Raw genomic sequence first — 47,155 nt, forward strand, 5'->3', positions numbered from 1 at the left:
TCGTCCAGTGCTGCACCCGGTCGCCGAGCCTCTCGGAGCAGATCGCCCGCGTCGACCGGCTCGCCGTCCGCGACTGGCCCGTCGGCTTCCTCTGGGGATCCGCGACCGCCGCCGCCCAGATCGAGGGCGCCGGCCACGAGGGCGGCAAGGAGGACAGCATCTGGGACGCGTTCTCCCGCGTCCCCGGAGCGGTCGCGAAGGGCGACACCCCCGAGGTCGCGGTGGACCACTACCACCGGATGCCCGCGGACGTGCGGCTGATGAAGGAGCTGGGGCTCGGCTCTTACCGCTTCTCGGTCAGCTGGGCGCGCGTGAAGCCGGGCGACCGCGCGGTGAACCCCGAGGGCCTCGACTTCTACTCCCGCCTGGTCGACGAGCTGCTCGGCGCCGGCGTGCTGCCGTGGCTCACCCTCTACCACTGGGACCTCCCGCAGGCCGTCGAGGAGACCGGCGGCTGGGCGAACCGCGACACCGCCGAGCGCTTCCGGGACTACGCCGAGGCCGTCTACGAGAGCCTCGGCGACCGGGTGCAGCACTGGACGACGTTCAACGAGCCGTTCTGCTCGACCCTGCTCTCCTACGGCGCGGGCGTGCACGCCCCCGGCGTGATCTCGCAGCAGAAGGCCCTCGCCGCCGTGCACCACACGCACCTCGCCCACGGGCTGGCCGTCTCGACGCTCCGGCAGCTCGGAGCGCAGAACCTGGGCATCACGCTCAACCTCTCGAACGCCGTCCCCGACGACCCCGAGGACGAGGCCGACCTCGACGCCGCACGCCGCTTCGACGCGCTCCAGAACCGGATCTTCCTCGACCCGCTGCTGCGCGGCGAGTACCCCGAGGACCTGCTCGAGGACGTCGAAGGGCTCGGGCTCGACGAGCTGCTCGTCGACGGCGACCTCGATCTCATCTCGCTCCCGCTCGACTTCCTCGGCGTGAACCACTACCACGACGACAACGTCTCGGCGCATCCGCTGCCGGCCGGAGCCGACGACTTCGCCCAGGCGACCGACCGCGAGGTCGGCTCCCCCTGGGTCGGCTCCGAGTTCATCACCTTCCCGTCGCGCGGTCTGCCGCGCACCGCGATGGACTGGGAGGTGAACCCCGACGGGCTGCGCTACCTGCTGACCCGCCTGGGCCTGGAGTACGAGAACCTCCCTCCGCTCTACGTGACCGAGAACGGCGCCGCCTACGACGACGTCGTCGAGGACGGCCGCGTGCACGACGCGGACCGCACGCAGTACGTGCTCGACCACGTCGAGAAGGTCGCCGACGCGATCGACCAGGGCGCCGACGTCCGCGGCTACTTCGTCTGGTCCCTCCTCGACAACTACGAGTGGGCCTGGGGCTACGAGAAGCGCTTCGGCATCGTGCGCGTCGACTACGACACGCAGGAGCGGATCGTGAAGGACTCGGGCCTGGTCTACTCCCGACTGCTCGGCGGCAGCGCCGCGGCGATCCTGGACTGACCCGTGAGCGAGCCGACGGGCGTCCGCGGCGGGGGCCGCTCCCCCACCCTCGAGATGGTCGCGGCGCGGGCCGGAGTCTCGCGCGCGACGGTCTCGCGGGTGGTCAACGGAGCCCCGCAGGTGGCGGCCGAGATCGTGGCCGCCGTCGAGAAGGCGATCGGCGAGCTCGACTACGTGCCCAATCACGCGGCGCGGATGCTCGCCTCGCGGCGCACGCAGTCGATCGCGCTGATCGTGCCGGAGTCGACCGCGCGCGTCTTCGCGGACCCGTTCTTCGCCTCGATCGTGCAGGGCGCCGCGATGCGCCTGGCCGACACGGACTACACGCTCTCGATGCTGATCGCGTCCGAGACGGACGGCGAGAAGACGCGGCGGTACCTGCTCGGCGGCAACGTCGACGGCGCGCTCGTGGTCTCGCACCACTCGGGCGACCACTCCTACGCGGCGCTCTCGGGCACGCTGCCGATCGTCTTCGGCGGCCGACCGCTCTCGCCCGACGAGCGCGGCTCCTACTTCGTCGACGTGGACAACACGGAAGGGGCGGCCGTCGCCACCGCGCACCTGATCGAGCGCGGCCGGCGCCGGATCGCCACCATCGCGGGCCCCGCCGACATGCCGCCGGGCGTCGACCGCCTGATCGGCTGGCGCGGCGCACTCACCGACGCCGGCCTCGCCGACGACCTCGTCGAGTGGGGAGACTTCTCGCCGGCGAGCGGCACCGAGGCGATGCGCCGCCTCCTCGCCCGCGACCCCGACCTGGACGGCGTCTTCGCCGCGAACGACCAGATGGCGGTCGGCGCCTACGCCGCCCTCCGCGAGGCCGGCCGCCGGATCCCCGAGGACGTGTCCGTCGTGGGCTTCGACGACGATCTCTTCGCGCGGAACGCCGTCCCCGCGCTGACCACCGTTCGCCAGCTCCCCGACGAGCTCGGCGCCCGCATGGTGGAGCTGCTGACCGCCCGCATCGAGGGGCTCCCCGTGGAGCACCGCACGCTGATGCCGACGTCGCTGGTCGTCCGCGCCAGCAGCTGACGCCGGCCCGCGACTGTCCAGGAGTCGTCGCAGTCGACGCCGAGTGCGACCACTCCTGCGTAGTCGGAGGGCTCCGCGTGCTCGATCGGATGCGGACCGGCGGGCGGATCCGGACGGTGGGGCGGACGCGGGCGGCGGGGCGGGGATGGACGAGCGGGTCGATCCGTCGACGGGGTGCGTCACGGTCGCCAGCCGTGGGCCACGAGAGCGGCACGGAGCTCGGCGATCGTGCGCGCCCTGCCCCGGGTCAGACCCTCCGCGCGGACGACCACGACGATCCAGCCCGCGAGGTGCAGGGCCAGGAGCCGTTCACGATCGCGTGAGAACTGCGCGTCGTCCGTCCGGTGCTGGCCGCCGTCGTACTCCGCCACCACCTTCCACCGTTCGAAGACCAGATCGCCGACCGCGAGCAGTCGGCCGCCGATCCTGATCTCGGCGTTCACGTCGGGCGCGGGCAGTCCCGCCTCCTCGACGAGAGCGCGGAGCCAGGTCTCCCTCCGCGAGGCGGCTCCGGTCGATGCCAGCCGCAGAGCCTCAGCCAGGCCGCGTCGGCCCCGGCCCCGATGGGAGGCCAGGCGGTCCTGCAGCTCGTGAAGCCGGACATGGGGACGCGGATCGTCCCGGCGCGGGTAGCGCGGCTCGAACAGGAGGTGGTCCGTCGCCGCGAGGAGATCGCGGGCGGACAGCAGTGGCGCGAGCGCGATCCACGTCGACACCGCTCCCGTCACCGGCAGGCCGTGCCGCTCGACCCTGTCCGTCTCCGTGAGGGTGTGGCCGATCACACCCCGGGTCCTGGGGGGCCGGTGCGGCGTCGTCGCCGCCACGTGGATCGGATCGTCCTCGCCGGGTCGCGCCGGGAGCGGCACTCCCCAGGCTTCGGCCGCGGTCAGGTGGGAGAAGAGCTGCCAGGGCCGCAGCCGCGGCAGGTAGGCGGCGGCTCGTTCCAGGTGCGTCACGGGCGCCACCCGGGTGCGCACTCCGTGGAAGGGGCTGGCCAGGGCGGGAGTGCGCAGTCGGGCGTCCGTCACCCCTGCGCGGAGTGCCGCTCGCCGGGTGAAGGCTCCGAGGTCGGTGCTGGACATGCCGCGATTCTGGCGGTCCGTGATCCTCGTCCGACTCCCGCGATCCGCATTCTGTGGACGAACCCCTGATCCCGCACCTGGGGAGGCGCGCCTCCCACCACGACTGTCCAGGAGTTGTCGCAGTCGGCGTCGAGTGCGACAACTCCTGGACAGTCGGAGCGATCGATGTCGAGTGCGACACCTTCTGGACAGTGGGAGCCGGCTGGTGCGCAGGAGTCGCGGGGGTGGCGAGCGAGGACGGCGACGTCTGAGGAGTCGAGAGGGCCCGCGTCAGAGGAAGAGCGGCGCCGGGTCGAGGGCGGCGAAGCGGCGGCGCATGACGGCGACCGCGTCGGCGTGCTCGTCGACAAGGACGAAGCGGCGGCCGAGAGCGTGCGCGACGGCGCCGGTCGTGCCGGAGCCGGCGAAGAAGTCGAGGACGGCGTCGCCCTCGCGGCTGGACGCCTGCACGATGCGGCGGAGGATCCCCTCCGGCTTCTGCGTCGGGTACCCGGTCTTCTCGCGGCCTGTCGGCGAGACGATCGTGTGCCACCACACGTCGGTCGGCCGCTTGCCGCGCTCGGCCTTCTCGGGGGTCACCAGGCCCGGGGCCATGTACGGCTCGCGGTCTACAGCGGCGGAGTCGAAATGGTAGCCGCGCGGGTCCTTCACGTAGACGAGGATCGTGTCGTGCTTGGTCGGCCAGCGGCGCCTGGCCTTCGCTCCGTAGTCGTAGGCCCAGATGATCTCGTTGAGGAAGCACTCGCGGCCGAAGAGCGCGTCGAGCAGCACCTTCGCGTAGTGCGCCTCGCGGTAGTCGAGGTGGAGGTAGAGGGTGCCGTCGTCGGCGAGCAGCCGCCACGCCTCGGCCAGACGCGGCTCGAGGAACGACCAGTAGTCGTCGAAGCGGTCGTCGTAGCGGAGCAGGTCGCCGCGGATCCGCTCGTAGCTGCGCCCCTTGAAGCCGGCGATCGTGCCGGTGGTGGAGCGCACCGATGTGGTCGAGGTGCGCACCTGCGCCCGGCCCGTGTTGAACGGCGGGTCGAGGTAGACGACGGTGAAGGCCCCGTCGGCCAGTTGCGGCAGGACCTCGAGGTTGTCGGCGTGGAACACCGCGCTCCGCGACTCCGGGACGCCGTCCGCGATCTGGATCGTCCTGGGCACCCGGCAATTGTGCCAGTGCGCGCGAGCCCGGCGACACGCTCCGCGCCTCGCGCCCGCGCTCGACGGGTGCCGGGGAGGCTCCGGCGTAGAGTGGCGCGATGATCTCCGAGGTGCGCCACGACGAGGACTCGTCCCGCTACACGCTCTGGCTCGACGGCGAGACCGTCGGAGTCGCGGACTACGCCGTCCGCGGCCGCGACGTGGTCTTCCTCCACACCGAGATCGCGCCCGAGCACCGCCACGAGGGCCTCGGCGAGACCCTCGTCGAGGCGGCCCTCGACGACGCGCACGAGCGCTTCGGCGGGCGCATCGTCCCGGCCTGCCCGTTCGTCGCCGAGTTCATCGCCGAGCACCCGGACTACCAGGAGCTCCTCGCGAGCTGAGGGGCGCCCGCCGGACCGGCCCGCCGCGTTCCGCTCCGGGTCCACGCGCCGGCGACCGCCGCCCCGGACCCGCCGGTCAGGGGACGCGCCGCAGCCACTCCGGAGTCGAGTACTTCGTCCGCACCAGCTCCTCCGCCGCCGCGTACTCCTCCTCGGTCAGCGTCCCCGCCTCGCCGCCGTGCAGCTGCACGAAGGTCGCCTTCATCCGCTCGATGATCTCGGCTCGGCTGAGCCCGGTCTGGCTGCGCAGCGGGTCGACGCGCTTCACGGCGGAGGCGATGCCCTTGTCCGAGAGCTTCTCGCGGCCGATCCGCAGCACCTGCACCATCTTCTCGGCGTCGATGTCGTAGCTCATGGTCACGTGATGGAGGACGGCGCCGGAGCCCAGGCGCTTCTGCGCGGCGCCGCCGATCTTGCCCGAGGGCGAGGTGATGTCGTTGAGCGGCTGGTAGACCGCGTCGATCCCGAGCGACTGCAGCGCGCTGACGGCCCACTCGTCGAGGAAGGCGTAGGAGTCGGCGAAGGTCAGCCCCTGGACGAGGTCGCCGGGGACGTAGAGCGAGTACGTGACGACGCTGCCCGCCTCCATGAACATCGCGCCGCCGCCCGAGATGCGGCGGACCACGTCGACGCCGTACTTCGCCGCGTTGTCGAGGTCGACCTCGTTGCGGAGCGACTGGAAGCTGCCGATGACGACGGCGGGCTGGTCCCACTCCCAGATCCGCAGCGTCGGCTCCCGGCGGCCCTCGCCGACCGCGGCGGTCAGCACCTCGTCGAGCGCCAGGTGGGTCGCGGGAGGGACGGCCCGGTCGTGCACGATGCGCCAGTCGTAGTCGCGCCAGCTGGTCGCCTTCTGCAGCGAGCGGCGGATCGCGACCGCGACGGCCTCGGGCGTGAAGCCGAGCAGGACCGCGTCGGCCGGGAGCGCCTGCCGGATGGCGGCGGCGATGGACTTCGCGTCCGTCTCGGCCGGGAGGCCCACGACCGCGCGATCGATGTCGTCGAGGGCCGTGTCGGGCTCGAGGAAGAAGTCGCCCGCCAGGCGGAACCCGGCGAACCTCCCGTCGACCACGTCGAGGTCGACGACCACGAGCTTTCCGCCGGGGACCTTGTACTCGCCATGCATGACGCCAGCCTAGGCGCGAGCCGGGGCGGGGAAGCGCTCGCCCAGCCACTCCACGAGATCGGCCGTGACCTCGGCCCGGTTGAGCTCCTGGAACAGCTCGTGCCGCGCCTCCGGGTACACCCGCACCGAGACGTCCGTGTACCCGGCCCGCCGCCGGTAGGCCTGGGCGAGCGCGCGCACCGACCGCTCGCCGCCGAGGGTGTCGTCGGCGCCCACGACCAGCAGCAGGGGCAGCGGATGCTCGGGCCCGCGCTTCGGGCGGCCGACCAGCCGCAGGGTCTCGACCAGCCCGATCCGCTTCGCGAGCGGCGTGGTGAAGGTGAGGGGGTCGTCGTGGAAACGCTGCCAGACCTCCGGGTCGCGGGAGAGCCACTCGAGGCCGAGACCGCCGGCGACGCGGTGCCGCTTCGCCAGGTCGCCCGCGTTCATGTGCCCCGGGAGGCGGTAGGCCGTGCCGCTCAGCACGAGCGCGGCGTAGGCGCCGGAGTGGTGGTCGACGATCCGCTGCGCCATGAGCGACCCCCAGGAGTGGCCGAGCAGCACGATCGGCACTCCTGGGCTCTCCTCCGCGAGCAGCTCCGTCAGCCGGAGGATCGCCGCCTCGGTCGCGCGCAGGCCGCCCGGCCCCAGCAGTCCGAGCCGGGAGGAGTCGCCGCCGTGCTGCTCGAGGCCGGTCCGGCCGTGCCCGCGGTGGTCGTCCGCCGCGACCGCGTACCCGGCGGCGACCAGCGCCTCCGCCAGCTCGACGTAGCGCCCCGAGTGCTCGCCGACCCCGTGGGCCAGCTGCACGATCGCGCGGGGCGAGGGGTGCGGCCACAAGCGGTAGTGGATGACGACGCCGGAGGCGTCCTGGAAGGTCCTGTCGACAGCGGCGCCGGTCATGGTGACCAGTGTGGCGCTCCGGCCGCTGGGCGCGAGGGACCCGCGGAGAACTGAGAAGATACTCACGATCCATCGGCGGGCACCCTGCTCGTCACGGTGCCTCGCTACCTTTTCCCTTGACGAGCGACCCCCGCGACCGTCCCCCGACCCCCCCTTCACGAGCGAGGCCAGCCCCTTCATGACCGTATCGCCCCTGATCTGGACCCTGACGATCGTCTTCATCGTCCTGCTCCTGCTCTTCGACTTCTTCTTCCACGTCCGGAAGGCCCACGAGCCCACGCTGAAGGAGTCGTCGATCTGGTCGGCGCTCTACGTCGGCATCGCCGTGCTCTTCGGGCTCGGCGTCCTCGTCTTCGGCGGAGCGACGCCCGGATCGGAGTACTTCGCGGGGTACATCACCGAGAAGGCCCTCTCGGTCGACAACCTGTTCGTCTTCCTCATCATCATGGCGAGCTTCAAGGTGCCCCGCGCCGACCAGCAGAAGGTGCTCCTCTTCGGCATCGTCTTCGCGCTGATCGCCCGCACCGGCTTCATCTTCCTCGGCGCCGCACTGATCAACTCGTTCGCCTGGGTCTTCTACATCTTCGGCCTGATCCTGCTGCTGACCGCGTTCAACCTGGTCAAGCCGGGCGACGACCACTCCAGCGACAACGTGATGGTGCGCCTGGCCAAGCGGATCTTCAAGACGAGCGACCAGTACGACGGCGACAAGTTCTACACGCACATCGACGGCAAGAAGGTCCTCACGCCGATGATCCTCGTCATGGCGGCGATCGGCGGAACCGACATCCTGTTCGCCCTCGACAGCGTGCCGGCGATCTTCGGCCTCACCAGCGACGTGTACCTCGTCTTCACGGCGACCGCGTTCTCGCTGCTGGGCCTGCGCCAGCTGTACTTCCTCATCGACGGCCTGCTCGACCGCCTCGTCTACCTCAGCATCGGCCTCGCCGCGATCCTCGCCTTCATCGGCGTGAAGCTGATCCTGCACGCGCTCCACGAGAACAACCTGCCGTTCATCAACAACGGCGAGCACGTGGAGGTCTTCGAGATCGGCACCGGACTGTCGCTCTCGGTCATCATCGGCGTCCTCGTGATCACGGTGATCGCCTCCCTCGTCAGCCCCAAGGGCCGCCGCATGGCCGCCGAGGCCGCCGAGCGCCGCCGCGTGGCCGAGGCCGCGGGCGCGGACGTCGACGCGACGCACTGAGTCGTCCTGTGCGCCGCGGAGCGGCGCACCGCGGTCGGCTCCCCTAGGCGGTCGGGTCCCGGAAAGCGGGTCCCGACCGCCTAGGACGATCCGCTGACACGCGGATCCCCCGTTCGGCTCGACCGACCGCCGCGAAGCGGCGCACCGCAGTCGGCTCTCCTAGGCGGTCGGTTTCCCGAGAGCGGGTCCCGACCGCCTAGAACGATCCGCTGACACGCGGATCGCTCGTTCGACGGGCCGTCTCGTGCGCCGCAGGGCGGCGCACCGCAGTCGGCTCCCACGGGCGGTCGGGTTCCCGAGAGCGGGTCCCGACCGCCTAGGAGGATCCGCTGACACGCGGATCCCCCGTTCGGCTCGACCGAGCACCGCACGCCGGTGCTCCGCAGTCAGCTCCCCTAGGCGCTTAGGTCCCCGAGAGCGGGTCCCGACCGCCGAGAACGTCCCGCCGGCTCGATCGCGGACTCCGCTCGCGGAGGGTCAGCGGGCGCGGTAGCGGTGCTCCGGGCGGCCGGTGGTGCCGTAGCTGAGGGTCATCTCGACGAGGCCGCGGCCCGCGAGACCCGAGAGGTAGCGCTGGGCGGTGGCACGCGAGATGCCGGCGCGCTCGGCCACCTCGAGGGCCGACAGCTCGGCGCCCGACTCGGCCAGACGCGCCAGGACGAGCTGCTCGGTCGCCGAGCGCGAGGGCTGCGCGGCGGTCGCGTCGCCCGAGTGCAGGATGCGCAGCGCCCGCTCCACCGCCTCCTGATCGGCCGCGCGGTCCTCCCGCAGCACGTTCCGGAACCGCACGTACGCGTCGAGGCGCTCGCCGAGCAGGCGCGCCTCGAACGGCTTGATGAGGTACCCGAGCGCCCCCGCGTGCAGGGCGCGCCGCACCGTCGCCCCGTCGGAGGCGGCGCTCACGATGAACGCGTCGGTGTCGAGCTCGCGGAGCAGCGCGATCCCGCTCTGATCCGGCAGGTGCACGTCGAGCAGCAGCAGATCGGGCGCGTGCTCGGCGACGGCCGCCCGCGCCGCGCGCGCCGTGTGCACCGGAGGAAGGGCCGTCAGCCCCTGCCGCGCCTCGACCAGGTCCGCGTGCAGCTGCGCGACCCGGAAGTCGTCGTCCACCACCAGCACCGTGCGCTCCCGCGCCGTGTCCGCGCTCATGACCCGTCCCCGTCCTGCTCCGGCGGCAGCACCGCTCCGGGGAGGCGCGCGCACAGCACGGCCCCCGACTCCGCTCCGCCGGCGTCCGCCAGCCAGACCTCGCCGCCGCGGCGGGCGGCCACCTCACGGCACAGCGGCAGGCCGAAGCCCCGACCGTGCACGCGTCCGTCGTCCTCGACGGGGTCGCCCGCGCCGGCCCGGTCGAACAGCGAGTCCGGATCGAGCACTCCGTCGCCGGAGTCGGCGACCGTCACGAAGAGCGCGTCGCCGTCGTCGAGCAGCTCGACCTCGACGAAGCGCACGTCGCGCCGCCCCTCGACCGCCGCGCGCACCGCGTTGTCGACCAGGTTCCCGACCACCGTGGCGACGTCCTCCGGCTCGACGACGGTGCCGCGCACCAGCGTCTCCTCACCGAGCGTCAGCAGCACGCCGCGCTCGGCCGCCTCGATCCCCTTCGCGCCGACGAGCGCCTGGAGGTACGGCTCCTGCAGCCGGTCGGCGTGCTGCACCGGGTACTTGAGCGGGCCGCGGGTCAGCACCTCGTCGAGGTAGTCGCGCGCCGACGCGGTCCGCCCCGCATCCAGCAGGCCCGCGACCACGTGCAGGCGGTTGGCGAACTCGTGCCGCTGCACCCGGAGCGCGTTGGTCATCGCGCCGACCGCGTCGAGGCGCCGGCTCAGCGCGGCGAGGTCGGTGCGGTCGCGCAGCACCACCACCACGCCCAGGTCGCGGTCGCCGCGGGTCACCCGGCGGATGTCGACGTAGACGATGCGGGAGCGGACGACGAAGCCCTCCTCGCCTCCGGGGCGGGGCGGCTCGACGGAGTGCAGCGCGGCGCCGATCGCGTCGGCCAGCGGAATGGGCAGGTCGAGCTCCGCGAGCGGCCGCCCGTGCAGCGCCCGGCCGGTCGGGTCGTCGGAGCCGAGGATCGCGGCGGCCCGCGCATTGCAGACGCCGACGCGCCCGTCGCGGTCGAGCGCGAGCACGCCCTCGTCGACCCCGTCGAGCACGGCGGCCTGGTCCTGCACGAGCGAGGTGAGCTCCTCCGGAGCGAGGCCGAGCGTCAGGCGCAGCAGGCGGCGGCGGATGAAGACGGAGGCGACGGCGGCGAGCACCAGCCCGGCGAGCGCCGCGGCGAGGACGCCGAGCAGCGCGGTCGGCAGGTCGGTGAAGACGCTGGAGCGCGCGAAGCCGATGCTGACCTCGCCGACGACCCGCTGCTCCCCCTCGGCGAAGACCGGGACCTTCGCCCGTGCCGACTCGCCGAGCGTGCCGGTGCCCCACGAGACGCTCTCGCGCCCGGCGAGCGCCTCGTCGGGGCTGGTCGAGACCCGCTCGCCGAGGCGGTCCTCGTCGGGGTGGGCGAGGCGGATGCCCTGATCGTCGGTGATCACGACGAAGAGCGCGCCGGTGCGCTGCTCGACGGCGGCGGCGAGGTCCTCGAGCGGTCCGCCGCGCAGCTCCGAGGCGGCGGGCGCGCCGGGCACCGCGGAGGACGCGGCGACCGCGTCGCGCACATCGGGGTCCTCGGCGACGGTGCGGGCGATGGCGAGCGCCGTCCCCTCCGCCTCGCCGCGCAGCTGCTGGACGCTGAGCGCGGTGACGAGCCCGGCGCAGACCAGCACGGCGGCCGACACCGTGGCGAGCTGCAGGACCAGGACGTGGGTCGCGAAGCGCATCGGGGCCTCCTCGCCGTCGTCGTGCGCAGAATGCGCAGAAGCCACACTATGCGCAGATGTCGCCGTAATGAGCGATACCCCGGCGCCGGACGCGGAGCTGCCTAGGGTTTCCACCATCTCCCGGCCGGCTCTCCCGCCGAGCGCGGGCGGAGGCACTGGACGAAGGAGTCAGCTGTGTTGGTAGTACTCGGTTTCACCATGATCCTGGCCTTCATGGCCCTGATCATGACCAAGCGGCTGACGCCGATGGTCGCCCTGATCGTCGTGCCGACGATCTTCGGCCTCTTCGCGGGCGCCGGCCTCGGCATCGGCGACATGGTCCTCGAGGCGATCGGCAGCCTCGCGCCCACGGCCGCGCTGCTGATGTTCGCGATCATGTACTTCGGGATCATGATCGACGTCGGGCTCTTCGACCCGCTGATCCGCTTCATCGTCCGCGCGCTCGGCGACGACCCGGCGAAGGTCGTGCTCGGCACGGCGCTGCTCGCGGGTGCGGTCTCGCTCGACGGCGACGGCTCGACCACCTTCATCGTCACCACCGCCGCGATGCTCCCGATCTACCTGCGCCTGGGGATGAACCCGGTCGTGCTGACCTGCGTCGCGGGCCTGGCCAACGGCACGCTCAACATCGTCCCCTGGGGTGGACCGACGGTGCGCGCCGCCGCGGCCCTCCAGGTCTCGCCGAGCGAGATCTTCGTGCCGATGCTCCCGTCGCTCGCGGTGGGCCTGGCCGTCACTCTCGTCTTCGCCTGGTTCCTCGGGCTCGGCGAGCGCCGCCGCCTCGGCTCGCTCGCGCTGGCCGAGCCGATGCTCGAGCAGGAGCTCGTCGGCGCCGGCCGCGGCTCCTCCTCCCGCTCGGGCGGCGCCCGCACCGGCGGCCTCGCGGCCCTGACCGGGGGCATCCGCACCGTCGCCCGGGAGCGCTTCTCCTTCCTCCGCGGTCCCCAGGCCCTGCGCGGAGCCCAGGTGGCGGTCGCCGCCCGCGTGCAGGCCGACGACGCCGACACCGCGATGGCCGACACGATGCTCGACCCCGAGCGCGAGACGCTGCGCCCGAAGCTGATCTGGGTGAACCTGGTCCTGACCCTCGCGGTGATGACGCTGCTGGTCGCCGACATCCTGCCGCTGCCCTACGTGTTCATGGTCGGCTCCGCGGTCGCCCTGCTGATCAACTTCCCGAAGATGAAGGACCAGGCGGCCGAGATCGTCAAGCACGCGCCGAGCATCGTGGGCGTCGTGTCGATGGTGCTGGCGGCCGGCGTGCTGATCGGCGTCCTCAACGGCACCGGCATGGTCGACGCCATGGCGGAGTGGGTCGTCGCGGTGATCCCGCCGGCGCTCGGCCCGTTCCTCGCCGTGATCACCGGCGTGCTCAGCATCCCGATGACCTTCTTCATGTCGAACGACGCGTTCTACTACGGCATCCTCCCCGTGCTCTCCGAGAGCGCGGCGAACTACGGCATCTCGCCGGTCGAGATGGCGCGCGCCTCCATCACCGGGCAGCCGGTGCACCTCCAGAGCCCGCTGGTCCCGGCGATCCTCCTGCTCGTCTCCCTCGCCGCGGTGAACCTCGGCGACCACCACCGCAAGGTGCTGTGGCGAGCGGTCGTCGTCTCGCTGGTCATGCTCGCCGTCGGCGTACTGGTCGGCTCGATCCCCTTCGGCTGAGGTCGGCGGAGCGGAGCGCCGAGCGATCGGAACGAGGACGGGACCTTCTGCTGCGGCGGGGGTCCCGTCCTCGTTCCGCGGCTCGGTCCCGCAGCCCGCGCTAGCGCAGCAGCGGCGCCAGGTTCTCGGTCCAGACGTCGGAGCCGACCTTGAGGATGAGGGCGCCGACCACGACGAGGAACGCGACCCGGATGAAGCGGCTGCCACGAGCGACGGCCATCCGCGAGCCGAGGTACGCGCCCGCCACGTTGGCGGCGCCCATCAGGAGGCCCAGCAGCCAGATCACGTGCCCGCCCGGCACGAAGTAGAGCAGGGCGCCGAGGTTGGTCGCGACGTTGACGATCTTCGCCTTGGCGCTGGCGAGCAGGAAGTCGTAGCCCAGCGCGGTGATCAGGGCGATGATCAGGAAGGTGCCGGTGCCCGGTCCGATCAGGCCGTCGTAGAAGCCGATCAGGAGTCCCAGCACGGCCGCCGTGACGAGGTGGCGCCGGCCCGCGTGCTTGAGCACCGTGACGCTGCCCAGTGCCGGGCGGGCGATCGTCACGACGGCGACCACGATCAGCGCGACGACGATGATCGGCTTGAACACCGCGGCCGGGAGGAGGCCGGCGAGCGTCGCGCCTCCGTAGCTGCCCGCGAGGGCGACCGCCGCCATCGGCAGCGCGGTTCGCAGATCGGGCTTCGCGCGCCGGTAGTAGGTGATCGCGCTGGTGGTCGTGCCGAAGATCGAGGCCAGCTTGTTCGTGGCGAGCGCCTGCACGGGCGAGATCCCCGGCACGAGGAGCAGGGCCGGGAGCTGGAGGAGGCCGCCGCCGCCCACGACCGCGTCGATCCAGCCGGCCGCGAAGGCGGCGAGGATCATCAGCGCGAGGACGGGGAGTCCGAGATCCTCTGTGAAGGTCAGCATCGGTCGGAAGCGTACGCGAGCACCGCGACCCCCTCGACCTCGGGGGCGGGCCGCCCTAGGGTCGGCGGCATGCGATTCGGACTCTTCATCCCCCAGGGCTGGCGCCACGACCTCGTCGGCGTCCCGGCCGCCGACCAGTGGCGCACCATGAGCGACCTCGCCCGGCACGCCGACGACGGCGCCTGGGAGTCGATCTGGGTCTACGACCACTTCCACACCGTCCCGCAGGTGACGGAGGAGGCGACGCACGAGGCGTGGTCGCTGATGAGCGCGTTCGGCGCCACCACGTCGCGCGTGCGGCTGGGCCAGATGTGCACCTGCATGGGCTACCGGAACCCCGCCTACCTCGCCAAGGTCGCGACGACCGTCGACATCGTCTCGGGCGGGCGGGTCGAGATGGGCATCGGCGGCGGCTGGTACGAGCACGAGTGGCGCGCGTACGGCTACGGCTTCCCGCCGATCGCCGAGCGGCTGGGCCGGCTCGACGAGGGCGTGCAGATCCTGCAGCAGGCCTGGACGACCGGGTCCGCGACCCTCGACGGCCGCTACTACCAGGTGGACGGCGCGCAGAACCGGCCGCTGCCCCTGCAGGAGGGCGGCATCCCGCTGTGGGTCGCCGGCGGCGGCGAGAAGGTCACGCTGCGGATCGCGGCCCAGTACGCGCAGTACACGAACTTCGCCGGGACCCCGGAGGCGTTCGACCACAAGAGCTCGGTCCTCCGCGGGCACTGCGAGCGCCTGGGCACCGACTTCTCGGCGATCACCCGGAGCTCGAACTACAACGTCGTGATCGGCGAGACGGAGGCGGAGGTCGAGGCGGCGCTGCAGCGTCTCGAGGAGCGCGTGGTCCCGTACCTCGGCGCGGAGGGAGCGGCGTCCTTCGTCGCCGAGTACCGCAGCCCCGACGCGCTCGCGGTCGGCACTCCCTCGCAGATCGTCGACCGGCTCGCCGGCATGCAGTCGCGCGGGATGGACTACGGCATCCTCTACTTCCCGGACGCCGCCTACGACCGGTCCGGCATCGAGCTGTTCGAGCGCGAGGTGCTGCCGGCGCTCTCCTGAGCGCGGAGCGGCGGGGCTCCTACGCCTCCCGCCCCCCGCCCGCAAGTCCTTGGGGCGCCCCGGCCCCGCGCCTACGGTCGGAGCATGGACGCACAGGACATCCGCTGGAACGACGAAGCCCGCGACAAGATCCTCGAGGACTCGGACAGGGTCCTCCGCGAGGCGGTGCTCGACCTCGCGACGAGCAAGAAGGGCGAGCCCTGGGAGGACGTGTTCGCGGAGCTGAACGCGCGCCTCAAGGACCGCTTCATCGACTTCGAGCCCGGCCCGGACCTCCGCAAGTACGCCGAGGCCGTCTCCGCCGGGGAGATCGAGACCGGCTCGTGAGCGAGCACGACCGCGACGCCGCGCTCGAGGACGAGATCACCTCGATCCACGCCCTCGGCGAGGGCCGCGTCGGCGAGACGGCCGGCCCGGAGGACGAGGACCACGAGCTCTCGCCCGAGCAGGACGCCCGCATCGAGTCCGAGCTGAAGAGCCGGGGCAGCGAGAGCTGATCCCCCCGGTACGCGGAAGGCCCGCTCCCCCTCGAGGGAGCGGGCCTTCAGCGTGCGTCGCGACTACGCCGAGAGGGGCTCGTAGTCGGTGTAGCCCTCGGCTCCTCCGCCGTAGACCGTCTCCTGGACGACCTCGTTCTCGGGGTGCCCGCCCTGCCAGCGCTCGACCAGGTCGGGGTTGGCGATCGCCGGGCGGCCGACGGCCACGGCGTCGGCGTGGCCCTCGCTGATCAGCTCGGTCGCCTCCTCGCGGCTGGTCGGCGAGCCGAAGCCGCTGTTGGCGATGAAGACGCCGTCGAAGCGCGAGCGGAGGTCCTGGACCAGCTCGCCGGCGGGCTCGGCGTGCAGGACGCTGAGGTAGGCCAGGCCGAGCGGGGCGAGCCCGTCGACGACGGCCTCGTAGGTGGCACACACGTCGTCGGCGTCGGTCTCGACGACGTCCTGGATGTTGTGGGCCGGCGAGAGGCGGATGCCGACGCGGCCCGCTCCGACCTCGTCGACGATCGCGCGGGTGACCTCGAGCGGGAACGCGGCGCGCTCGGCCGGGGTCCCGCCGTACTGGTCGGTGCGCACGTTGGAGACGGGCGAGAGGAACTCGTGCAGCAGGTAGCCGTTGGCGCCGTGCACCTCGACTCCGTCGAAGCCGGCGTCGATCGCGCGGCGGGCGGCGGCGACGAACTCGTCGCGGACGGTCGCCAGCTCCTCGGTGGTCAGCGCGTGCGGCACCGGGAAGGGCTTCTTGCCGGAGGGGGTGTGCACCTCTCCGTCGATGGCGACGGCGCTCGGGGCGACGATGCGGTCGGTGCCGGTGATCTCGGTGTGTGAGACGCGGCCCGCGTTCATCAGCTGCATGACGATGCGCCCGCCCGCGGCGTGCACGGCGTCGGCGACGGCGCGCCAGCCCGCGGCCTGCGCGTCGGTCTCGATGCCGGGCTGCCCGGCGTAGCCCTTGGACTCGGCGCTGGGGAAGACGCCCTCGCTGATCAGCAGGCCCATGCTCGCGCGCTGGGCGTAGTACTCGGCGACGATCGCGCCGGGCACGCCCTGCTCGTCGGAGCGCAGTCGCGTCATCGGTGCCAGGACGATGCGGTTGGGGAGGTCGAGGTCGCCGGCGGTGAGGGGGGAGAACGGATCCACGGGATCGCCTTTCTACGGAGCTGTCTCAGGGGGCTGCCCTGAGGGGGGGAGGCACGTGCACCTGCGGCGCACTCCGGGCGGCAACCGCGAGCGGAGCACGGTCATTCCTCCTCCCGGCGTTCTCCCATCCCCCGCGCCCCGGGCACGCGGTCGACGGCCTGCCGCCTCCCGACTCCTGCTCGGACACCCGGGCTGTCTACACTCGGGAGGCGACGACGAAGGAGTGTGCGCGATGCCGGCGAGACCCCACCACCCCGTGAGCTCCCGGCGGCTGCCGGCGCTCGCGGCCCTCCTGATCGCCGCGGTCCTCGCGCTGGTCCCCGCGACCGCGGCGCTGGCCGAATCGCCCGTCTCCTTCTCCTCCTCCACCGTCCTCGACTCGGTCGGAGTGCTGAGCTCCGGAGAGACCACCGAGATCGAGCAGGCCTCGCGGGCCCTCTACGACCAGCACCGCGTGCAGCTGTTCGTCGCCTTCGTCGACTCCTTCACCGATCCGTCCGACCGCGTAGCGTGGGCGGACGAGACCGCGACCCGCAACGGACTGGGCACCGACGACGTCCTCCTGGCCGTCGCGGTCGACGCCCGTCAGTACCAGGTGTCGGTCGCGCAGGGCTTCGCCCTCGACGACGCGCAGGTCTCCTCGCTCCAGTCCGACGACATCGAGCCGAGGCTCGCCGACGGCGACTGGGCCGGAGCCGCGGTGGCCGCCGCCGACGGGATCGGGCAGCGCCTCGACGCGCCCAGCGCCGGCGAGTCCCTCGGCTCGGGGCTGCTGATCGCGCTCGGCGTGCTCGCGGCCCTCGTCGTGGTCGGCCTCGTGGTGCTGCTGCTCGTCCGCCGCGCGCGGAAGCGCCGCGCCCAGGAGGCGGTGGAGGCCTCGATCGACGAGCTCGCCACCCGTGCCGGATCGGCCCTCGTCCACGCCGACGACGCCGTCCGCACCAGCGAGCAGGAGGTCGGCTTCGCGGAGGCGCAGTTCGGCGCCGACGCGACCGGCGCGTTCCGCGAGGCGCTCGTCACCGCGAAGCGCCTGCTCGGCGAGGCCTTCACCCTGCAGCAGCGCCTCGACGACGCCGAGCCGGAGACCGATCAGGAGCGCCGCGACGGCTACCAGCGCATCCTCCAGCTCTGCGCCGACGCCGAGCAGACGCTCGACGAGCGCGCGAGTGCGTTCGAGGAGCTGCGCGACCTCGAGAAGAACGCGCCGCAGGTCGCCGCCGCGCTCTCGGCTCGCGCCGCCGAGGTCGGCGACCGCCTCCCGTCGGCCCGCGCCCGCCTCGCCGAGCTCGCCTCCCGCTACGCGCCGACCGCGATCGACGACGTGGGCGACGACGCCGACCAGGCCGAGGACCGACTCCGCTTCACCCGCGACCAGCTCGCCGGCGCCCAGCAGGCGCTGCAGGCCGGCGACTCCGGCCGCGCCGCCGTGCTGCTGCGCGCCGGGCAGCAGGCCGCCGAGCAGGCCTCCGGGCTCGTCGACGCGGTGGCGACGCGCGGCGACGAGCTGCAGAAGGCGGAGGCGTCGCTCGCCGGCCGCATCGCCGAGATCCGCGCCGACGTGGCGCAGGGGCGAGCGCTCGCCGCCTCCCAGGACGCGGAGTCCGCCGCTCAGGCGCAGAACGTCGCCGCAGCGGTCGCCTCGACCGAGGCCGCCCTCGACGACGTCGAGCGCGCCGCCTCCGTGCGGCCGAACGACCCGCTCGCCCTGCTCGAGGCGCTCACCGCCGCCGACGCCACGATCGACGCCGCCGTCGGCGGGTTCCGCGACGCGCAGGCCCAGCGCGAGCGCGAGCGGGCCGCCCTCGGCGCCGAGCTCACCTCCGCCCGCAGCCGCGTCTCGGCCGCCGAGGACTTCATCGCGGCCCGCCGCGGCGCGGTCGGCTCGGAGGCGCGCACCCGCGTCGCCGAGGCCGCCCGCTCGGCCGAGTACGCCGAGCGCATCGCCGCCACCGACCCCCGCGAGGCTCTCGCCTCCGCCCAGCGCGCTTCGCAGCTCGCCCAGCAGGCGCTCGAGCGGGCGCGGGCCGACGCCGGCGCCTACTCCGCCCCGAACGCCGTCGGCAGCCCCTACGGAGGCGACACGACCGGCGCGTTCCTCGGCGGGATCCTGGTCGAGTCGCTCCTGGGAGGCGGACGCCGCAGCGGCTACCGCTCGGGCGGCTTCGGCGGAGGCGGGTTCAGCGGCGGCTTCGGCGGCGGCGGCTCGTCCCGGCGCTCCGGCGGCGGCGGCTTCGGCGGCGGGCGCAGCAGCGGCGGAGGCGGACGCCGCGGCGGCGGCGGGCGCTTCTGAGCGCCCCCGGGCATCCGCGCAGGACCGACGACCACCACCTCCCCCACGACTCCGGCACCACCTCCGACATCCGGCACCACCCACGACGCAAGGAGAGACACCCATGGCTCAGAGACAGTCGATCTTCGGCCGCATCGCGCAGCTCGCGAAGGCCAACATCAACGCGCTCCTCGACCAGGCCGAGGACCCGCAGAAGATGCTCGACCAGATGGTCCGCGACTACACCGACAGCATCCGCGACGCCGAGGCGGCGATCGCCACCACGATCGGCAACCTGCGCCTGCTCGAGGACGACTACCGCGAGGACGTGCAGAACGCCCAGGAGTGGGGCGGCAAGGCCCTCGCCGCGAGCCGCAAGGCCGACGAGCTGCGCACCGGCGGGAGCGCCGGCGACGCCGACAAGTTCGACGCGCTGGCCAAGGTCGCTCTGCAGCGCCAGATCCAGTCCGAGAAGGAGGCGAAGGACGCCGAGCCGACCATCGCCTCGCAGACCGAGGTCGTCGACAAGCTCAAGTCGGGCCTGAACCAGATGCGCGAGAAGCTGCAGCAGCTCTCGAGCAAGCGCGACGAGCTGATCGCGCGCTCGAAGACCGTCGAGGCGCAGAGCCAGGTCCAGGACGCCGTGAAGAGCATCGACCTGATGGACCCGACGAGCGAGGTGAGCCGCTTCGAGCAGAAGATCCGCCGCGAGGAGGCGCGCGTCCGCGGCGCGGAGGAGCTCGCCTCCTCGAGCCTGGACGCGCAGTTCGAGTCGCTCGAGGACCTCGGCGAGATGACCGAGGTGGAGGCGCGCCTCGCCGCGCTCAAGTCCGGCCGCCCGCAGGACTCGATCGGCTCCTGAGCCCGTGCGCCTCCGGCGGTCCCGCCGGAGGCGCACTCCCCTTCCCGACACGCGCGGAGCGAAGGCTGGCAATCGCCATGGTGCGGTGCCGCCGCCGTCCCCGTAGTGTTCACACCAGGTTGCCCTTGACCCCGGTCGCCCTGATGCCGCGTCCGGCCCCTACCGACGCGGTGAACCATGAGCGGACCGCCCCCGTCGGGATCGCTCACCGAGAGACCGTCGACGCCGACGGTCACCACGAAGAGCGAGGCGCCGATGAGCACCCCCACCACCACGTCCGTCACCGGAGGCGCCCCCCGCGTCGTCCGCACCCGCCCCCGCGCCGACGGCCGCGTCAACCCGACGACCGAGTACTCCGGTCTCCTCAGCACGGTCCGCGACGCGGGGCTCCTCCGCCGCCGCACCGGCTTCTACTACACGATGTTCGGCGCGCTGGTCCTCGCGCTCGGCGGCATCGTCACCGGCTTCGTCCTGCTGGGCGACTCCTGGTTCCAGCTCCTGCTCGCCGCCGCCCTCGGCATCGTGCTGACCCAGTTCGCCTTCCTCGCCCACGAGGCCTCGCACCGCCAGGTGTTCGAGTCCGGCAAGGCCAACGACGTCGCCGGCCGCACCCTCGCGAACCTCTTCGTCGGCATCAGCTACTCCTGGTGGATGACCAAGCACAGCCGCCACCACGCGAACCCGAACGTGCTGGGCAAGGACCCGGACATCGAGCGCGACGTCGTCTCCTTCACCGCCGAGGACGCGGCCCGCTCGCGCGGCCTCTACGCCTGGCTCACCCGCCGCCAGGGCTACGCGTTCTTCCCGCTCCTGCTGCTCGAGGGCCTCAACCTGCACCTGCACGGCTTCCGCACCGTGTTCGGCAAGGGCAAGGTCGACAAGCGCTGGGTCGAGATCACCATGCTCGTCACCCGCGTCGGCCTCTACCTCGCCGTCGTCTTCTGGGCCCTCCCCCTCGGCATGGCGTTCGCCTTCGTCGGCGTGCAGCTGGGCGTCTTCGGCCTCTACATGGGCGCCTCGTTCGCGCCGAACCACAAGGGCATGCCGCTGCTGCCGAAGGAGGCGCGCGTCGACTTCCTCCGCCGCCAGGTCCTCACCTCGCGCAGCATCCGCAGCACCTGGTTCACCGACCTCTACATGGGCGGCCTCAACTACCAGGTGGAGCACCACCTCTTCCCGAACATGCCCCGCCCGGCGCTGCGCCGTGCGCAGGTCATCGCCAAGGAGTACTGCACCACCCACCAGATCCCCTACACCGAGACCTCGTTGATGGAGTCGTACGCGATCGTCGTCCGCTACCTCAACAAGGTCGGCCTGTCGGCCGGCGGCGACCCGTTCGACTGCCCCGCCGCCTCCGCCTACGGACGCTGAGCACTCCCCCTTCGGAGGCCCCTCGCACCTTCCCGGTGCGGGGGGCCTCCGTCGTTCGCGGGAGCGCAAGGGGGTGCCCCCGCGGGCGGCGGAGTCGTAGCTTCTGTACATGAGCAGCTCCGACTACGACATCGAGCCCACCCCCACCGACACGACCGACGGCGCCCGCACGACCGACGGCGCGCGCACGCCCGACCCCGCCACCGAGACCGGCACCTCCGCGGGCCTCGACGAGGTCGGCGGCGCGGCCTCACCCCTGGCCGACGGCGTCGGCGCCGACGGCGAGGAGCAGAACCCCCCGCTGCCCGACTGGGGCCCCACCGACGGCGTCCACGGCACCGACGCCGAGACCGACGCCTCGGGCACCGAGCAGCACTGACACGGCTCCGCGAGGGACCTCCCCGGCCGGTCGGCGAACGTTCCGACCGCGTTCCGAGGAGGTCCCTCCGTGTTCGCCGGAGGGTCGGCCGGCGCTCGGGCGGCGCGCCCTACACTGGCGAAATGCAGCCGACCGAACGCGCCCTCCGCGTGATCTCCTACAACCTCCGGGAGCACCGAGCGCACGCCGAGATCGCCCCCCTCGCCGCCCGCCACGACATCGACGTGCTGTGCCTGCAGGAGTGCGACACCACGAAGCTGCCGCAGGAGGTGGGCTCGCTCCGGCTCGCGTCCGTCACGGCCCGCAACCGCCTGGGCCTGGCCGTCTACTACTCGCAGGACCGCTTCGAGCTCTCCGGAAGCGCCGCGTTCGAGCTCAGCAAGTCCATGCACGACCGCGTGATGTCCCCCGCCCACGAGCGCCTGCTGGCCGTCCGCCTCGATGACCGCGACGGCGGATCGATCGCCGTCTCGTCCTTCCACGCCGCTCCGCTCTCGGCCGGCAACGCCCTGCGCCGCAAGCAGATCGACGAGGCGCTCAACCGGCTGCGCGAGTACGCGCCGGACACCCCCTCCCTGATGGTCGGCGACTACAACTACCCGTGGTTCTTCCGCGGACTCGACCGCCGGATGACCCGGAACGGCTACCTGGTCTCGCGGAGCGACTCCCCCACCTACGCGCGCTACCGCTACTTCAGCGGCCACTTCGACTTCGCGATCAGCGACTCCGTGCGGATCGAGCGGGTCTCCACGCTGCCCCAGGGCGTCTCGGACCACCTCCCGGTGATGGTCGACGCGCACTACGGCGTCCCCGCCGCCTGAGCGCGGGGCCCGCGGGCCCGCGCGGTCGGTAGGCTCAGGGGGTGACGACCCTGATCCTCGCCCGACACGGAGAGACTGTCTGGCACTCCGAGAACCGCTTCGCGGGCTCCTCCGACATCGCGCTGACCCCCCGGGGCCAGGACCAGGCGGCGACTCTGGCCGCCTGGGCCGTCGACGCCGACCTCGAGGCGGTGTACTCCTCCACCCTGGTCCGGGCCGTGCGCACCGCCGTGCCCGCCGCGCGGGCGGCCCACCTCGAGCTGCAGCCCGACCCGGCCCTGGTCGAGGTCGACTTCGGCCGCGGCGAGGGGCTGACCACCGACGAGATGGAGAAGCGCTTCCCGGACGAGTACCACGCGTGGGTCGCGGCGCCGGCCATCCAGCCGATGCCCGGCGGCGAGTCCGGCCTCGACGCCGTCGCCCGCGCGAACACCTCGCTCGCCCGCATCCACCGCGAGCACCCGGACGGCCGCGTGCTCGTCGTCGCGCACGGCACGCTCATCCGCCTCCTGCTGTGCGCCTACCTCGGCATCAACCCGGAGACGTACCGGCACACCTTCCCGGTGGTCGACAACGTCTCGCTGACCACGCTGCGCTGGGACGCGACCGGCGTCGGCCTGCTCGGCTACAACGTCCCGCCCGTCCAGACGCAGCGGCGCTCCAGCTGAGCGCAGCGGCCGCTCCGGAGCGGCGCCCGGCGAGCGCGGGCTCGATCGGCCTGGTGCTCGGGTCGGTCGCGAGCGTGCAGCTGGGCGCCTCCTTCGCCGTGCTGCTCTTCCCCGCCGCGGGGCCGATCGGCACCGTCACGCTCCGGCTGGTGTTCTCGGCCGTCGTTCTGCTCCTGGTCTGCCGTCCGCGGCTGCGCGGCCACAGCCGGAGCGACTGGGCCACCGTCGCCGCCTACGGTCTCGCCCTCGGCGGGATGAACGCCTGCTACTACGAGGCCATCGCCCGGATCCCGCAGGGCGCCGCCGTCACCCTCGAGGTGCTCGGGCCGCTGACGCTCTCGGTGATCGCCGGGAGGAGCGTGCTGAGCCTGGTCTGGGCGGTGCTCGCGCTGGCCGGAGTGGTGACCCTGTCGCAGGGCGGGTTCTCGGCGCTGGACCCGGTCGGCGTCGGCTTCGCGCTGGGGGCCGCTGTGCTCTGGGCCGCGTACATCGTCTTCGCCGGCCGCACCGGCGGGCGGTTCCAGGGGATCGACGGGCTCGCGCTGGCGCTGGCGGCCGGCGCGATCGTGTCGCTGCCGTTCGGCATCGCCTCCGCCGGACCCGCCCTGGTGGTGCCGCCGGTGCTGCTCCTCGGGCTCGCCGTCGCGGTGCTCTCCTCCGCGGTGCCCTATGCGCTGGAGCTGCTGGCGCTGCGGCGCCTGCGCTCCTCCACATTCTCGATCCTGATGTCGCTCTCCCCCGGGGCGGCCGCGCTCTCGGGCTTCCTCGTGCTCGGTCAGCGCCTCAGCGCCGTCGAGGCCGTCGGGATCGCGCTCGTGGTCGCCGCGAGCATCGGAGCGGTGCGGACCGCGCGGACCTCCGCCTGAGCGGCAGTTCTTTTGTTAGGCTAACTATGTGCCATCGACCGAGACCCTGCAGACCGATCTCCCGCTGACCTCCCTCGCGGGCGAGGTGCGGGCAGCGGTCGGCCGGCTCGGACGGCGGCTCCGGCAGGAGAAGGCCCAGCACGAGCTCAGCGATCCGCAGTTCAGCGTGCTCGCACTCCTGCACCGCGAGGGCGCCAAGACCCTCGGCGAGCTGGCCGAGGCGGAGCGGGTCCGCCCGCCCTCGATGACCCGCACGGTCGGCTGCCTGGTCGACGAAGGACTCGCGGAGCGCCTCGCCGACCCCGCCGACGGCCGCGTCACCCGCATCCGCCCCACCGGGGCCGGCACCGCACTGGTGCTCGACGTGCGCCGCAGCCGCGACGCGTGGCTCGTGGCGCGCCTCGAGGAGCTCCCTCCCGAGGACCTGCGCCTGCTCCACGACGCGGCGGCGGTCCTGCGCGCGGTGGCCGACCGATGAGCGCGATGTTCCGCTCCCTCGCCGTGCCGAACTACCGCATCTGGTTCGCGGGCGCGATGGTCTCGAACGTCGGCACCTGGATGCAGCGGACGGCCCAGGACTGGATCGTGATCAACGACCTGACCGACCACGACGCGACGGCGCTCGGCGTGACCATGGCACTGCAGTTCGGACCGCAGCTCGTGATGGTCCCCTTCTCCGGCTTCATCGCCGACCGCTTCGACCGGCGGAAGCTCCTGATGGCCACCCAGGGCGCGATGGGCGCGCTCGGGCTCGGCCTGGGACTCATCGTCGTGACCGGGGTCGTCCAGCTCTGGATGGTCTACCTCTTCGCTCTGCTGCTCGGCTTCGCCGCGGCGATCGACGCGCCCGTGCGCCAGACGTTCGTCTCGGCGCTGGTCGAGGAGCGCGACCTCACCAACGCCGTCTCGCTGAACTCGGCCTCCTTCAACTCGGCGCGGATGATCGGACCGGCCCTCGCGGGCGTGCTCATCGCCGCGGTCGGCTCCGGCTGGGTCTTCCTCCTCAACGCCGCGAGCTTCCTCGCCGTCCTGCTCTCGCTGCGCGCACTCCACCGCGACCAGCTCCGCAGCGCCCCGCGCGCCACGCGCGGCCCGGGTGCGCTGCTGGAGGGGTTCCGCTACGTGTCGAAGCGGCCGGACATCCTCGTGGTGCTCGCGATCGTGTTCCTGATCGGCACCTTCGGCCTGAACTTCCCGATCTTCGCCTCGACGATGGCGACCGTCGAGTTCGACATGGGGGCGAGCGAGTTCGGCCTCCTCTCCTCCGCGATCGCCGTCGGCTCGGTGCTGGGGGCGCTCCTCTCGGCACGCCGCGACCGCCCGAGGCTCCGGCTCATCGTCGGCGCCTCCGCCGCGTTCGGCGTCGCGCTCGCGCTGGCCGGCGTCATGCCGACGGTCTGGGCGTTCGCGATCCTGCTCCCCTTCGTCGGCATCGCGGCGCAGACGCTGATGACCTCGGCCAACGGCTACGTGCAGCTCTCGACCGCCCCCGAGATGCGGGGCCGGGTCATGGCGCTGTACATGGCCATCTTCGTCGGCGGCACCCCGATCGGCGCACCGCTGATCGGCTGGGTCGCGAACGCCTACGGCCCGCGCCAGGCGATGCTGGTCGGCGCCGCCTCCGGAATCGCGGCGGCCGCCATCGGACTCGCCTTCCACCTCCGCCTGCGCCGCGCCGCCCGGCTCGCGGCCCCCGAGCCGGAGGCCCTTCCCGCCACCGGCGGTGTCCCCCTGCTGCGCCCCCGCGCCTAGGCTCCGTCAGCCGGTCCGCGCGCCGGAGCGGATCCGCGGACAGCCGGCTAAACGGGTCGTCGTCGACGCGGGGCGCGTCCGCCGCCCGCCCTCAGGCCTCGCGGGTGATCTCGACGCGGACGAAGAGCTTCGACGAGCGGGGCCCGGCGAACACCCCGCGCAGCGGCGCGATGTCGTTGTAGTCGCGGCCGCGGCCGACGATGACGTGGCGGTCGCCGATGTCGATCAGGTTCGTCGGGTCGTATCCGCGCCACGCTCCTCCGCAGAACCACTCGACCCAGGCGTGCGATTCCCCCACCACGGTCTCGCCGATCTCGGCGTGCGGTTTGGGGTGCAGGTAGCCCGAGACGTAGCGCGCCGGGATGCCCACCGAGCGCAGCGCCCCGAGCACGATGTGCGTGATGTCCTGGCAGACGCCCTCGCGCGCGGTCCACGACTCCGTCGCGGTGGAGTGCACGCCGGTGACGCCCTGCCGGTAGGTCATCGCCCGGCCGATCGTCTCGGCGATCGTGAGCGCGGCCTCGCACGGGCCGGCCGTCTCGTCCGCGAGCGAGCGCGCCATCGCCGCGAGGTCCTCCGGCGGCGCGGTGCGGTGGGTCTGCTTCGACTGCTCCACGTACTCGGTGCGCGTCTCGACCTGCTCGGACAGCTGATCCCACCCGGTCGGGTGGTCGGGGTGCTGCTTCGGCCGGATCTCGACGAGCGAGGTCGCCGTCAGCGAGAGCTCGCGGTGGGCGTCGAGCACGTCGAACGACGACACGCGGGTGCCCCAGTAGTCGGTGTAGGCGTGCACCGAGGTCACCGGCCGGATGTCGAGGTTCGAGAACAGCACCAGCTGCCCGTCCGAGGAGGCGGGGAGCATCCGCGCCTCGTTGTAGGACGCGACCACGTCCCCCGCGTAGGTGAAGCCCGTGGTGTGCCTGATGCGCAGCCTGCTCACAGCGCCTCCCCGATCCAGCTCGGCATGACGTTGGTGGGGAAGTACCGCTGGCGGATCGCCTCGGACGCGGCGGAGGTCGCCTCCTGCACGCTGTCCATGTGCCGCGGCAGGTCCTCGAGGATGTCGGTGATCGGCCGGAACTCCAGCTCGCTGCGGATCCGCCCGAGGACGCGCTGCGCGTCGCCGGAGTGGCCGATGCGGCCGGTGCGCGGCTCGATGTCGCGCATGCACGCCTCCGCCCGCGAGACCGAGAAGAGGATCGAGCGCGGGAACAGCCGGTCCAGGAGGAGGAACTCCGCCGCGTTCCGCGCGCTCGGCACGCCCCGGTAGGTGCGCAGGTACGCCTCGTAGGCGCCGCAGGAGCGGAGGATCGTGGTCCAGGAGGGGCCGCTCGCCTCGGTCAGCGAGCGGGTGGCGAGCAGGCGGGCGGTCATGTCGGCGCGCTCGATCGAGCGGCCGAGGGTGAAGAACTGCCAGGCCTCGTCGCGCGAGGTCGCCGACTCGATGATGCCGACGGCGAGGGCGGAGCGCTCGCGCACCCAGCTGAAGAACTCCGACACCCGCTCGCCCGAGACGCGGCGCGGCATGCGGGTGCGCGTGGTGTTCAGGCACTCCCAGAGCTCGGTCGAGACGATCTCGCGCGCCCGGCGGGCGTTCTCGCGGGCCGCGCCGAGCGAGTAGGCGATCGAGGCGGGGTTCGTGCGGTCGATCGCGAGGATCGCCAGCACGTCGGCACGGGTGATCTCGCGCATGTCGTCGGGCGGGGTCGAGCCCATCACCGACAGGAGCGAGCGGCAGGCCGTGTCCTCGTCGATCCACGGGTCCTCGAGCAGGAGCTGGAGGTGGACGTCGAGGATGCGGGCGGTGCCGTCGGACCGCTCGATGTAGCGGCCGATCCAGAACAGCGACTCGGCGATCCGGGAGAGCATCAGTCGTCCTCCCCCGCCGCGAGCGTCTGCTGCTGCTGCTGGTCCTGGTCGGTGTTCGGCGCGTCCTGCGGCGAGTGGTCGGGCGTGTGGTTGAGCGGGTAGACGATCGGGATGGAGCTGGTGACCGCGGCCTGCTCGGCGACGAGCGCCTGGATGTCGCGCGCCTCGGGCTCGGCGCTGCGCGCCTCCTCGAGGCCGACCACCCAGGTGTCCTTCGATCCGCCGCCCTGCGACGAGTTGACGACGAGCTGCCCCTCGGGGAGCGCGACGCGGGTCAGACCGCCGGGCAGCACCCAGACGTCGGTGCCGTCGTTCACGGCGAAGGGCCGCAGGTCGGCGTGCCGGGGGCGCATCCCGTCGTCGACGAGGGTGGGGATGGTGGAGAGCTGCACGACCGGCTGCGCGATCCAGCCGCGCGGGTCGGCCTGGAGGCGGGAGCGCAGCTCCGCGAGCTCCTTCGCCGAGGCGGCCGGCCCGACGACCAGGCCCTTGCCGCCGGAGCCGTCGACCGGCTTCACGACGAGCTCGTCGAGGCGGTCGAGCACCTCCTCGAGCGCTCCCGGATCCTCGAGCCGCCACGTGTCGACGTTCTTGATCACCGGCTCCTCCGAGAGGTAGTAGCGGATGAGGTCGGGCAGGTAGGTGTAGACGAGCTTGTCGTCGGCGACGCCGTTGCCGACCGCGTTGGCGATCGTGACGTTCCCGAGCCGGGCCGCGAGCATCAGCCCGGGCGAGCCGAGCATCGAGTCGGCGCGGAACTGCAGCGGATCGAGGAACTCGTCGTCCACGCGCCGGTAGATCACGTCGACCCGGGTCGGGCCGGAGGTGGTGCGCATGAACACCTTGCCGCCCGTGCAGAACAGGTCGCGGCCCTCGACCAGCTCGACGCCCATGAGGCGGGCGAGGAGGGTGTGCTCGAAGTAGGCGGAGTTGTAGACGCCCGGGGTGAGCACGACCACGGTCGGGTCGTCAACTCCCTCGGGGGCGGAGGCGCGGAGGGCCTGCAGCAGCTTGTTCGGGTAGTCGCCGACCGGGCGCACCCGCATCGAGACGAACAGCTCGGGCAGCGTCTGCGCCATCACCCGGCGGTTCGAGATGACGTAGGAGACGCCGGAGGGCACGCGGACGTTGTCCTCGAGGACCCGCCAGCCGCCCTTCTCGTCGCGGATCAGGTCGATCCCGGACACCTGGATCCGCACGCCGTTCGCGGGGACGATGCCCGCGGCCTGCCGGTGGAAGTGGCTGGAGCTCGAGATCAGCCCGGCGGGGATGACGCCGTCGGCCACGGCGTTCTGCGGGCCGTAGACGTCGGCGAGGAACGCCTCGAGAGCACGGACCCGCTGCTTGATGCCGGTCTGCACCTCGTTCCACTCGGCGCGCTCGATCACCCGGGGGACGGCGTCGAGGGGGAACGGCCGCTCCTCCCCCGCGAAGTCGAAGGTGACGCCCTGCGCTAGGTAGGAGGAGGCGAGCGCGTCGGTGCGGCCGCGCAGCTCCTCCTGGGTCATCCGCGCGAGCGAGGAGTAGATGTCGCGGTAGGCGCCGCGGACCCCGTCGGGGCCTCCAGTCGACGCCACGTCGGCGAACATCTCGTCCCAGGGGGTGGCGCCCGTGTCGGGCCGCTCGACCTTCTGGGACCCGTATCCGTCGAAGAGGTCACCCATGGCACGACTCTAGTGCGGGGCGTATTGCGGGGATGTTTCGGGCGGCCGCGGGGCGAGCGGGGCGGGTCGGCGACGTCCGGGCACGGCACCGGCGCCGTCCTCCGACAGGCCGGCGGAGGCCCGGGGATCCACGGGAATAGATCCGGCCGCACGTGGTTAAATGAGGATGTACATGCAAACGCATGGACCAGGCCCCACCGGGCCGGAGGACAGAAGGAGCGCCTGATGCAGTTCGGCATCTTCACGGTCAGCGACATCACGACCGACCCCACGACCGGACGGACCCCGTCCGAGTCCGAGAAGATCCAGGCGACCCTCGCGATCGCGCTGAAGGCGGAGGAGATCGGCCTCGACGTCTTCGCCCTGGGCGAGCACCACAATCCGCCGTTCTGGTCCTCCTCCCCCACCACCACGCTCGGCTACCTCGCGGCGAAGACCGAGAGGATCACGCTCTCCACCGCGATGGCCCTCATCACCACGAACGACCCCGTCAAGCTCGCCGAGGACTACGCGATGCTCCAGCACCTCGCCGGCGGCCGCGTCGACCTGATGCTCGGCCGCGGCAACACCGGCCCCGTCTACCCGTGGTTCGGCAAGGACATCCGCCGCGGCATCGAGCTGACGATCGAGAACTACGACCTGCTGCACCGCCTGTGGACCGAGGACTTCGTCGACTGGGAGGGCCAGTTCCGCACCCCCCTCCAGGGCTTCCAGTCGACCCCGCGCCCCCTCGACGGTGTCGCGCCGTTCGTGTGGCACGGATCGATCCGCTCCCCGCAGATCGCCGAGCAGGCCGCCTACTACGGCGACGGCTTCTTCGCGAACCACATCTTCTGGCCCGCCTCGCACACCCAGAAGATGGTGCAGCTCTACCGCCAGCGCTTCGAGCACTACGGCCACGGGACCGCCGACCAGGCGATCGTCGGCCTCGGCGGGCAGATCTTCCTGGCGAAGAACTCGCAGGACGCGGTCTCGCAGTTCCGCCCCTACTTCGACAACGCCCCCGTCTACGGCCACGGCCCCTCGCTCGAGGACTTCACGGAGCAGACCCCGCTCACCGTCGGCTCCCCGCAGCAGATCATCGACCGCACCCTCGGCTTCCGCGAGTACGTCGGCGACTACCAGCGCCAGCTCTTCCTGATGGACCACGCGGGACTCCCGCTGAAGACCGTCCTGGAGCAGATGGACATGCTCGGCGAGATCCTCCCCGCCCTCCGCGCCGGCTTCGCCGAGGGCCGCCCCTCGCACGTGCCCGACGCCCCCACCCACGCCTCCCTCGTGGCCGCGCGCGACGCGCAGCCCGCGGCCGAGCCCGTCACCGTCTAGTCAGGAGCTCTCCATGGACACCCGCAGGATCACCGTCCTCTCGGCCGGCCTCAGCCAGCCGTCCTCGACCCGGCTGCTCGCCGACCGCCTGACCGACGCCGCCGAGTCCTCCCTCACCGAGCAGGGCTTCGCCGTCGAGCGGAGCGTCGTGGAGCTGCGCGACCTCGCGCACGACGTCACGAACAACCTCCTCACCGGCTTCGCGAGCCCCGCTCTGCAGACCGCGCTCGACGCGGTCGCCGGCGCCGACGGCCTGATCGCCGTGACGCCGATCTTCACCACCAGCTACAGCGGGCTCTTCAAGTCGTTCGTCGACGTGCTCGACACGGAGGCGCTGCGCGGCCTGCCCGTGCTGCTGGCGGCCACGGGCGGGTCCCCCCGCCACTCCCTGGCCGTCGACTACGCGATGCGCCCGCTCTTCACCTACCTGCACGCGGCGCCCCTCGCGACCACCGTGTTCGCGGCGACGGACGACTGGGGCGGCGCGACCGAGGACGGACGGGCGCTGCCCTCGCGCATCGAGCGCGCCGGACGCGAGCTGGCCGATCAAGCCGCCCGCTCCTCCCGCTCGGGCTCCACGCCCGACCCCTGGGCGCTCGACGGCTCGTTCGAGGGGATGCTCGGCCGCCGCGGCTGAACGCCCGCCGCGCGGATCGGCCGCTCCTCTCATGGATCGGCCGATCCGTCCAGCCGCGATACCCGCGGCCCTGCCGGAATAGCCTGCCCCCGGGAGCCTGCCGCTGGCCCCCGGAAGGAGGCCGTCATGGGCCTGACCAGCAAGGGGCTCCCCTCGGGGGCTCTCGACCTCTCGCAGCTCGGACGCGCGGTCCTCGACCGCCGCCGCTTCCTCGGAGCGCTCGGCGTCGCCGCCTCCGTCCCGGTCCTCTCCGGCTGCGGCTTCGCCCCCGCGGGCCCCGCGGCGAGCGCCGGCAGCGACACCCTCACCTTCACCACCTGGGGCACCGACGCCGAGCTGGCCGGCTTCCAGCGCGCGATCGACGCGTTCCAGTCGGCGAACGCCGGCGCCACCGTGACCCTCAACGCGGTCCCGTACGAGCAGATGTTCACCAACATCGACGCGCAGCTGCAGGCGGGGAACCCGCCGGACGTCTTCCGGGTCCCGTACTACACGTTCGGCAGCTACGCCGGCCGCGACCAGCTCCTGGACCTGTCGGGCTTCCTCGACTCCGACGTCGCCGAGCGGTTCACCGATCCGGCCTGGGCCGCGGTGCAGAGCGGCGGGAGCCCCTTCGGCGTCCCCCACCACACCGACACCTCGCTGATCCTCTACAACACGCAGGTGCTGGCCGACGCGGGCGTCACCTCCTTCCCCTCCTCGCCCGAGGAGGCGTGGACCTGGGAGGAGTTCACCGAGGTCGGGCGGAAGCTGCGCGCCTCGCTCCCCGCCGAGCGCTACCCCTTCGCCTACAACTGGCAGGGCAACGGCGTCACCCGCTGGCTGAGCCTGCTCTTCCAGGCCGACGGCCGCTTCCTCACCGAGGACCTGTCCGGGCCCGCGATCGACTCCGCCGCCGGCCGCGCCGCGATCGACTTCAGCCGCAGCTTCTTCACCGACGGCCTCGTGCCGCCGAGCAGCTCCGTGCAGGCGACCACCTACGCCAGCGACCTCTGGTACTCGCAGACCACCGCGATGACCTTCGCCGGCGCGTTCCTCATCCCCGACGCCGACTCCACCCTCGACTTCGAGTGGGGCGCCACCTACTCCCCGCGCAACGTGCGCGGAGGCGGCGACTTCGGCGGCAACGCCCTCGTCGCGACCAAGGCCGCGAAGAACCCGGAGCTGGCCGCCTCCTTCCTCGCGTTCGTGACGGAGGAGGAGGCGATGCGCGACTTCTGCGCCGGCGCCTCCCTCCTCCCCACCCGTCGCGACCTCACGGAGTCGGGCATCGAGTTCGCCGTGCGCCCCGAGCTCGCCGAGGTGTTCCTCGGCCAGGCGGGCACCGTCCAGGCGTCCGACTCGGCGCAGGTCGCCTCGCCCGACATGGCCGCGATCATCACGGTGCTCAAGGAGCAGCTGGAGCAGGCCTTCGTCGGCGGGCGCAGCACCGAGGACACCATCGCCGGCCTCACCTCCGGCATCGCGGCCGCGACGCAGTGAGCCGGTCGGTCCTCGCGCCGGAGGCGGTGACCGCCCGCCCCCGGCGCACCTCCCGCGCCCCCGCCCGCGAGACGGCGGCCGCCTACGCGTTCCTCGCGCCGAACCTGCTGATGCTCGGCCTGTTCGTGTTCGTCCCCCTGGGCGGCGCGTTCCTGATCGGCTTCCAGCGCACGAACGGCTTCGGCGACGGCGTCTTCGTCGGACTCGACAACTACGCGCGGCTGCTCGGCGACGGCCTCTTCTGGCGCTCGACGTTGAACACGGCGCTGTTCACCCTGATCGTGACCCCGCTCTCGATGGCGCTGGGCCTCGGCGCGGCGGTGCTGATGAACTCGGTGCTGCCCGCGCGGCCGGTGTTCCGCAGCATCCTCATCCTGCCGATGGCGGTCTCCGGAGTGGCGACGGCGCTGATGGGCGTGCTGATCTTCGACGAGAACAGCGGCGTGCTCGACGGCATGCTCCAGACGATCGGCCTCCCCCGCATCGCCTGGCAGTCCGGCGGAGCGGCGGCCTTCGCCTCCGTGGTGCTCGTCACCCTGTGGTGGCGCACCGGCTTCAACATGCTGATCTACCTGGCGGGGCTGCAGGGGGTGAACCCCGCGCTCTACGAGGCGGCCCGGCTCGACGGAGCGAACGCGTGGCAGCAGTTCCGCCACGTGACGCTGCCGCTGGTCGGCCCGTCGTCGTTCTTCCTGCTCATCCTCAACGTCATCTACTCGTTCCAGGTGTTCGACATCGTCTTCGTGCTCACCGGCGGCGGACCGCAGAACGCGACCTCGGTGCTCGTGACCTACGCCTACGACACCGGGTTCGTCACCCGCGACCAGGGCTACGCCGCGGCCATCGGCATCGTGCTGCTGATCCTGACCATGATCTTCACCGCGGTGCAGTGGCGCACCAACCGCTCGAGGGACCTCGTCGAATGATCCGCACGTCGCGCACCTCGCGCCTGCTCCGCCTCGCCCTCGCCCTCGCCGTCTCGGTGGTCATCGTCTTCCCGCTGTACTGGATGGTCGTCGTCGCGTTCTCCTCGCGGTCCGAGCTGCTCGGCGGCACCCTCCGCCTCTGGCCGCGCGAGCTGACGCTGGTGAACTTCGAGCGGGTGTTCTCGTCGTTCCCCGTGGCGACCTGGTTCGGCAACTCCCTCGCGATCAGCCTGGTCACCGCGCTGATCACCGTGACGATCAACCTGCTCGGCGGCTACGCCTTCGCGCAGCTGCGGTTCCGCGGATCCGGAGTGCTCTTCCTCCTGGCCCTGTCGACGCTCACCCTGCCCGTGCAGGTGATCATGGTGGCGCTGTTCCGGCTCGTCACCGACCTCGGCCTCTACGGGAGCTACTGGGCGGTGATCCTGCCGACGGCGGCCTCGGCGTTCGGGCTGTTCCTGGCGCGGCAGTTCATCCTCGCGATCCCGCGGGACCTGATCGAGGCGGCCCGGATCGACGGCGCCGGGCACTTCCGCGTGTTCACGGCCATCGTCCTCCCCCTCTCGAAGCCGCTCATCGCCGTGCTCTTCTTCATATCGCTGCTCGGCTCCTGGAACGACTTCGCCTGGCCGCTCATCGCCCTGAAGGAGAACGCGCTGTTCACGCTCCCGATCGGGCTGCTCTTCCTCCAGGGGCAGTTCGGCAGCGACTACGGAGCGACCATGGCGTTCGCCCTGGTGAACGTCGTGCCGATGGTGGTGCTGTTCCTGGTGTTCCAGCGCTACTTCGTGCAGGGCTTCGCGCGCAGCGGCCTCCGCTGACCCCGCGGCCGGGGGTGCGGATCGGTGCGCTGAGCGGCCATTCGTCCCCCCGTCCGGGGCCGGGAGTGTCAATCCCCCCGTTCCGCCGACCCGGCCGGCGCCGCCCCGCGGTACCGTCGTCGCAGGCGCCCACCTCGTGCGCTCCGGAGCGCACCGTTCGAGCGGAAGGCGGGATCGCCATGAGTACCGTCGCCGCGAACGCCGCCCAGCAGAAGGTGGCCGGCCGCTACTACCTGATCGAGCGCATCGGCTCCGGCGGGATGGGCTCGGTCTACCGGGCCCGCGACGAGACCGTGCAGCGCGAGGTCGCCGTGAAGGTGTTCCGCGCGGAGGCCTCGAACCCCGAGGACGTGGCCCGCCAGGAGCGCGAGGTGCGGATGCTGAGCTCCTTCGCCCACCCGGGCATCGTCAACCTCTTCGACGCGGGGCTGCACAACTTCGGCGGCGAGGTCCGCCGCTACGTCGTGATGGAGCTCGTCGCCGACCCCACGATGGAGGCGCGGCTCGAGTCCGGCCCCCTCCCGGCGGCGGAGGTCGCGGCGATCGGCACGCAGCTCGCCGAGGCCCTGGCCTACCTTCACGAGCGCGGCGTCGTGCACCGCGACGTGAAGCCCGCGAACATCCTGGTCAGCGAGGTCGCCTCCAGCGGCTACGCCCGCACCGCCAAGCTCACCGACTTCGGCGTGGCCCACTTCATGGACGGCTCCCGCCTGACCAGCGACGGCGTCGTGATCGGCACCGCGAGCTTCGTCAGCCCGGAGCAGGTCGCGGGCGAGCCGATCAGCGGAGCGAGCGACGTCTTCTCCCTCGGCCTGGTCCTCCTCGAGGCGATCACCGGTCACCGGGAGTACTCGGGCACCGTCCTCGAGGCGGCGATCGCCCGCCTCCACCGCAGCCCCTCCGTGCCCGACACCCTGCCGGCGGAGTGGCGGGCGCTGCTGACCTCGATGACACAGAGGGACCCGGAGAAGCGGCCGACCGCCGACGAGGTCGCGCACCGGCTCCGCGGCGGGATGACGACGGGCTCGGCTTCGGGCGCGCCGACCGCCTCGGACTCGCGCGCGGCACGGATCCGGCGCTCCGTGATCATCGGCTCGAGCGTGGTCGGCGTCGGCGCGATCGCGGCGCTGTCGTGGATGCTCGGAGCGCTCGCCGGTCGCTGACCGACCGGGCGCGGGGCCCTAGGCCTCGCCGGGGAACGCGGGACGGAGCACGATCCGCGTCCAGGCGCCCACGTAGATCCGGTCGCCCTCCTCGACCTCGCGGCGCTGCCCGGCGGCGATCGGCGACTGCGGGAGCGCAGCCCCGGCCGGGGCGAGGTACGTGCCGTTCGCCGACTGCAGATCCTCGACCCACCAGCGGTAGCCGTCGGTGCTCAGCTGGCAGTGGCGCCGCGAAACACCGGAGTCGGAGCCGCAGTCCACCTGCGGCGAGATGCCGCGGGAGACGGACGGGCGGCCGACGAGCAGGGTGCGCTCGCGGAGGACGACGGTCGCGGGCGGGCCGGGCGAGGGCATCGGGTCGTCAGCGCGCTGCTCGGCGTACCACTCCGGGTCGACCCAGAGCTCGGCGATCCACGGGCGGTCCGGGTCCGCGGAGGCGGAGGCGGGGCGGGCGGAGCCGGTGGCAGGCGCGGACGCGGCCTCCTCCTCCGACGCTGAGGCCCCGGGTGCCGCGTCGGGGGCTGCGGCCTCGGGTGCAGGGGCCTCCGGGATCACCTCGGTCGGCGGAGCTGCGGGCGGCGCGGTCGCGACGGGGGTGTCGAAGCCGGCCTCCTGCTCCGGGACCAGCTCGGTCGGAGCCGCGGGATCGGCCTGCGGCGCGGGCGCCTCGCCCAGGTGCTGGGCCGGGTCCCCCGACCGCGTCGCGGAGCCGCCGACCTCGCCCGGAGCGCGGACGGCGCCGGAGGAGGTGAACGGATCGGCCTCGGGGAGGGAGCCGGTCGTGAAGTCGTAGCCGCAGTTCTCGCAGAACAGGGCGCCGGGCTCGTTGGGGAACGAGCAGTGCGGGCAGACCGAGGGACCGGTCGGGATCGCGGTGGTCGGCGCGGCGGGAGCGGGCGACGGGGCCGCAGCGGCACCGATGGGCGCCCCGCAGACGTCGCAGTAGTCGCCGGACTGCGAGGTGTGCCCCTCGGGGCAGCGGAAGCTCACTTGCGCACCCGCGTGGTCTTGGTCGACGCGGTGTCCAGCGCCATCTCGTCGAGGCGGTCCACGCCGCGCTTGAGCCGCACGGTGCCCTCGTTCGGGTCGTCGATCTCGACGACCTTCCGCAGCTTCGCGGTCGCCTCGTCGTTCCCGGTGACGGAGGCGAGCTGCACCGCCCGCCCGAGCTTGACCGTGGCGGTCGCCTCGTCGCCCCGCGCCTTGGCCGCGAGCCCGTCCTGGATCGCGGAGGCGAGCTCGGTCTGGCCGGTGTAGTGGGCGACGGCGGGGTCGATGCGGGCGGTCAGGGCGGAGTCGTCCGTCCAGCGCGCCTTCACCAGGGCGGAGGCGACCACCTCGTCGCGCACGCTGAGCTGCACCCGCGCGGCGAGCTGCTCCGAGCCGACCGGCTTCGACGCGACCCGGACCGCCACGTGGTACTCCCGCGACTCGTCGCCCCAGGCGCCGGTCGGGTAGGCGCCGGTGAGCGGGTTCACGGCGTTCCGCCGGGAGCTGAGGTCCTCGAGGTTCGGCGCGACCTGGCGGACGAAGAGCAGCTGCGCGCCCTGCGGAGTCCAGACGCGGAGCTCACCGTTGGCGACTCCCCGGCCCATCGACGCCCGCATCAGCGACTCGAAGTCGGCCGCCATGTCGGCCGGGTTCGCGATCAGGCCCACGGTGCCCAGCAGGGCGCTCGCGATGGTGCGCGCCTCCTCGACGATCCAGCGGGAGCCGACGCCGCGCACGTCGCACTGGAAGTCGCCCGACGCCGCGCGGATCGCCGCGTCCAGCTGCATCCGCGACTCGTGCTCGTTCTTGCCGTCGGTGAGGAGGATCGCGTGCCTCTGCGTCGCCTCCGGCACGGTCGCGAACAGCTGGCGGGCGAGGGTCAGCCAGGTACCCATCGCGGTGCCGCCGTCGGCCTGGAGGTAGCCGATCGCCTCCTTCGCCGCGGCTCGCGCCCCCGGCTCCATCCGCACCATCGAGACGGTGGCGTTGGGGTACGGGAAGGCGCGGTCGGCGCGCTCGGACCCGGCCACGACGGCGAAGAAGGTGCCGTCCAGGATCTGGTCGACGGCCACGGCGGCGGCGCGCTTCGCGGCCGTCATGTTCTCGCCGGTCATCGATCCGGAGCAGTCCACGATGATGATCTCGGCCGCGGCCCCGTCGGACCCGGCGACCCCCGTGCCGGACGCGGTCACCGTGACGATGGCGTGCACGTCGGTGGCGCCGTCCGAGAGGAACTCGTTCTGGAAAACACTCGCGCTGAACTCCGCCATTCCGGCAGTTTACGGGGACGCCCGGCCCGAGCGGCCCTCCATCGCCGAGGATCGGCCGGGCATCGCGGCTCGACGCCTGCACGACAGCTGTCGGGGCGGGCGGAGGCGGGTCGAGCGCCGCCGGAGCGCCCCCGTCAAGCCCGCCGCGACCGGACGCCGCCGGTGCCAGGGTGGAGCCGTGCCTCCCTGGACCCTCGCCCTCGCCAGCGGCGCCATCGGCGGCGCCACCCTCCTGATCGGCGCCGCGCTCGCCTGGTTCGTGCGCGTGCCCCCGAAGCTCACCGCCGCGATCTCCGCCTTCGGAGCAGGGGTGCTGATCTCGGCGCTCGCCTACGAGCTCGTGCAGGAGGCGGCGGACGACGGAGGACTGCTCCCGACGATCCTCGGCACGCTCGCGGGAGCCGTCGTCTTCGTCGGCGCGGACGCGCTGCTCACCCGCGCCGGCGCGGGGAACCGCAAGAGCGCGAAGGGGTCGGGCGGAGGAGGAGGCGCGGCCATCGCGGCCGGCGCCCTGATCGACGGGGTCCCCGAATCGATCGTGCTCGGCCTCTCGGTCGCCCAGGGCGGAGCGGGAGCGGCGATCAGCGTGCCCATCGTCGCCGCGGTCGCGATCTCGAACCTCCCCGAGGGACTGTCCTCGACGGTCGGCATGAAAGCCGACGGCCGCTCCGCCCGCTACGTCTTCACCGTCTGGGGCGGGATCGCCGCGATCTCGGCCGCCGCAGCGCTGGTCGGCTTCCTGGTCTTCGCCACCGCGCCCGGCGCGGTCGTGGCCTTCGTGACGACCGTCGCCGCCGGCGCGATCCTCGCCATGATCTCGAACACGATGATTCCCGAGGCGTTCGACCGCGACGACGTGCTCACCGGGCTGTACGCGGTGCTCGGGTTCGTGACGGCGTTCGCCTTGCACAGTGCTGGTTAGGACGCCGCTCCCCGCGCGGCGTCCCGCAGTCGGCTCCAGCGCGGGGCCGGGTCCCGAAGAGCGGCAGGCGCACGGCGACGCGGATCCGCTGGAACGCGGATCCCCGGATACGCCTCGCGACGGCGCCGCTGGTCAGGACGCCGCTCCCCGCGCGGCGTCCCGCAGTCGGCTCCAGCGCGGGGCCGGGTCCCGAGGAGCGGGTCGCGCACGGCGACGCGGATCCGCTGGAACGCGGATCCCCGGATACGCCTCGCGAGGACGCCGCCGCCTGCGGAACGGAGTGCGGTCAGCCGCTGAAGGCGGTGAGGGCGTCGTCGAGGATGCCGAGGCCGCGGGCGACCTCGGCGGGGGTGATGACGGCCGGCGGGACCACGTGGATCCGGTTGTCGGCGGTGAAGGGCAGAAGGCCGCGGGACAGCAGGTCGGCCTTGAGGCGGGCGACGGAGGCCGCCGGCAGCGGGGTGCGCGCGGCCCGGTCGGTGACCAGCTCCAGCGCCCAGAACACTCCGGAGCCCCGGACCTCGCCGATCAGGTCGTGCTTCGCCTCGAGCGCCGCCAGGCCGGGGGCCAGGTGCTCCGAGCCGATGGTGCGCGCGTTGTGGACGATCCCCTCCTCCTCCATCGCCTGGAGCGTCGCGACGACGCTGGCCGCGGCGAGCGGGTGGCCCGAGTAGGTGAGACCGCCGGGGAAGACGCGCTCGTCGAAGTGGTGGGCGATCGGATCCGAGATGACGACGCCGCCGATCGGGACGTAGCCGGAGTTGACGCCCTTCGCGAAGGTGATCAGATCGGGGCGCACGTCGAAGGCGTCGAAGGCGAACCACTCCCCCGTGCGGCCGAAGCCCGCCATGACCTCGTCGAGGATCAGCTGGATGCCGTACCGGTCGGCGATCTCGCGGACACCCGCGAGGTAGCCGGGCGGCGGGGTGAGCACGCCGGCGGTGCCGGGGATGGTCTCGAGGAGGAACGCGGCGATCGACTCCGGCCCCTCCGCCTGCACGACGCGCTCGAGGTGGTGGAGGGCGCGCTCGCACTCCTGCTCGAGGCTCTCGGCCCAGAACTCGCTGCGGTACAGGTAGGGCCCGAAGGCGTGCACGTGCCCGCGGGAGTACTCGTTCGGGATGCGGCGCCAGTCGCCGGTCGAGACGATCGCCGCTCCCGTGTTGCCGTGGTACGAGCGGTACAGCGAGACGACCTTGTCGCGGCCGGTGAACAGCCGCGCCATGCGGATCGCGTTCTCGTTCGCGTCCGCGCCGCCGTTGGTGAAGAAGACCTTCTCCATGCCCTCGGGCGCCCGCTCGGTGATCAGGCGGGCCGCCTCGGCGCGGGTCTCGTTCGCGTAGGCGGGGCCGACGGTGGTGAGGACGCCCGCCTGCTCCTGGATGGCGGCGACGACCTTCGGGTGCTGGTAGCCGATGGTGACGTTCACGAGCTGGCTCGAGAAGTCGAGGTAGCGGGTGCCGTCGACGTCCCAGACCTCGGCGCCGAGACCGCCTGCGATCGGCAGCGGGTTCAGCGCGCCCTGCGCCGACCAGGAGTGGAACACGCGGGACCGGTCGGCGGCGGTGACCGAGGCGTTGTCGCGGACGGTGGGGGCGGTCGAGGACGTCATGCTCCCCATCGTGCCGCGCGCGCCTCGGAAGCGGGCGTGCGGATCCGTCGATCCGCGGACCCTACGATGGACGGAACGTCGAAGGGAGCCGCGCATGCCCGCGACCGTCCGCGATCTGCTGGCCGAACCGGCCTTCTGCCTCCGCGTGCTCGCCGGCGTCCACGACGAGGCCGACCTCGACGCCCCTCTGGTGTGGGCGCACTCCTCGGACCTCGTCGATCCGACGCCCTGGCTCGAGTCGGGCCAGCTGCTGCTGACCGACGGCGTCCATTTCACCGGGCACGACAGCGCCGAGTTCTCGGAGGAGTACGTCGCCCGGCTGCGCGGCCGCGGCATCCGCGCGCTCGGCTTCGCCACCCGCATCGTGCACGACGAGGTGCCCGCCGCTCTCGTCACGGCGTGCGAGCGCCAGGGCCTGCCGCTGCTGGAGGTGGCGGACCTGACTCCGTTCATGGGGATCATCCGGTTCGTCGCCGACGTGATCTCGCGGGAGCAGCGCGAGCGGCTGGAATGGTCGCTCGAGGCGCAGCGGCGGGTCGCCCGCGCGGCGCTGCGGCCGGACGGGCTCGCGGCGATCCTCACCGAGCTGGAGCGGCAGCTGGACTGCTGGGTCGCCCTCTACGACGCGGCCGGGCAGAGGGTGCACCTGCCCACCCGGCTCGACGTGCCGGCGGAGGAGGCGGTCGCCGCGGCCGCGAGGCACGCCCTGACCCGCGGCAGCCGAGCGGGACTCCGGCTCGACGACGGCGGCGGTGTGACGCTGCAGACGATCGGGCGCCGCGACCACCTGCGCGGGGTGCTCGCCGTGGGCACGGGCACGCCGCTGGACCCGGCGGGCAGCGACCTCGTCGCGAGCGTCATCGCCCTGGCGAGCATCGCGCTGGAGCAGCGGCGCGCGCTGGACTCCTCCCGCCGGCAGCTGCGCTCCGGACTGCTCGAGCTGCTGGCCGCGGGAGCCTTCGACGTCGCCGAGAGCACCGCACGGCGCCTGGGGAGCCCGCTGCCCGCCGAGCCGGTGCGGGTGGTCGTGCTGAGCGCGCCCGTGCACGGCGACTCGCTCCTCGACGAGCTGGAGGTCGTGGCGGAGGAGGACGGCGCGCGCCTGTTCTTCGCCGAGAGGGACGGCTCGCTCGTCGCCGTGGCCGCCGCCGACGGACTCGGGCCGCTGACCGCCGTGCTGGAGCGGCACGGCGCGAGCGCCGGCGCCTCCGCCCCGATCGGATGGTCGGACCTGGACCGGGGCCTCGAGGAGGCGCGGCGCGCCGCCGAGCGGACGGGAGACGGGACGGTGGTCCGCTTCGAGGACGTCGCCGCAGAGGGGATGATCGGGCTCCTCGCCGCCGCCGGAGCCGCACCGCTCGCCCGCCGGATGCTCGCACCGCTGCTGACCCCGGAGGGAGCCGTGCTGCTCGAGAGCGCCCGCGTCTGGCTCCGCCGCAACGGCGCCTGGGAGCCCGCCGCCCGCGACCTCGGCGTGCACCGTCACACCCTCCGCAACCGCATCACCGCCGTCGAGCGCGCCCTCGGCCTCGACCTCGACGACGTCTCCGCCCGCACCGAGCTCTGGACGGCGCTGCGGCTGCACTCATAGCCGATCTCCTCCTCCGTCGTCGATCGGCCGCGGTCGGCCGGGGAGGGTGGTCGCGCTGGGAAGAGCGGGTCGCGTACCGCGCACGACGATCCGCTCCCACGCGGATCGCCGGTTGCGCGGTGCTCAAGAGCCTCTCTCCTCCTTCGTCGTCGATCGGCCGCGGTCGGCCGGGGAGGGTGGTCGCGCTGGGAAGAGCGGGTCGCGTACCGCGACTGCGGGCGATCGACGACGCCAGGAGGAGAGAGCCTCACAAGCGCCGCGGAGCGCAACCGGCGATCCGCGTCCCAGCGGATCGACGTGCGCGGAACGCACGACGCTCTGCAAGACCCGACCACCCTCCCGAGCCGACTGCGGGCGATCGACGACGCCAGGAGGAGAGAGCCTAGGAATTCTGCGGGAACCCGAGGTTGATGCCGCCGTGGGAGGGGTCGAGCCAGCGGCTGGTGATGGCCTTCTGCTGGGTGAAGAAGCGGACGCCTTCTGCTCCGTGGGCCTTGGTGTCGCCGAAGAGGGACGCTTTCCAGCCGCCGAAGGAGAACGTGGCGACGGGGACGGGGATGGGGACGTTGATGCCGATCATGCCGACCTCGACCTCGTTCTGGAAGCGGCGGGCCGCTCCTCCGTCGTTGGTGAAGATGGCCGTGCCGTTGCCGAAGGCGCCGTTGTTGATGAGTGCGACGCCCTCCTCGTAGGAGGCGACGCGGACGATGGAGAGCACCGGGCCGAATATCTCCTCCGTGTAGGCGCGGGAGGTGGTGGGGACCTTGTCGAGCAGGGTCGGGCCGAGCCAGAACCCGTTCGCGTCCCCGTCCACCTCGATGCCGCGCCCGTCGATGACGACCTCCGCGCCGTCCTCCTCCGCGATCGCGATGTAGGAGGCGACCTTGTCGCGGTGCGCCTCGGTGATCAGCGGGCCCATGTCGCAGCCGCGGCGGCCGTCGCCGGTGCGCAGGGTCGCGGCCCGCTCCTGGATCTTCGCGATCAGCTCGTCGGCGACGGGCTCGACCGCGACGACGACCGAGATCGCCATGCACCGCTCGCCCGCCGAGCCGAAGCCGGCGTTGATGGCGGAGTCGGCGACGAGGTCGAGGTCCGCGTCGGGGAGCGCCAGCATGTGGTTCTTCGCCCCACCGAGGGCCTGGACGCGCTTGCCGTGGCGGGTGCCCGTCTCGTAGACGTACTGCGCGATCGGGGTCGAGCCGACGAACGAGATCGAGCGGACGTCGGGGTGCTCGAGCAGCCCGTCGACGGCCTGCTTGTCGCCGTTGAGCACCGTGTAGACGCCGTCGGGGAGGCCGGCCTCCTTCCAGAGGGCGCCGAGCCAGATCGCCGGGGACGGGTCCTTCTCGGAGGGCTTCACCACGACGGTGTTGCCGGCGGCGATGGCGATGGGGAAGAACCACATCGGCACCATCGCGGGGAAGTTGAAGGGGGAGATGATCCCGACCACGCCGAGCGGCTGCTTGGTCGAGTAGACGTCGACGCCGGTGGAGACCTGCTCCGAGTATTCGCCCTTGAGGTGGTGCGCGAGCCCGGTCGCGAACTCCACGACCTCCTGCCCGCGGGTGATCTCGCCGAGCGCGTCCGAGACGACCTTGCCGTGCTCCGACGTGATCAGCTCGGCGAGCTCCTGCTTCTTCGCCTCGAGGAGCTCGCGGAAGCGGAAGACGATCTGCTGCCGCTTCGCGAGCGACGTGTCGCGCCAGGCGGGGAAGGCGGCCTTCGCGGAGGCGACGGCGGCGTCCACCTCGGCGGAGTCGGCGAGCGCGACCTCCTTGGTCGCGACTCCCAGCGCCGGGTCGTAGACGGGAGCGGTGCGGCCGGACGAGGAGGCCGAGGGAGCCCCGTCGATCCAGTGGCCGACGACGGACAGGGCGGTGGCGGGCTCGGCGATGCTCATGGCGACGACTGTAGGGGCGTGACCACGGCCGCGGGGGTGCCGATCCGTCCAGCGGTGGAGGGGTGGTCTGGACGGATCGGCGCGCTCAGTCGGTGGGACGGGAGGCGTCGGCGTCGGGCGAAGGGGTGGCCGCGTCGGGGCTCGAGGCGGCGGGGTCGGCCGCGCTCGGGCCCGCAGCGCCGAGGTCGGCGGCGCCGGCGCCGGCAGCGTCCGGCTCCGCGGTGTCCGGCTCCGCACCATCGGGATCGGCACCGGAGTCGGCAGCATCCTGCTCGGCTGTGCCGATCTCCTCACCGTGCACCTCGGCAGCGGACGCTTCAGCCGCTGCCTCCGCCGCACCCGCCGGGTCGAACCGCGCCAGCGCCGCCGTGATGTTGTCGTGCCCGCCGCGCTCGTTCGCCCAGGCGACCAGCGCCTCCGCGAGCGTGACCGGATCCGCGCCCACCCGCTCCTGCGACTCGCGCAGCACGCGCGCCAGGTCCTCGGCGGCGGACGCGTAGTTCCACAGCCCGTCGGAGCAGACCAGAACCCAGCCCGGCTCGGTCAGCTCCTCGGAGGCGACCCGCGGCTCCTCGTCGTGCGCGTCGGCGCCGAGCCAGCGGGTGATGGCGTGAGCGTCGGGCGCCGTCTCGGCCTGCTCCCGCGGCACTCCCGAGGCGATCTGCTCCTGCGCCCACGAATCGTCGACCGTGAGCTGCCGCGGCTCGCCCGCGTCCGGCATCCAGTAGCTGCGGCTGTCGCCCACGTTGCCCGTGACGAGCAGCGCGCCGTCCAGCACCGCCGCGGTGAAGGTGCACGAGGGCGGATTCGACCGCTTCTCGGGAACGGCCGCGTCGATCGCTCCGGAGGCGCGCGCGGTGGCCATCTGCAGCAGAGCGCGCCAGCGGTCCGCTCCCGCGCTCTCGCCGCCGACCTCGGCCTGCAGCGCGCTGAGTGCCGCGCGGGCCGCGGCGAGCGACGCCTTGTCGGAGTCGGGCGTCGAGGAGACCCCGTCGCAGACCACGAGCAGCGCCGTCCTCAGAGAGCCGTCGGCGCCGGTGGTCGCCCCGAGCGCCATCGCGTCCTCGTTGGCCGGGTGCCGGAGCCCGCGGTCGCAGACGCCGCCGACCAGCGGGTGCGGCGCTTCGGCCCAGTGCTCGCGCTCGGTCGGAGCGGGGCGTCCGCACTGCTCGCAGTAGCCGTCCTCGGCGACCGCTCCCCCGCAGTAGACGCAGGCGGCGGATCCTCCGACGGCGACGGGCGGAGCGGAGGGGGCGGCCGCGACGATCAGCGGCGTCCCGCAGGCCTCGCAGAACGCGTCGCCGGTCGTGACCGGCTCGCCGCAGTTCGGACAGGGAGTCGACAGCGCGCCGCTCATGTCAGCGTCCAGCGTCGGACCTCGTTGGCCCGGTCGACGAGGCGCAGGCGCTCGTCGCGCTCGCGAGTGGAGGCGGCGAGCGCGCGGTAGGAGGCCTCGAGGCCGTCGCGGATGGCGGCCTCGTTCGCCTCGACTCCACCGAGGGTCGCTCCCTCGGCCGGGCCGTCGCGCCGCACCAGCTCGAGGGCGGAGGCGAGGACCTGGGTCGTGAGCTCGAGGCGGGTCCGCTGGTCGATCGACACGGAGTCGACGCTCGCGAGGGCGGCCGAGAGCGCGGGCAGCCCGCGGCCCGACTCCGCCAGCAGCTCCGCCCGGCGGCGGCGCGCGTCGGAGTAGGAGGAGCGCGTGGGCGCGACGATGTCGAGCGCGTCGAGCGCCCCGTCGAGGTCGGAGCGCAGCTGCCGCACCCGCGCGAGACCGAAGGCGGCGGGTGCCGTGTAGTTCGCGTCGGCGCGGGCGCAGATCACGTAGAGGGACTCGGCGACCTCGGGCTCACCGCTCGCCTCGCACGCCGCGGCGAGCGCGAGCTTCGGGGCGAGCTCGCCGGGGACCTGCCCGTAGACGGTGTTGAAGGAGGCGCGGGCCCCGATGTCGTCGCCGCGCGCGAGCTGCGCGAGACCGCTCATCCAGACCGCCCGCCACTCCCACGGGTCCTCCGTGAGGATCTCGCCCGTCGCGCGGGCCGCCTCCTCCCAGCGCTGCGCCTCGATCGCCGCCCGGGCGCGGGCGAGCCGCACCTCGACCGTCACGGTGGGCGCGAGCGCGAGAGCGCGCAGGCGCACGATCGGGTCGGCGACGTTCACGCCCGCGAGCCACGACCGGGCGGGATCGGACTCGTCGCGGCGGAGCGCCGGCAGCGCGTCCCACGGCGGGACGCGGTCGACCACGTCGGCCACGGGCGCCTCGAACAGGGCCGACTCCGTCGAGTGCAGCGCGGGGTGTCCGGGACCGCGGTCGGTCGCGACGACCTCGCGCAGCACCCCGAGCAGCTGGCCGCGCATCTCGTCCACCGTGGCGAAGCGGTCCTGCGGGTCGGGAGCGCACGCTTTCGCGATCAGGCGGTAGAAGGAGTCGTAGCGCTGGAACAGCGGCGTCTCCGACACCGGCGGCAGCGAGGCGACGAAGGTCGTCTGGTTGCCGCGGAAGTCGAGCACCAGCGAGGCCAGCGTGCGGCCGATCGTGTAGACGTCGGAGGCGACCGAGGGACCGAGGTCGGCGACCTCCGGAGCCTGGTAGCCGACGGTGCCGTAGATGGCGGAGTCCTCGTCGTCGATCCGGCGCACTCCGCCGAGGTCGATCAGCTTGACCTGGTCGCCCACCTGGATCATGTTGTCCGGCTTGAAGTCGCAGTAGAGCAGGCCGTGGTCGTGCAGGTAGGCGAAGGCGGGCATGACCTCGAGCACGAAGGCGAGCGCCTGGTCCACCGGCAGCGGATCCGCGGCGCCGCCGTTGGCGTCCAGCCGCTCCTTCAGGATCTGCTTGAGGCTCGGCCCGCCGACGTACTCCATCACGATGTAGCCGGCGCCGTCGTGCAGGACGAAGTTGTAGATCTCGACGATCAGCGGGTGCTCGACCTCGGCCAGGAACCGGCGCTCGGTGACGGCCGCGGCGTACGCGTCGGGGTCGCCGGAGTTGAGCAGGCCCTTGAGCACCACCCAGCGCCCCGAGACGTTCCGGTCGCGCGCGAGGTAGATCCAGCCGAGGCCGCCGTAGGCCAGGCAGCCGACGACCTCGTACTGGCCGCCGACGACATCGCCCTTCACCAGCTGCGGAGTGAACGAGAACGGCGTGCGGCAGTTGGGGCAGAACCCCTCGGTGCGGCCGGGCCGACCGTCGCGCCCGCGGCCGACGGCGGTGCCGCAGTGCGAGCAGAAGCGCTTGCGCTCGGGGAGGACCGCCTCGGTCATCAGGGCGGCAATCGGGTCGGCGGCCGGGCGGGACGGGACGGTGGTGAGCCCGGCGCCGAGCCTCGGGCCGCGCAGTCGGGTCGAGGTGGTGCCGACGCGGCGGGTGACCTTCGAGCCGGTATGCGCCGTGCGGGCGGAGCCGAGGGCGGCGGTGGCGAGGCGGGCGGAGGAGGTGCGCGTGCTGCGCGCGGTGGCCGGCTCCTCCGCGGGGCCGGGTGCCGTGGCGCCGGGGGTGCCCTCGACGAAGCCGGTGCCGAAGGCGGCGGAGTTCCGCACGACGGCCTCGAGGGAGCGGACAGGCCGGGGACG

General features: G+C 72.9%; 42 protein-coding genes. 25 read left to right on the forward strand and 17 right to left on the reverse strand.

The features are described from left to right. Window positions 1-41: 41 nt before the first annotated feature. Both C5C54_RS15005 and C5C54_RS15010 read left to right on the forward strand, forming a co-directional pair. The gene (locus tag C5C54_RS15005) at window positions 42-1,466 is read left to right on the forward strand and encodes a GH1 family beta-glucosidase (RefSeq protein ID WP_104288694.1); all 1,425 of its coding nucleotides are present in this window, start codon (window positions 42-44) and stop codon (window positions 1,464-1,466) included. Window positions 1,467-1,520: 54 nt separating this feature from the next. Continuing rightward, window positions 1,521-2,498, forward strand: coding sequence for a LacI family DNA-binding transcriptional regulator (locus C5C54_RS15010; RefSeq protein WP_104225165.1), 978 nt, complete (start codon window positions 1,521-1,523; stop codon window positions 2,496-2,498). A gap of 179 nt (window positions 2,499-2,677) precedes the next feature. On the opposite strand, the gene C5C54_RS15015 is transcribed toward C5C54_RS15010, so the two are convergent. Together C5C54_RS15015 and C5C54_RS15020 are read right to left on the reverse strand one after the other, a co-directional pair. After that, entirely contained in the window at window positions 2,678-3,580 is a 903-nt protein-coding gene (locus C5C54_RS15015; RefSeq protein ID WP_104233161.1) for a hypothetical protein, read from the reverse strand. Between the two features lie 270 nt (window positions 3,581-3,850). Further along, entirely contained in the window at window positions 3,851-4,723 is an 873-nt protein-coding gene (locus C5C54_RS15020) for a site-specific DNA-methyltransferase (RefSeq protein WP_104288682.1), read from the reverse strand. A gap of 98 nt (window positions 4,724-4,821) precedes the next feature. Between C5C54_RS15020 and C5C54_RS15025 the strand changes: the two genes are divergently transcribed. After that, complete coding sequence (locus tag C5C54_RS15025) at window positions 4,822-5,106, forward strand: GNAT family N-acetyltransferase (protein ID WP_104233160.1); 285 nt, start codon at window positions 4,822-4,824, stop codon at window positions 5,104-5,106. 76 nt (window positions 5,107-5,182) lie between these two features. Here the strand turns inward: C5C54_RS15025 and C5C54_RS15030 are convergent, their stop codons facing one another. After that, the gene (locus C5C54_RS15030) at window positions 5,183-6,232 is read right to left on the reverse strand and encodes a biotin/lipoate A/B protein ligase family protein (RefSeq protein WP_104225162.1); all 1,050 of its coding nucleotides are present in this window, start codon (window positions 6,230-6,232) and stop codon (window positions 5,183-5,185) included. Window positions 6,233-6,241: 9 nt separating this feature from the next. Then, entirely contained in the window at window positions 6,242-7,114 is an 873-nt protein-coding gene (locus C5C54_RS15035) for an alpha/beta fold hydrolase (RefSeq protein ID WP_104288683.1), read from the reverse strand. A 178-nt stretch (window positions 7,115-7,292) separates the two neighbouring features. Between C5C54_RS15035 and C5C54_RS15040 the strand changes: the two genes are divergently transcribed. Continuing rightward, a complete protein-coding gene (locus C5C54_RS15040; RefSeq protein WP_104223866.1) occupies window positions 7,293-8,321 on the forward strand; it encodes a TerC family protein in 1,029 nt (342 codons plus the stop codon). 477 nt (window positions 8,322-8,798) lie between these two features. On the opposite strand, the gene C5C54_RS15045 is transcribed toward C5C54_RS15040, so the two are convergent. After that, entirely contained in the window at window positions 8,799-9,470 is a 672-nt protein-coding gene (locus C5C54_RS15045; protein WP_104262727.1) for a response regulator, read from the reverse strand. Beyond that, the gene (locus tag C5C54_RS15050) at window positions 9,467-11,149 is read right to left on the reverse strand and encodes a sensor histidine kinase (RefSeq protein WP_104288684.1); all 1,683 of its coding nucleotides are present in this window, start codon (window positions 11,147-11,149) and stop codon (window positions 9,467-9,469) included. Before C5C54_RS15050 ends, C5C54_RS15045 begins: the two co-directional genes overlap by 4 nt. 198 nt (window positions 11,150-11,347) lie before the next feature. On the opposite strand from C5C54_RS15050, the gene C5C54_RS15055 reads away from it, so the two are divergent. Then, window positions 11,348-12,817 (forward strand): CitMHS family transporter, encoded by a 1,470-nt coding sequence (locus C5C54_RS15055; RefSeq protein ID WP_104233156.1) that lies wholly within the window; start codon window positions 11,348-11,350, stop codon window positions 12,815-12,817. A 100-nt stretch (window positions 12,818-12,917) separates the two neighbouring features. Here C5C54_RS15055 and C5C54_RS15060 read toward each other — a convergent pair whose 3' ends face one another. After that, window positions 12,918-13,724, reverse strand: a complete 807-nt coding sequence (locus tag C5C54_RS15060) for a TSUP family transporter (RefSeq protein WP_104223862.1) — start codon at window positions 13,722-13,724, stop codon at window positions 12,918-12,920. A gap of 69 nt (window positions 13,725-13,793) precedes the next feature. Here C5C54_RS15060 and C5C54_RS15065 point away from each other — a divergent pair, with 69 nt between their 5' ends. From C5C54_RS15065 to C5C54_RS18065, 3 genes are all read left to right on the forward strand, one after another. Further along, window positions 13,794-14,786: an LLM class F420-dependent oxidoreductase gene (locus C5C54_RS15065; RefSeq protein ID WP_104223861.1), complete on the forward strand. Its 993-nt coding sequence runs from the start codon at window positions 13,794-13,796 to the stop codon at window positions 14,784-14,786. 84 nt (window positions 14,787-14,870) lie between these two features. Further along, window positions 14,871-15,113, forward strand: coding sequence for a hypothetical protein (locus tag C5C54_RS15070; RefSeq protein WP_068251275.1), 243 nt, complete (start codon window positions 14,871-14,873; stop codon window positions 15,111-15,113). After that, on the forward strand, window positions 15,110-15,283 hold the full coding sequence (locus tag C5C54_RS18065) for a hypothetical protein (RefSeq protein WP_160035225.1): 174 nt from the start codon (window positions 15,110-15,112) through the stop codon (window positions 15,281-15,283). The genes C5C54_RS15070 and C5C54_RS18065 overlap by 4 nt, the downstream gene beginning before the upstream one ends. Before the next feature lie 63 nt (window positions 15,284-15,346). On the opposite strand, the gene C5C54_RS15075 is transcribed toward C5C54_RS18065, so the two are convergent. Continuing rightward, window positions 15,347-16,420: an alkene reductase gene (locus tag C5C54_RS15075; protein ID WP_104288685.1), complete on the reverse strand. Its 1,074-nt coding sequence runs from the start codon at window positions 16,418-16,420 to the stop codon at window positions 15,347-15,349. Window positions 16,421-16,652: 232 nt separating this feature from the next. On the opposite strand from C5C54_RS15075, the gene C5C54_RS15080 reads away from it, so the two are divergent. The 9 genes from C5C54_RS15080 to C5C54_RS15120 all read left to right on the forward strand — a co-directional run bounded on the left by C5C54_RS15080 (window position 16,653) and on the right by C5C54_RS15120 (window position 25,408). Beyond that, window positions 16,653-18,710 (forward strand): TPM domain-containing protein, encoded by a 2,058-nt coding sequence (locus C5C54_RS15080; RefSeq protein ID WP_104288686.1) that lies wholly within the window; start codon window positions 16,653-16,655, stop codon window positions 18,708-18,710. 103 nt (window positions 18,711-18,813) lie between these two features. Continuing rightward, the gene (locus C5C54_RS15085) at window positions 18,814-19,551 is read left to right on the forward strand and encodes a PspA/IM30 family protein (protein WP_104223858.1); all 738 of its coding nucleotides are present in this window, start codon (window positions 18,814-18,816) and stop codon (window positions 19,549-19,551) included. Between the two features lie 255 nt (window positions 19,552-19,806). Continuing rightward, window positions 19,807-20,922, forward strand: coding sequence for an acyl-CoA desaturase (locus tag C5C54_RS15090; protein WP_104226226.1), 1,116 nt, complete (start codon window positions 19,807-19,809; stop codon window positions 20,920-20,922). 109 nt (window positions 20,923-21,031) lie between these two features. Then, on the forward strand, window positions 21,032-21,301 hold the full coding sequence (locus tag C5C54_RS15095) for a hypothetical protein (protein WP_104288687.1): 270 nt from the start codon (window positions 21,032-21,034) through the stop codon (window positions 21,299-21,301). Between the two features lie 122 nt (window positions 21,302-21,423). Continuing rightward, window positions 21,424-22,122 (forward strand): endonuclease/exonuclease/phosphatase family protein, encoded by a 699-nt coding sequence (locus C5C54_RS15100; protein ID WP_104223855.1) that lies wholly within the window; start codon window positions 21,424-21,426, stop codon window positions 22,120-22,122. A gap of 41 nt (window positions 22,123-22,163) precedes the next feature. Further along, the gene (locus tag C5C54_RS15105; RefSeq protein ID WP_104223854.1) at window positions 22,164-22,790 is read left to right on the forward strand and encodes a histidine phosphatase family protein; all 627 of its coding nucleotides are present in this window, start codon (window positions 22,164-22,166) and stop codon (window positions 22,788-22,790) included. Window positions 22,791-22,843: 53 nt separating this feature from the next. Further along, entirely contained in the window at window positions 22,844-23,656 is an 813-nt protein-coding gene (locus C5C54_RS15110; protein WP_244230592.1) for a DMT family transporter, read from the forward strand. Window positions 23,657-23,684: 28 nt separating this feature from the next. Further along, complete coding sequence (locus C5C54_RS15115; protein ID WP_258063346.1) at window positions 23,685-24,134, forward strand: MarR family winged helix-turn-helix transcriptional regulator; 450 nt, start codon at window positions 23,685-23,687, stop codon at window positions 24,132-24,134. Beyond that, entirely contained in the window at window positions 24,131-25,408 is a 1,278-nt protein-coding gene (locus tag C5C54_RS15120; RefSeq protein WP_104246866.1) for an MFS transporter, read from the forward strand. The genes C5C54_RS15115 and C5C54_RS15120 overlap by 4 nt, the downstream gene beginning before the upstream one ends. 91 nt (window positions 25,409-25,499) lie before the next feature. Here C5C54_RS15120 and C5C54_RS15125 read toward each other — a convergent pair whose 3' ends face one another. The 3 genes from C5C54_RS15125 to C5C54_RS15135 are packed head-to-tail and all read right to left on the reverse strand — an operon-like array spanning window position 25,500 to window position 28,941. Next, entirely contained in the window at window positions 25,500-26,348 is an 849-nt protein-coding gene (locus tag C5C54_RS15125; RefSeq protein WP_104246867.1) for a transglutaminase family protein, read from the reverse strand. Further along, window positions 26,345-27,277 (reverse strand): alpha-E domain-containing protein, encoded by a 933-nt coding sequence (locus tag C5C54_RS15130; RefSeq protein ID WP_104223851.1) that lies wholly within the window; start codon window positions 27,275-27,277, stop codon window positions 26,345-26,347. Before C5C54_RS15130 ends, C5C54_RS15125 begins: the two co-directional genes overlap by 4 nt. Next, a complete protein-coding gene (locus C5C54_RS15135) occupies window positions 27,277-28,941 on the reverse strand; it encodes a circularly permuted type 2 ATP-grasp protein (protein ID WP_104226201.1) in 1,665 nt (554 codons plus the stop codon). The genes C5C54_RS15130 and C5C54_RS15135 overlap by 1 nt, the downstream gene beginning before the upstream one ends. A 225-nt stretch (window positions 28,942-29,166) precedes the next feature. Between C5C54_RS15135 and C5C54_RS15140 the strand changes: the two genes are divergently transcribed. From C5C54_RS15140 to C5C54_RS15165, 6 genes are all read left to right on the forward strand, one after another. After that, complete coding sequence (locus tag C5C54_RS15140; protein WP_104223849.1) at window positions 29,167-30,267, forward strand: LLM class flavin-dependent oxidoreductase; 1,101 nt, start codon at window positions 29,167-29,169, stop codon at window positions 30,265-30,267. Window positions 30,268-30,280: 13 nt separating this feature from the next. After that, window positions 30,281-30,904 carry an FMN reductase gene (locus tag C5C54_RS15145; RefSeq protein ID WP_104261452.1) on the forward strand — a complete coding sequence of 208 codons (624 nt, stop codon included), beginning with the start codon at window positions 30,281-30,283 and terminating at the stop codon, window positions 30,902-30,904. Window positions 30,905-31,030: 126 nt separating this feature from the next. Continuing rightward, window positions 31,031-32,386 (forward strand): sugar ABC transporter substrate-binding protein, encoded by a 1,356-nt coding sequence (locus tag C5C54_RS15150; protein WP_104223847.1) that lies wholly within the window; start codon window positions 31,031-31,033, stop codon window positions 32,384-32,386. Next, window positions 32,383-33,312 carry a carbohydrate ABC transporter permease gene (locus C5C54_RS15155; protein WP_258063347.1) on the forward strand — a complete coding sequence of 310 codons (930 nt, stop codon included), beginning with the start codon at window positions 32,383-32,385 and terminating at the stop codon, window positions 33,310-33,312. The genes C5C54_RS15150 and C5C54_RS15155 overlap by 4 nt, the downstream gene beginning before the upstream one ends. Then, complete coding sequence (locus C5C54_RS15160) at window positions 33,309-34,133, forward strand: carbohydrate ABC transporter permease (RefSeq protein WP_104288688.1); 825 nt, start codon at window positions 33,309-33,311, stop codon at window positions 34,131-34,133. Before C5C54_RS15155 ends, C5C54_RS15160 begins: the two co-directional genes overlap by 4 nt. 179 nt (window positions 34,134-34,312) lie before the next feature. Further along, window positions 34,313-35,296: a serine/threonine-protein kinase gene (locus C5C54_RS15165; RefSeq protein WP_104223845.1), complete on the forward strand. Its 984-nt coding sequence runs from the start codon at window positions 34,313-34,315 to the stop codon at window positions 35,294-35,296. A gap of 18 nt (window positions 35,297-35,314) precedes the next feature. Here the strand turns inward: C5C54_RS15165 and C5C54_RS15170 are convergent, their stop codons facing one another. Both C5C54_RS15170 and C5C54_RS15175 read right to left on the reverse strand, forming a co-directional pair. After that, window positions 35,315-36,286 (reverse strand): FHA domain-containing protein, encoded by a 972-nt coding sequence (locus C5C54_RS15170; RefSeq protein ID WP_104288689.1) that lies wholly within the window; start codon window positions 36,284-36,286, stop codon window positions 35,315-35,317. Further along, the gene (locus C5C54_RS15175; protein ID WP_104223843.1) at window positions 36,283-37,557 is read right to left on the reverse strand and encodes a VWA domain-containing protein; all 1,275 of its coding nucleotides are present in this window, start codon (window positions 37,555-37,557) and stop codon (window positions 36,283-36,285) included. The genes C5C54_RS15170 and C5C54_RS15175 overlap by 4 nt, the downstream gene beginning before the upstream one ends. Before the next feature lie 178 nt (window positions 37,558-37,735). Between C5C54_RS15175 and C5C54_RS15180 the strand changes: the two genes are divergently transcribed. After that, window positions 37,736-38,479, forward strand: a complete 744-nt coding sequence (locus tag C5C54_RS15180) for a ZIP family metal transporter (RefSeq protein ID WP_104223842.1) — start codon at window positions 37,736-37,738, stop codon at window positions 38,477-38,479. A gap of 286 nt (window positions 38,480-38,765) precedes the next feature. On the opposite strand, the gene C5C54_RS15185 is transcribed toward C5C54_RS15180, so the two are convergent. After that, window positions 38,766-40,091: an aspartate aminotransferase family protein gene (locus tag C5C54_RS15185; protein ID WP_104269376.1), complete on the reverse strand. Its 1,326-nt coding sequence runs from the start codon at window positions 40,089-40,091 to the stop codon at window positions 38,766-38,768. Between the two features lie 94 nt (window positions 40,092-40,185). Here C5C54_RS15185 and C5C54_RS15190 point away from each other — a divergent pair, with 94 nt between their 5' ends. After that, window positions 40,186-41,682 carry a PucR family transcriptional regulator gene (locus tag C5C54_RS15190; RefSeq protein WP_181127912.1) on the forward strand — a complete coding sequence of 499 codons (1,497 nt, stop codon included), beginning with the start codon at window positions 40,186-40,188 and terminating at the stop codon, window positions 41,680-41,682. A gap of 382 nt (window positions 41,683-42,064) precedes the next feature. On the opposite strand, the gene C5C54_RS15195 is transcribed toward C5C54_RS15190, so the two are convergent. From C5C54_RS15195 to C5C54_RS15205, 3 genes are all read right to left on the reverse strand, one after another. Beyond that, a complete protein-coding gene (locus C5C54_RS15195; protein ID WP_104288691.1) occupies window positions 42,065-43,582 on the reverse strand; it encodes a CoA-acylating methylmalonate-semialdehyde dehydrogenase in 1,518 nt (505 codons plus the stop codon). An 85-nt stretch (window positions 43,583-43,667) separates the two neighbouring features. Beyond that, window positions 43,668-44,939 (reverse strand): PP2C family serine/threonine-protein phosphatase, encoded by a 1,272-nt coding sequence (locus tag C5C54_RS15200; protein WP_104288692.1) that lies wholly within the window; start codon window positions 44,937-44,939, stop codon window positions 43,668-43,670. Continuing rightward, on the reverse strand, window positions 44,936-47,155 hold a 2,220-nt coding region (locus C5C54_RS15205; RefSeq protein ID WP_219812211.1), incomplete at its 5' end, for a serine/threonine-protein kinase. The genes C5C54_RS15200 and C5C54_RS15205, both read right to left, overlap by 4 nt.

Origin of the sequence: Rathayibacter sp. AY1F2 (assembly GCF_002930885.1) — a bacterium.
In the GTDB taxonomy this organism is placed as follows: domain Bacteria; phylum Actinomycetota; class Actinomycetes; order Actinomycetales; family Microbacteriaceae; genus Rathayibacter.

What these genes read in the sequence shown, in the direction of transcription:
- C5C54_RS15010 (WP_104225165.1), top strand. Translation starts at nt 1,521, where the DNA reads ATGGTCGCGGCGCGGGCCGGAGTCTCGCGCGCGACGGTCTCGCGGGTG.
- C5C54_RS15015 (WP_104233161.1), bottom strand. Translation starts at nt 3,580, where the DNA reads ATGTCCAGCACCGACCTCGGAGCCTTCACCCGGCGAGCGGCACTCCGC.
- C5C54_RS15025 (WP_104233160.1), top strand. Translation starts at nt 4,822, where the DNA reads ATGATCTCCGAGGTGCGCCACGACGAGGACTCGTCCCGCTACACGCTC.
- C5C54_RS15030 (WP_104225162.1), bottom strand. Translation starts at nt 6,232, where the DNA reads ATGCATGGCGAGTACAAGGTCCCCGGCGGAAAGCTCGTGGTCGTCGAC.
- C5C54_RS15035 (WP_104288683.1), bottom strand. Translation starts at nt 7,114, where the DNA reads ATGACCGGCGCCGCTGTCGACAGGACCTTCCAGGACGCCTCCGGCGTC.
- C5C54_RS15040 (WP_104223866.1), top strand. Translation starts at nt 7,293, where the DNA reads ATGACCGTATCGCCCCTGATCTGGACCCTGACGATCGTCTTCATCGTC.
- C5C54_RS15045 (WP_104262727.1), bottom strand. Translation starts at nt 9,470, where the DNA reads ATGAGCGCGGACACGGCGCGGGAGCGCACGGTGCTGGTGGTGGACGAC.
- C5C54_RS15050 (WP_104288684.1), bottom strand. Translation starts at nt 11,149, where the DNA reads ATGCGCTTCGCGACCCACGTCCTGGTCCTGCAGCTCGCCACGGTGTCG.
- C5C54_RS15055 (WP_104233156.1), top strand. Translation starts at nt 11,348, where the DNA reads ATGATCCTGGCCTTCATGGCCCTGATCATGACCAAGCGGCTGACGCCG.
- C5C54_RS15060 (WP_104223862.1), bottom strand. Translation starts at nt 13,724, where the DNA reads ATGCTGACCTTCACAGAGGATCTCGGACTCCCCGTCCTCGCGCTGATG.
- C5C54_RS15065 (WP_104223861.1), top strand. Translation starts at nt 13,794, where the DNA reads ATGCGATTCGGACTCTTCATCCCCCAGGGCTGGCGCCACGACCTCGTC.
- C5C54_RS15070 (WP_068251275.1), top strand. Translation starts at nt 14,871, where the DNA reads ATGGACGCACAGGACATCCGCTGGAACGACGAAGCCCGCGACAAGATC.
- C5C54_RS15080 (WP_104288686.1), top strand. Translation starts at nt 16,653, where the DNA reads ATGCCGGCGAGACCCCACCACCCCGTGAGCTCCCGGCGGCTGCCGGCG.
- C5C54_RS15085 (WP_104223858.1), top strand. Translation starts at nt 18,814, where the DNA reads ATGGCTCAGAGACAGTCGATCTTCGGCCGCATCGCGCAGCTCGCGAAG.
- C5C54_RS15090 (WP_104226226.1), top strand. Translation starts at nt 19,807, where the DNA reads ATGAGCACCCCCACCACCACGTCCGTCACCGGAGGCGCCCCCCGCGTC.
- C5C54_RS15095 (WP_104288687.1), top strand. Translation starts at nt 21,032, where the DNA reads ATGAGCAGCTCCGACTACGACATCGAGCCCACCCCCACCGACACGACC.
- C5C54_RS15100 (WP_104223855.1), top strand. Translation starts at nt 21,424, where the DNA reads ATGCAGCCGACCGAACGCGCCCTCCGCGTGATCTCCTACAACCTCCGG.
- C5C54_RS15120 (WP_104246866.1), top strand. Translation starts at nt 24,131, where the DNA reads ATGAGCGCGATGTTCCGCTCCCTCGCCGTGCCGAACTACCGCATCTGG.
- C5C54_RS15130 (WP_104223851.1), bottom strand. Translation starts at nt 27,277, where the DNA reads ATGCTCTCCCGGATCGCCGAGTCGCTGTTCTGGATCGGCCGCTACATC.
- C5C54_RS15135 (WP_104226201.1), bottom strand. Translation starts at nt 28,941, where the DNA reads ATGGGTGACCTCTTCGACGGATACGGGTCCCAGAAGGTCGAGCGGCCC.
- C5C54_RS15140 (WP_104223849.1), top strand. Translation starts at nt 29,167, where the DNA reads ATGCAGTTCGGCATCTTCACGGTCAGCGACATCACGACCGACCCCACG.
- C5C54_RS15145 (WP_104261452.1), top strand. Translation starts at nt 30,281, where the DNA reads ATGGACACCCGCAGGATCACCGTCCTCTCGGCCGGCCTCAGCCAGCCG.
- C5C54_RS15150 (WP_104223847.1), top strand. Translation starts at nt 31,031, where the DNA reads ATGGGCCTGACCAGCAAGGGGCTCCCCTCGGGGGCTCTCGACCTCTCG.
- C5C54_RS15160 (WP_104288688.1), top strand. Translation starts at nt 33,309, where the DNA reads ATGATCCGCACGTCGCGCACCTCGCGCCTGCTCCGCCTCGCCCTCGCC.
- C5C54_RS15165 (WP_104223845.1), top strand. Translation starts at nt 34,313, where the DNA reads ATGAGTACCGTCGCCGCGAACGCCGCCCAGCAGAAGGTGGCCGGCCGC.
- C5C54_RS15175 (WP_104223843.1), bottom strand. Translation starts at nt 37,557, where the DNA reads ATGGCGGAGTTCAGCGCGAGTGTTTTCCAGAACGAGTTCCTCTCGGAC.
- C5C54_RS15185 (WP_104269376.1), bottom strand. Translation starts at nt 40,091, where the DNA reads ATGACGTCCTCGACCGCCCCCACCGTCCGCGACAACGCCTCGGTCACC.
- C5C54_RS15190 (WP_181127912.1), top strand. Translation starts at nt 40,186, where the DNA reads ATGCCCGCGACCGTCCGCGATCTGCTGGCCGAACCGGCCTTCTGCCTC.
- C5C54_RS15195 (WP_104288691.1), bottom strand. Translation starts at nt 43,582, where the DNA reads ATGAGCATCGCCGAGCCCGCCACCGCCCTGTCCGTCGTCGGCCACTGG.
- C5C54_RS15200 (WP_104288692.1), bottom strand. Translation starts at nt 44,939, where the DNA reads ATGAGCGGCGCGCTGTCGACTCCCTGTCCGAACTGCGGCGAGCCGGTC.